We start from the raw sequence: 40782 nt of genomic DNA, 5'->3' as shown, positions 1-40782 counted from the left end.
TATGAATGGTTCTTATCCCCCATAGCCGGTTCGATTCCCGGACTTCGACGGTTATGAGACTTACATAGCATCTGAAGGCTGAGACAAAATCGATTGCTTCGACAGATAAATACCAAAAAGACCTCTCACAAAGTGAGAGATCCTTTTCTATCTTATGAAGATTGGTCTTGTTCTTGGTGCATTTTCGATTTAACAGGCTGTCCGCCAGTCTTTTCATATTTCTGCTTTGCCTCTTTAATTAAATCACGGTCCTGACCAAGTTCAAGATCTTGATTATTGATTCCATTACGAGTCTTTTGTTCGGGATTATTCTTCTTCGAACGTTTCTTCAAGAAATTCTCCTCCTTAATGTGTTTCAATAATCATGGAATTTTGAATCTGCTGGATCTGAAGTCTCATTCGATGGAGCTGTTCCCGCTGCTGAGAGTTCGCACTATGGGCCAACTTACATATATCATTATAGGTTTGCTCAAGCTGTTGCAGCGCATTCGTGTAACCATCGTCATTATACTGCTCTTGAAGGCTGCTTTGCTTATATTGCTCTTCAGCAAAGCGGATTGTGTCCTCAACTTGCTGCATTATATTATCCATTGAGTCGCGAGTAGCCATCTAAGAACCCCCCTCATGTTATGAAGCGCACGCTTCATTTCTTATTTTGTTCTCCTTTCTTTTTCCTATAACTCAGGGACAATGGATAATTATTACCAACATTGCTTGTTACAATTGCAATTGGATAAAGGTTTACTTCATGTTAAAATTGAAGTTATGCAATCTTTATCATACAAAAGGAGGTTTTCTGAGTGCTTCAGACGAAACCTTTTCAATATGCAACAGACGACAAACGATACCACACTTGGAATTACCACCTAAGGAACCATTTTGGTCATAAGGTGTTTAAAGTAGCCTTAGACGGAGGATTTGACTGCCCAAACCGTGATGGTACCGTCGCACATGGCGGCTGTACGTTTTGCAGTGCTGCCGGTTCCGGGGATTTTGCCGGTAACAGGGTCGAAACATTGGAAATACAATTTAATGAAATCAAACAAAAAATGCATACTAAATGGAAAGACGGCAAATATATGGCCTATTTTCAAGCATTTACGAATACACATGCTCCCCTTGAGGTACTTCGTGAGAAATACGAAACTGTCCTGAAACAAGATGGTGTAGTTGGTTTATCCATCGCTACCCGTCCTGATTGTCTGCCAGAAGAGGTTGTTGAATACTTGGCTGAATTGAACCAACGAACGTACTTATGGGTAGAGCTTGGACTGCAGACGGTCCATGAGCGAACAGCGCAGCTCATTAACCGTGCCCATGATTTTCAATGCTATATCGAAGGTGTCAACAAGTTACGAAAACATGGGATTCGGATTTGCTCCCATATTATCAATGGGCTGCCGCTTGAATCCTATGACATGATGATGGAAACAGCCCGTGAAGTGGCCAAATTAGATGTTCAAGGGATTAAGATTCATTTGCTGCATTTGTTAAAAGGCACTCCAATGGTGAAACAATATGAAAAAGGAATGCTTGAATTTCTATCCCAAAAGGACTATGTAAATTTAGTATGCGACCAGTTGGAGATTTTACCGCCGGAAATGATTGTTCATCGGATAACAGGCGATGGTCCGATTGATTTAATGGTAGGCCCAATGTGGAGTGTTAATAAATGGGAAGTACTTAATTCCATTGATGCTGAATTAAAACGAAGGAACAGTTTTCAGGGTAAGTTATATCAAAAGAATGCGGGGAATGAATCATGAAAATGGATCGCATTCTTCCTTTTGCTAAAACTTTACTTACAAAAGCCATCAAACCGGGAGAAATAGTGGTTGATGCTACTTTAGGGAACGGACATGATACCGTATTTTTAGCAAAGCTGGTTGGAGAACATGGAAGAGTTTATGGGTTCGATGTTCAGCAAGAAGCAATTAACGCTACCCAAAAACGACTTACTGACCATCATTTAACCGACAGGGTCACTATTTTTCATGCAGGACATGAACAGGTTTCAGTAAAAATCCCCATAGAAGAGCATGGAAAAATAACAGGCGCGATATTTAATCTAGGCTATTTACCTGGCGGTGACAAAAATATTGTCACCCACTCCGAGACAACCATCGTTGCCATTGAACAATTATTGGAAATCATGTCACCAGAAGGAATCATCGTCCTTGTTATTTATCATGGGCATGAACAAGGCGCAGTTGAACGTGATGATTTAATTCAGTATTGTCAGAAGCTTGATCAAAAAACAGCCCATGTTCTACAGTATCAATTTATTAATCAACAAAATAAACCGCCATTTATTATCGCAATAGAAAAAAGATAAACCAGGCTTTCATTCGTGCCTGGTTTTATTTATTCAAGGATCTTGTTACAATAGCAGGTATTGATTTTTGAAGAGACCGATAAGCAAGTCCATTAAAATAAAAGAAATAACTAATCCAGCCGCCCGACTTTATGATTCCTCTAGCTAGTTTACGGACGTTTTTCTGTTTACGGACTTTGGCATCTGATAAATAAATTCCTAACAAACCGCGATTAATCAGTTGATGGAACTTCTTATGGGGCAGGAATTCTGTGTGGCGGTCGGCTTCGATAACGAAATGTTTTAATCGTTTAAAAAGAGTCTCTTCACTATTATAATAAGTGCAGAAATTCAAGTCACCGCCAATAATGTCTTCTTCCTGATCAATAAAATAATCCAAAAGAATATGTAACCCCTGAATATAAGGAAAGTAACCCTTGCGAATATTTCTTGCATCCTCTAATTGAAAATCTTCCCGCATCGCATACGAGACTAAACAAAATATCCCCAATGTTGAACCGGAACAAGCGGAGAATTCATACCATTCCATTTCAGGCAGCTTTTCTTGATAACGGTTAAACCAGTTTTTCAAGCGCGGTACACGCTCCTCCTTTTCCACATGCTTATGTATCTGTAAATCACAATAATACCGGCAAAGCTCTTGAAGATAATCTTTGATAAAATCATAGTGGTCTAACTCCCTTAAAACGGAGCGGCAAGTCTCGGATAAATCATGTAAATATCCATTGTCATCCTGGTCATCACGGAGGCGATAATAATTTTTCTCTTCTGCCTGAAGCATAAGGGCATCAGACATAGACTCATGGAGGGCTGCAAAATCAGCTGGATCAAGTGAGGTACTTCGATCACAAAGATTATCCAAGTAATCACTAATGGTTTGATAAGCAACGATAAATTTTATTGCTTTTTGATAATCTTCTTTGGCTGTGAGAGCAAGAATGGCTCCTCCTTCACAATGGAAGGTTTTATGTTCGATACTGGCAAGAGCCTGATTTCTTAGTTCCTGATTAGGAATTTTTTCAGCGCGATTTCTCCAATAAGCCAATTCTTGATGGACGGCAGGAATGATTTTACGATAAACCCTAGACATAAGGGTAATTGGCATCATGGAAACATCAACCTTTCTTATACAATATACCCAATAGCTTTTAATTGACTATAAACAAAATCCTTGGCGTATTCAAATACTTCTTCCCGTTCAGGTTCATTAAATATTTCATGGTAGCACTTAGGCCACTCCTTAAACCTTTTCTCTGATAACGGAACATGATTAAACCATTCTTTCACCGTAGCTTTATTGACAATTTTATCGTCTCCGCCCTGCATGACGAGCATTGGAAGATCTTGTGTATCTTCCAGATTTTCGAATGCTTCTTTTATAGCACCTACAAGTTCACGATACCAGCGAATCGAGATCTTTGTCACGTAAAGTGTATCATTAGCATCCGCTTCACGGACATCTTCGTTTCTTGTGGCCATTTGAACCGATAGGCCTGAATTCATTCGAAGGGATGGATACACCAGATTTAATATATGTGATAAAGCGTTCAAAAATTTAGATGGAGCTTGAACCAGTCCAAGACATGGCGAAGAAAGAATTACCCCGGCAACATTCAGCTGTTCTTCTTGCAATAATCGAATGGAAATCAATCCACCCATGCTGTGGCCTAATAGAAACACGGGGAGGTTATACTGATAAGCGGCCTGCACCCAGTCCTTTACCTCCATAATGTACTCATCAAAGGAATCGATATGGCCGCGGCGGGACCTTGTCGTCATCCCTTGCCCCGGAAGGTCGCCCATGATGACATGAAAACCGGCTAAACGCCACATTTCAACGAGCCATCCGTAACGGCCATGATGTTCCATGGCACCATGCACCATTACAATTACCGCTTTTGCCTCCCCTTCAGCTTCCCATTTCCACATATGTCGTCCCCCTAGAAAAAAATATGCTTTCTGTTTATACCTCTGTGATTTGTTATATCAGATTTATTTTTTGAAAACCACTTATACTATTCGCTAAAATATACTTATCATGTACAAAGGAGTGATTCCATTTGATATACCCCTTTAAAGACAAATACCCGTTAATTGCCGACACTGCATTTATTGCTGATTATGTCACAATAACTGGTGATGTAGAAATTGGCGAACAGTCAAGTGTCTGGTTTAATTCCGTCATTCGAGGCGATGTTGCCCCCACAAGAATTGGTAATAAGGTTAATATTCAAGATAATTCTATCTTACACCAAAGCCCTAATAACCCGCTAATTTTAGAAGATGAGGTTACGATAGGACATCAGGTTATTCTTCATAGCTGCATCGTGAGAAAAAGAGCTTTAGTTGGGATGGGATCAATTATTCTCGATCAAGCAGAGATCGGTGAAGGTGCCTTTATTGGGGCCGGAAGCCTTGTGCCTCAAGGAAAAAAAATCCCCCCTAATACCTTAGCATTTGGCAGACCAGCAAAAGTTATTAGAGAATTAACCCCAGAAGACAAGAAAGAAATGGAACGTATTTATACAGAATATGCCGAGAAAGGGCAATATTATAAGTCATTGCAATCTTAAAAGATTGACAAAAGCACCCAAAAATTTGGGTGCTTTTTTATTAATGCTTTAATGATTGTAACTCTTTTTGCAGGGCATAATCACGTTGAAAAGAATATACATTCTCCACATACACCTGATGCCAAACCATAAACATAAGAACTGTCCAGATTTTCCGGCTGTTATCAGCTTTTCCTTGACAGTGATCTTCAAGTAAGTCTAAGACATATGATTTGTTGATTAGATGATCCGTGTTGCTTTCTCGGATAATTTTTTTCGCCCATTCGTTCATTTCATTTTTCAACCAATGACGAATCGGTACAGGGAATCCTAACTTTTTACGGTTTAGTACATGCTCAGGGACTACGCCTTCAGCTGCTTTACGTAAAATATATTTCGTTGTACCATTAGCTGTTTTTAAGCTGGTCGGAATTTTCGAGGCTACTTCAAACACTTCTTTATCTAAGAATGGCACCCTTAGTTCAAGTGAATGTGCCATTGTTACCCTATCCGCTTTCAGTAAAATATCTCCCCGCATCCAAGTATGGATATCAATATACTGCATCCGGTCAACTGGGTCATAACCTCTTGACTCCTGGTAAAGCGGCTTGGTTACATCCATATAGTTTAACCCTTCACGGTATACATTTAATAAATCCCGCTTTTCAACCTCAGTGAACATCTTGGCATTGCCGATATACCGCTCTTCCATTGGAGTAACGCCACGTTCAATAAAGCTTTTACCTTTCATTCCTTCAGGCATCATTCCGGCAATTCCTTTTAATAAAACCTTACCAACCCTCGGTATTTTATTAAATACCTCTAATGACTGCGGCTCACGGTAGATATTATAACCGCCGAATAATTCATCGGCTCCTTCACCTGAAAGAACTACTGTTACATGTTTACGTGCTTCTCTTGCTACAAAATAAAGAGGAACACAGGCCGGGTCAGCCAATGGATCATCCATATGCCACATAATTTTAGGAATTTCATTCATGTATTCTTCAGGTGAAATGACGTAACTGATATTTTCTACACCAAGCTTTTCAGCTGTTTCCTTCGCTACATCAATTTCACTGAACCCGTTATGGTCAAAACCAACAGAGAACGTTTTAATAGCAGGATGAAATTCTTTTGCAATCGAAGCAATAATAGAAGAATCAATCCCACCTGATAAAAAAGAACCTACCGGAACGTCACTGCGCATATGCTTTTCGACGGAATCAAATAATACATCGCGGATTTCTTTTATAAAATCAGCTTCTGTTTTCTGAACAGGCTTAAAATGGGCCTTCCAATATTTTTTCATTTCCATTGGGGCGCCGATTTTTTTGGTAAAATAATGACCAGGCTCTAACTTTTTAATCCCCTCTGAAAGCGTATCTGGTTCAGGAACAAATTGATAGGTCAAGTAATGCTGTAAGGCATCATAATTAAGGACATCGTTTTCTAATGCCAATAAAATACTCTTTTTCTCAGAAGCAAAGAAGGTTCTTTCGCCATCTTCTAGATAAAAGAAAGGTTTAATTCCAAACGGATCACGTGCCCCGTAAAGGGTTTGTTCCTGCTTATCCCAGATAACGAAGGCAAACATTCCGCGCAGCTTTTCAACCGCTTTTTCTTTTAGGTGGCTATAAAGAGCAATAATAACTTCTGTATCAGAACTTGTCGCAAATGACAGCCCCTCATTCAATAACTCTTCACGAAGTTCTACATAGTTATAGATTTCACCATTAAAAATAATCCAATAACGCTCATTTTCATACGTAAGCGGCTGGTGACCGCTCTCGATATCGATAATACTCAAACGACGGAAGCCAAATTGAACATGGTCATCGTAATAAAAACCATCATCATCCGGCCCGCGATGGGTAATTAGATCGTTCATATTTTTAAATAGTTGTTTTTGTTCATCATTATAGTTTTGTGTTTTGTCGTGTACACAACCGATAAAACCACACATTATGTACCTCACCTACTCCAATTCATTTTAAACGTCTTCTAAAAAACATCTCTCTTATACTACCACTATTATAAAAAAAATGGCACTGTGAACATTAGGAAAATTTACTACAGCCACGGGACTCTTTTTTCTCTTCTAGGCCGTCAATAGCATCCATTAACTGCGGAAAAATCCGCAATTACCAAAGTTTATCATGATTACTCTTTATCGCCAAGTTATCTCTCATTTTTCACTTCTTTTTACCTACCTAAACATAGGTACAACAACTCTTATTTGACGGAGATTAGAAAAAGGGAGTTACATTTCTAGATGCAACTCCCTTCTGAATTATAGATTTGCTTGCTGGCTTAACACTTCTGCTTTGTCAGTGCGCTCCCAAGGAAGATCAATATCTGTACGTCCAAAGTGGCCGTAAGCAGCTGTTTTCTTGTAGATTGGGCGGCGAAGATCAAGCATTTTAATGATACCAGCTGGACGAAGATCAAAGTTCTGTTCTACTAAAGTAACTAATTGCTCTTCGTTCACTTTACCTGTTCCAAATGTATCAATTGAAATGGAAACCGGTCTTGCGACACCAATCGCATAGGCAAGCTGTACTTCGCACTTGTCTGCAAGTCCTGCAGCAACGATATTTTTGGCTACATAACGAGCAGCATAGGCAGCTGAGCGGTCAACCTTTGTAGGATCTTTACCGGAAAATGCACCGCCGCCATGACGAGCATAACCGCCATAGGTATCCACGATAATTTTACGGCCTGTTAAACCTGCATCTCCTTGTGGTCCGCCGATAACGAAACGGCCCGTTGGATTAATAAAATATTTCGTATTTTCATCAATTAGTTCTTTTGGTACTACAGGATTAATAACATATTCCTTCACGTTACGCTGAATTTGCTCCAATGAAATTTCTGGGTGATGCTGTGTTGAAATGACAATCGTATCAATTCGTACAGGTTTATCGTTCTCATCATATTCAACTGTTACTTGCGTTTTACCATCCGGACGAAGATAAGGTAGTAAATCCTCTTTCCGTACTTCTGTTAAACGCCGGGCTAGTTTATGCGCAAGTGAGATTGGAAGCGGCATAAGTTCTTTTGTTTCATTACAAGCAAAACCAAACATTAACCCTTGGTCCCCTGCACCGATTGCTTCAATTTGCTCCTCTGACATTTGACCTTCACGAGCTTCAAGGGCTTGGTTAACACCCATCGCAATATCAGGAGATTGTTCATCAATAGAAGTTAAGACCGCACAAGTTTCGGAGTCAAAACCATATTTGGCACGATTATAACCGATTCCTTTGATTGTTTCACGAACGATCTTAGGAATATCTACATAAGTAGATGTAGTGATTTCTCCTGCTACTAGAACTAATCCGGTTGTTACTGAAGTTTCAGCGGCAACACGAGCATTAGCATCTTTCGCTAAAATGGCATCTAAAATGGAATCAGAAATTTGGTCACATATCTTGTCAGGATGACCTTCGGTTACTGATTCAGAAGTAAACAAACGACGTTTTGTTGACATCTGAATTCCTCCTTATTATGGAATAAAGTGAGGTTAGCTGTATGGGTTTTATGTATACCTGCCATTTAACCTCGAATTGATACGGAACTCATTCCCTTAGTAGTATGAAATAAACATGGGATTATTATTATAGAAATGCAAAAGTGCCTTGGTGCTTGGACCAGACTATTTTTCTCATTTCATTATCATTCCCTGGCAGTTTATACGATGGAAGAAAAAGTACATTATGTAGCAATAGCACGTAAAACAACAAAAAACCTTCCCATCAAATGAGGAAAGGTTGTTAGCAAAATTTCTGCGTGCCTTTCACTCTTATCGTTCAAGGTCAAGCCTTGCTTCAGGTTTAGCACCTTTGCCCGAAATAGGCGGATTCATCAGGATCCGTTTTTTTCGTTTGCAGGTTGCTGGGTTTCATAGGGCCTGTCCCTCCACCAGCTCGGGATAAGAGAGTATCCGTTCAAGGGTAAATCATAACCTACTATTTCAGACAATGTCAATGAATTTATATCAAATTTTTCCTTATAAAAGAGTAAATTGTTACTTTAGATCATTTAATGCCTACTCATATTTATCATTCATTATCCCAAGACTTTTGTCTTATTACACGAATAAATCATTAAATATTCACATAATTTCAATTATTAGTATAGACTATTAAAATCAATGTGTTATACTATTTAACAAATAACCAAAGTAAAGGAAGGTTTTCAGTCAATGAATTCTGTTCACATTCCAACTGAATTAAAGCAATTATTGCAAGGAAGTCATACACAGGTTCAACTATCCGTCCCTCAATTAGTAGAAAAAGTTTTAAGAAGAAACGAGGGAAAGTTAACCTCCACCGGCGCTGTCAGTGTATCTACTGGTAAATATACTGGACGTTCACCACAGGATAAATTTATTGTTATGGAAGAGTCTACCAAAGAAAAAGTTGCGTGGGGACCGACTAATCAGTCCATTTCTAAAGAAGCTTTTACGAACCTTTATCATAAAGTACTTGATTACTTAAGACAGCAAAACGAGATATATGTGTTCAAAGGGTTTGCCGGAGCCGATAAAAAGTCCCGGCTTCCTATTCAAGTAATCAATGAATATGCCTGGCATAATCTATTTGCCCATCAGTTATTTATTCGACCAACAGAAGAGGAATTGCTGACACATGAAGCTGGTTTTACAGTCATTTCCGCCCCCAATTTTAAAGCGGACCCACTGATTGATGGAACAAATTCTGAAACCTTTATTGTCATCTCTTTTGAACAAAAAATTGTCTTAATTGGCGGCACGGAATACGCTGGGGAAATGAAAAAGTCCATCTTTTCAGTGATGAATTATTTGCTGCCGGAAAATAATATTTTCTCCATGCATTGTTCTGCCAACGTTGGCGTTGAGGGAGATGTGGCTTTATTCTTTGGATTGTCCGGAACAGGAAAGACCACGCTTTCAGCAGATCCAAATCGGCGCTTAATTGGCGATGATGAACACGGCTGGTCATCTAATGGGGTTTTTAATATCGAAGGCGGCTGCTATGCCAAGTGTATTAATCTTTCCCGTGAAAAAGAGCCGCAAATTTTTGATGCAATTCGATTTGGGACCGTTTTAGAAAACGTAGTCCTGAATTTGGAGTCAAGGCTTCCTGATTATGATGACGGCACCCAGACGGAAAATACGCGGGCTGCCTATCCGATGGATTCAATTGAAAATATCATCCAGCCGAGTATTGCGGGTCACCCTAATACCATTGTCTTTTTAACAGCAGATGCCTTTGGAGTTTTACCTCCCATTGCAAAATTAACAAAGGAACAGGCCATGTATCACTTTTTAAGCGGGTATACTTCTAAGCTTGCCGGGACTGAACGTGGGGTTACATCCCCGGAAGCGACTTTCTCAACATGCTTTGGGGCACCGTTCCTTCCACTTCCAGCCACACGCTATGCGGAAATGCTCGGAGAAAAAATTCTAGAGCATAACGTGAATGTCTTTTTAGTGAATACAGGCTGGACGGGCGGAGAATATGGGATTGGAAACAGAATGAAGTTATCCTATACCAGAGCAATGGTTCAAGCAGCCTTAGAGGGAGAACTAAACCATGTAGAGACTGTAAAAGAGCAAATATTTGGCCTAAATATTCCGGTTCATGTGGCTGGAGTACCTGATGAAGTACTTCAACCGAATCAAACATGGGCGGACCAACACACCTATGAGAAAAAAGCAAAGGAACTAGCCGCGAAATTCCGTGAAAACTTCAAGAAGTTCACCAATGTTCAACCTGAAATTGAAAAACAAGGCGGACCACTTAAATAAGAAAAGCGCAGCGGTGCACGCCTCTCGGCTTTTGACCCCGAGCCGATGGCGCCTGGAGCTGGACAATTCTCGAAGTCAAAAACATTTATATGTTCTCATAAGAAAGCCCATATCATTTGCGATATGGGCTTTTCTTTTCTTTCCTGCACTATTTTAAAAAAAGAGTTTATCTCCAAGTTTAGTTCGTAGTATTTAAGGATACTAATTGATAGGTTACGGTTGTGGTGTTTTTTTGCCATTCCACTTTTTTAATGATCGCCGTTCCACTTGAATCGCAATCGATTGTTTTTTTGACATCAATCGGAATTTCTATTGGATAAAGTCTATATCCTTCTTTCTCTAACTCAAAAAGATTTTCCTCTATCCTTTGCTCCCTGCCCTTTGTCACAATCATCGTATTCATTTCAAGAGGCATACCCATACATATCCGCTCCTCCATTTATATTATCTTTATTTTATCATCTTTTAGCATGATTTTTCATCCAGTTTGATAAATCATGTACGACTTTTCTATTTACTGCCGGTGGAAAATAGTGGGTAAACTCTTCAAAGTACCAGCATTCTACTGATTTATCCAGTGATCTCAGCCTTCTCTCAAGTCGATGAGCGTGCTCAATGGACACATTTTGATCCTGTACACCATGAATGATGAGAACTGGGGCTTCCATTTTATCAAGTTCATAAAGTGCGGTTCTTTCTTTATATCGTTCCGGATACTTATCAGGTGTACCTCCAATGACCCTTTTCATCATTCTCCGCAAATCTTTTCGTTCCCTATAGGTAAGGTCCATATCACTAAGACCTCCCCATGTAACGATTGAGGCGGCTTCCGGAAATCGGATACCTGTCCATAACGCCATAACCCCTCCGCGTGAAAAGCCAAAGATATGAATATCCTTTACTCCGGGAAGTGACCTCAATACCTCGTAGGCAGCAAATGCATCTTCCTTGTCTTTTCCGGCAAAATCTTCATTCCCCTCTCCCCCTTGATTTCCACGGTAAAAAGGGGCAAAAACAATAAACCCCTCGGAGGCAAACTGAGCAATTCTCGATGGTCTCACTTTTCCAACATTTTTTATCCCGCCTCTTAAATAAAGAAATCCGTCCGAAATTCCTTCATGAATCGGCACTGCCAGCATACCTTTTACTTTTAATCCATTGGAAAGGTAGGTAATGAGGGTTAATTTAACGTTTGGATTGGGAGAAGGAAATCGAATGCTTTCTATGATTGTGCCATTATTTATGTCCATCTATCGTCCATCCTTTATACTAATTTTAAAAATAAACTGTACCTAGGCATTCACACATTTTCTCCCCCTACATACGATATCTTAGGCAATTAGCCCAGATTTATGAAAAGGGTATTAAAGGGGGTCCCATAAATGAAAAGATGGAAGAAAATGAGTTTCTCCTTGCTTCTCATTAGCGTGCTAATGGTTTCATTGGCCGCATGTAATAACGATTCAACCACAACTACCAAAAAATTAGAGAAAGTTCGAATTGCGGAAGTGACTCGGTCAATCTTTTATGCACCACAATATGTAGCCCTTGCAAAAGGATTTTTTAAGGATGAGGGATTAGATGTGACGCTAACCACGACTCCTGGCGGCGATAAAACGATGACAACGTTAATCTCAGGCGGTGCAGATATTGCATTGGTTGGTTCGGAAACATCCATTTATGTTTATGCGCAAGGGTCCAATGATCCGGTCATCAATTTTGCCCAGCTTACCCAGACTGATGGCACATTCCTTGTGGCAAGAGAAAAAATCGATAACTTTTCATGGGATATGCTAAAAGGGAAAACTTTCCTTGGACAGCGTAAAGGCGGAATGCCGCAAATGGTTGGTGAATTTGTACTAAAGAAACATGGAATTGATCCACATAATGACCTAAATTTAATTCAAAATGTTGATTATGCAAATATAGCCAACGCCTTTGCTTCTGGAACCGGCGAATTTGTGCAGCTTTTTGAACCGACAGCAAGTATCTTTGAAAAACAAGGGAAGGGCTACATTGTTGCATCATTTGGTAAGGAATCCGGCCATGTACCTTATACCACTTTTATGGCAAAACAAAGCTATATAAAGGAAAATAGTGATACTGTTGAAAAATTCACGAGAGCTATTTATAAAGCACAGCAGTGGGTGCAAACACACAGTTCCGAAGAAGTGGCCAAAGCTGTTATGACCTATTTTCCAGATACCGATATTGATATTATGACAACGGTTGTAGATCGTTATAAGAGCCAAGGCTCGTTTGCAACAGACCCTATATTGGACGAAGAAGAATGGAACAATCTCCAAAACATCATGAAAGAAGCCGGTGAACTTCCGAAAGAAGTAGACTATAAGACGCTTGTTAATACAAAAATGGCTAAGGACGTCATGAAAGAATAATTTGGAAAGGGAGGCCGGTATCATGAGCTTCTTAAAGGTTCAGGATCTTCATCACACTTATTTCACTAAAGCCTCTGTCACCACGGCCCTCTCCGATATTTCACTAACTGTTGAGGAGGGGGAGTTTGTCTCCTTTCTCGGCCCAAGCGGCTGTGGAAAGACCACGCTGCTCTCAATAATATCAAGCTTGCTAAAACCAACTCAAGGAACAGTTCTGTTAGAAAACAAGCCCGTTTCAACCGCTAAAAATGAAATCGGCTATATGCTGCAGCAGGATTATTTGTTTCCTTGGAAAACGATTGAAGAAAATATATTATTAGGCCTTAAGTTATCGAAACGGCTAAATGAAAAAACAAAGTCCGCTGCACTAAACTTATTAAGCCAGATCGGCCTAAATGGTGTAGAAAAACAACTGCCTAAGCAATTATCAGGCGGAATGAGACAGAGGGCCGCCCTCGTTCGAACACTCGCAACAGAACCAAAGCTTCTAATGCTTGACGAGCCATTTTCTGCTCTCGATTACCAAACCAAGCTAAAGCTAGAGGATTTAGTTTCACAGACTTTGGATGAGTTTGGAAAGACAGCTATCCTTGTTACCCATGATATCGGTGAAGCCATTGCTATGAGCGACCGCATCTTTTTATTTTCATCAAAGCCTGGAAAAATTCATAAAATTTTCGAAATGCCGGAGGAGCTAAAGAGGCTTTCCCCTTTTGATGCGAGAAATCATGAGGCTTACCAAGGTATTTTCCAAACGATATGGAAGGAGTTGGAGTCTCTTGAGCCAAGAAAAAGATAGTGTTGAGCTCCTCCATAATAAATATCTGAAATCTATAAAATACGAAAAAAGATGGGTGCGTTTTTACCAACTGATTATTTTCCTGCTCTTATTTTTGAGTTGGGAATTGTTTAGCAGGATGCAGTGGATTGATCCGCTCCTTTTCAGTTCCCCTACAAAGATCTGGGCTTTATTTATAGAAAAAATTCAAGACGGCTCATTGCTAACAAACTTAGGGGCCACTTTACTAGAAACGATCATTGGCTTTATCGTAAGCACCATACTCGGAGTCATCATCGCTGCGTTTCTCTGGTGGTCTCCAATGATTTCCAAAATACTTGACCCTTATCTAGTCATTTTTAATGCAATGCCCAAGGTCGCGTTAGGACCAGTCATTATTGTCGCACTTAGTCCTGGATATACCTCCATTATCGCCAATGGCGTCATTATTTCAGTTATTATTACGGCTCTTGTCGTATATACTTCCTTCAAAGAAGTGGACTCCAACTATCTAAAGGTCCTTCAAACCTTTGGAGCAACACGACTTCAATGTTTTAAGGAAGCCATCATGCCAGCCAGCTTCCCAGCGATTATATCCACATTGAAAGTAAATGTTGGACTTTCATGGGTAGGGGTGATTGTTGGCGAATTCCTTGTATCCACAAAAGGACTCGGATACTTGATCATCTACGGATTCCAAGTATTTAATTTTACGCTAGTTTTCTTATCGCTATTGGTGATCGCCGTGTTTGCCACGATTATGTATCAACTAGTAGATGTTTTAGAAAAAAAATTAATTAAAGAATAGCAGGAGATTTAAACCTTCTGCTATTTCTCTTCATGTTGGAGCTTCTTGATATAGTTAACACATTCTTCAATTACTTGATCTTTCATAATAAAACTATACTTATCAGTTAAGCGAAGCTGCAAAATGTCGCCTTCGACAGCAACCGGCCCATTTGTTTCAAAATAGGTTTTGGTATGCTCTACTCGATCCACTTTCCCCCAAAAAACAGCCTTAACAAAAGCCCCGTTGGTGTCATTCACTTTGTACTCTGCAATGTATTGAAGGTCACTCAGAATGGCTCCTGTCTCCTCAAATGTTTCTCTTCTCGCTGCTTCTTCCAGTGTTTCACCTACTTCAACTTTACCACCTGGAAATTCCAATCCTCGAAGTTTATGATGGGTTAAAAACCAGCCATTTTTAAATTGACAAATGACCAAAACATGTTTAGCCTTCATAGTAAAGGCATGTTGACCAAAGATAAGTTCGATCTTATTTCCGTTGAAATCGAGAAACTCCTTCATCATAATCCGCCCCAAGTTTTCTTTAATGATATAATTATATATAAAAAAGGAGAATCCTTAAACTTTTGGATTCTCCTCACAGGATTAATGATTCTTCGGTAAGATGTTCATGCTTTCAATATGTGTTTTCGCCTCTTGGTCCCCTAATTGGTATATCATACCATAAACCTGTTGAATGGTACTATCGTAGCTGTCATTCTCCCTATCATAATGGTATTGAACAAAAGGGACATGGGCTCTAAAAAAGTTCTTCCACTCTGTGGAGTAGTTTTGATTAAATAACTCTCTTAATTGGGTTATTTCATCATCTGTAGCTTCAATCTTATAGCTCCATGTAGAACTTGAAGCATTACTCATTATTTGACCGGTTCCCACATCAATATAGTAGGTTTTCTTCTGTTCGTTCATTACTTCAACCCCTTTTACTGTTTAGTAATGTACCAATAGAGAAATTTTTATTCTTTTTCACATTTCGACTCATTTTTTATTGTAGTATCCTATATAATAAACATACAACTAAGAAAACAGACTTTTCAGTTAATTTTATCCAGGAAAGGCAGGGATGAATTTATTCGTTTATGGGTATTCCATAAGTAGGATGTTTTTAAAATTAAAAGGTTTTTGCAGGAGGTGGAAAAATGAAAATAGTCGATGAATTATATGCGATGTATCGTAATAAGCTAACTGGTGATGAAGAGGATATTGATATGCTGACATTCGCTTTTTTAGAAGAAATGTCACATGAAGATTTGCTAGCCTTAATACAAGAAATGGATAAACAAGAACTATATGATTTAATGGGCCTTTATCTGATTGAAAGCTTAAAAGGAAAGTTTGCTCAAGAAGAGTACGGCCAGCATCGTACACATACTTATTATCCTAGGAATATACATTGAAATTTACATAACACCTGAACCCGGAAGCGGAAGCGCTTCCTTTTTTATTGGAAATCTTCAGAACTGCTCTTTCATTCATGGTACAATGGTAAGGAAAGGAGGATGAAAAATGTATACAGTCTTGGTTGTTGGGATTATTATTGTTATTGTGGTTTTAATACTAGCAGTTACAACTACTTCTAAAGCATATACTTATAAACATACGGTTGATTCATTGGAAAACAATCCTTATGTTGATCAAGAAGAAAGCAAGAAACAAGAAGATAACCATAAGGCATAAAAAAATTCCTATTCGCAGTTGAATAGGAATTTTTGAACCTTATGCAAATACCTGTTTTAAGTCTTCTTTACTGTGTTGAAGCCAAAAGCGCATTAACTTTTTAGCACCTTCTAAATCATGTAGTTTAGCTTGGCCGCATTGTCTTTCATTTGCAGCAGGAACCTCAATAATTTCAACCGCATCCTTCATCGTATCTTCTAGAAGATCGATGATTTCCTCAACAGTAGGTTCTCCGCTCACAACCAAGTAATAGCCAGTTTGGCAGCCCATTGGCGAAATATCAATGATATCAAAATGGTCATACTTTTCGGAATGCTTGCGGATATTAAAGGCAAGCAAGTGCTCTAATGTATGGATAGCATCTGGTTTCATTGCCTGTTTATTTGGCTGGCAAAAACGGATATCATATTTATTAACCACACCGTCACTGCCCACTTTATGAACGCCGCAATGTCTTACAAATGGGGCTTTAACGGCATTATGATCTAGATCAAAACTTTCAACTGAAGGCATGTTATTCACTCCTTTGTGTATTCTCTCTTTATCATACAATAAAATCCGACTAAATACATCACCTTAGTTACATTTAGCAATTTAGACGATTATTACTATTTATGGTATGTTGTAAGTATGAATCCTGTATTCAAAAGGAGAAGGAATAGATGCTAAAAAAAATCTTTATTTCGCTTATTCGTTTTTATCAAGTCGTTATTTCCCCAATCAAACCGCCTTCATGCCGATTTTATCCTACATGTTCTCAATATGGACTAGAGGCGGTTCAACGGTTTGGCGCCATAAAAGGCGGCTGGCTGACTATTAAGCGAATTTCAAAATGCCATCCCTTTCATCCAGGAGGCGTTGATCCTGTTCCAGAAAAAAAGCAGGATTAGTTCTTATAACCGTCTACAATTAAATCGAGCTTGCCTGTCTTAGGATCAATCACTAAACCGTGAACAGGGACATCATTTGGCATTAATGGATGATTTTTAATCATATCCACACTGTGCTCGACACTCTCGGTCACACTATCAAAGCCATGGAGCCACTGTTCAATGTCAATCCCAGAATATGTAAGGGTTTTAAGAGTTTCCTCAGATATCCCTCTTGCTTTCATACTTTCAATCACGGGTTCCGGCTTCATACCGAGCATACCGCAATCGTGGTGGGCAATAACCAAGACTTCCTGCGCTTTTAATTGATATAAAGCAACTAAAATACTGCGCATCACACTTCCAAAAGGATGTGACAATAATGCCCCGGCATCCTTAATAATCTTGGCATCCCCATTCCCCAAGTTCAATGCTTTAGGCAAAAGCTCTAATAGCCGCGTATCCATACATGTAAGAATGACCATCTTTTTGTTAGGGAATTTGGTTGTTTCATACTTCTCGTATTCATGGTCTTCTACAAATTTTTGATTGTAATCTAAAATGTCGTTTAAAATTGTACTGCTCATATAAATCCCACCTTTCCTATTAAGCATACATAATATGCCTTGTATGTAACAAATATTATACTTGAAAATTGGTAATTTTTTTTGTAAGATATTTATGGAAATCGGAATCGTTCCGGATTATACGCCATCTAGCTTTTAGATTCCTAAAATATAACTAACAAATCGTAATAAATCCGATTTGATATATAATTGAAGGAGTATTTATGAAAAAAGTCATCCTAATTCTCTCTTTCTTCCTTCTGTTAAGCCTCATGCTGTCTGGCTGTTCAAATGATAATAGTCAGTCTAAAGAAAAGAAAGACCAATTAACCATCTATACAACTGTCTACCCCTTGCAATATTTTGCAGAACAAATTGGTGGAAAATATGTCAATGTAAAAACCATTTATCCTCCTGGGGCTGATGAGCATACCTTTGAACCATCTCAAAAAGATATGATGAATTTAGCAGATTCAGACTTATTCTTCTATATTGGTCTTGGCTTGGAAGGTTTTGTAGAAAAGGCAAAAGACACACTAAAAAATGAGAATGTTGAGCTTGTTCCAACGGCCGCTCACCTTAATCTTCCAAAGGACCCTCACTCAGGAGAAGGAGAAGAGCTCGGTACTAACAACGTAAACCCCCATGGTTGGCTCGATCCAGTTTACTGTAAGGAAATGGCCAAAGTCATTCGTGATCGCTTGGTAAGCAAAATGCCGCAAAACAAAGAACTTTTTAATAAGAATTATGATAAACTTGCTGCCGAATTAGATGATCTAAATAATCGATATAAACAGGCCATTTCAAAAGCGAGACACAATAAAATTATGGTTACCCATGCTGCCTTTGGTTATTGGGAAAATCGTTACGGGCTTGAGCAAATTAGTATTTCAGGTCTCTCCACAACCAATGAGCCTACGCAAAAAGAACTTGAAAAGATCATTTCTATCGCGGAGCATGAGGGTATCCACTATATTCTTTTTGAACAAAATGTTCAATCCAAACTAGGCATGGTTGTCCAAAAAGAAATGGGTGCCAAAGCCCTTCATATTCATAATTTAGCCGTACTATCCAAAGATAATCTAAAAAATAAAGAAACCTACTTTACTCTAATGGACGCTAACCTTAAAACAATCGAAATAGCTTTAAATAAATAATGATGGACCTCTCGAATACAATCGGGAGGTTTTTTATTTAGGATGTGTTAACGGTTATTGTTGATTTTTAGATGTTGGTTGGAGCGGAATTCAACACTCATGTTTAGTAAGCCTTTATTTAAAAAAACTTTGGAAATTATTACATAGGAATCCTTTCCCTGCAAACAATAATTTCATATGTGTCTGAAGAGAAAGGAAGAAGCAGATGAGTGATTTAGTAATTGCAAGAAGTTTATTTGGAACAACCATGGGGTTTCATATTATTTTTGCAACGATTGGCGTAGGACTGCCTTTTATGATATTGACAGCCGAGCTGATCTATCAAAAGACAAAAGATATCGAGTACGTGGTCATGGCCAAAAGATGGACAAAAGCCTTTGCTGTCCTGCTTGGAGTAGGAATTCCAACCGGAACCATTGCAGGGGTTCAATTATCCTTGCTTTGGCCAGGGTTTATGGAGGTTATTGGAAGAGTCATGCCGCTTCCCTTTCAAATTGAGATCTATGCCTTTTTTATTGAGGCACTCTTTATGTCCATTTATGTTTACGCTGCTGAAAGAATCGCACCATGGATGAGGATTACAAGCCTTGTATTCGTAGCGATTGGTGCGATGGGCTCAGCCGTATTAATTACCAATGTCCATGCTTTTGAAGGAACACCTGCTGGTTTTAACATTGTCAATGGAAAGATTGTTGATATCGACCCTTGGGCTGCCTTTTTTAACCCAAGCTTTTTTGTAACAGCCGGACATGTTGCGTTGTCAGCTTACACAACTGGTGCCTTTATCGTGGCAACTGTATCAGCCTATAAAATGTTAAAGGCAGAAGGTGCATCGAGGGTCTATCATTTCCATCAGAAAGCATTGCTGTTAAGTTTGGTTGTTGGAGGAATATTTTCATTATTAACAGCCTTAAACGGCCATGAGTCTGCCCAATACTTACATAAATACCAGCCGGAAAAGCTTGCTGCTGCTGAGGGGCTGTTTGAAACGCAATCCCATGCCCCCCTAACGATTGGCGGCCTTACAGATAGAGAAACACAAGAAGTTAAGTATGGACTAGAGATTCCCTGGGCCCTGAGTTTCTTAGCAGGAAACAGCTTTGATACTGTTGTAAAAGGGCTAAATGATTTTCCGGAACAATATTGGCCGCCATTATTTATCCATACGTTATTTAATGCCATGGTAGGGGTAGGATCTTTGCTAATTCTTATTTCTTTCCTTGGACTTGTATTGAAAAAGGTTATAAAAAAGGAGACCTTTCCAAAATGGCTGATGTGGCTGTATGTGGCATCGGGTCCTCTTGCGGTTTTAGGGATCGAGTTCGGCTGGATTTTTGCTTGCACAGGCCGGCAGCCTTGGACAATCTATCGAATTTTGTCCACGGCGGATTCCGCCACTACTTCAACCAATCTTGGCATTCTTTTTGCCTTGTTTGCCTTGGTCTATGTTATTTTGGCTCTCTCGGTACTCTTTGTGCTTAGATATTATTTTAAAAAGAACTCTGTGGTGGATGATTTAAACAGGGCAGATCAAAAGGGCGTGCCATTATTTAGCTCAAATTCTTAAAGAGGTGGAACCAACATGTTGGATGTTTATCTTGCGGTAACAGTCCTATGGGGATTTGTGTTTATCTATGCTGTTATGGCAACAATGGATTTTGGGGCTGGATTTTGGTCCATGTTTTATATTAATCGGGAAAAAACAAAGGCAACAAATATTGCCAATCGTTACCTATCTCCGACTTGGGAGGTAACAAATACTTTTATTGTGGCTCTGGTCGTAGCTGTTTATAGTTTGTTCCCCAGAGGAGCCTATACGCTTGGTACGATTTTATTAATACCGGGAAGTCTTATCCTGTTATTACTTTCGATTCGAAGCGCGTTTCTCGTCTTTTCTAATATTGCAGATGAATATAAAAAGCCGCTTACCTATATTTCCGGAATTTGCGGAATTTTAATTCCTGGCTTATTAATCAGTGTCCTGCCTATTACACATGGAGAATATGTACATTTTTCAACCAACCGGCAAACATTAGATTTAGCTGGACTATTCTCGAGCCCTAATGAATACGCCTTTTTTGGCTTTGCCCTTACGAGTACGTTATTTCTTTCCTCTCTTTTGTTAGCGGATTACTCTAAAGCTTCCGAGGAATTTGACGCCTACAATGCGTACCGTCGGGATGCATTAATAATCGGACCTATCTCATTATTAATGGCTTTTCTGATTATGATTACATTAAAATCAGAAGCTGCTTGGATTTATAATAAAATGATGAATGACCTGCCCTTTCTGTATTTATCACTGGCTTTCTTCTTAATTGGAGGATTGGGTTTATTAATTCCATCCACTAAAACAAAAATAAGGGGATGGCCTCGTTTATCCGTCATTGCGATTACGATTCAGTATTTACTTGCCAGTTATGTCTATGGGCGGGCCCATTTGCCCTATATTGTCTATCCCGAAGTAACCATTCATTCCGCGTTCACTGACCCCAATTCTTTTCGTGCTATTTTTGTCACCTATATTGTTGGTTTCGCGATCCTTTTTCCGGGATTTATTTACTTCTGGAGCTTGTTCATGAATGATAAACGGTACTTAAGACAAATCAAGCTGGGAAGAAAGTAATCTCCGATTTTTGGAAGGGATATAAATGGATGGTTCCTCAAATGCTATTTTTGTATCCTAATTTAAAGGAGCGATACAAATGGCAAAAGATGTTTTGTGTGAGGTAAATAATTGTACGTTTTGGGCAAGTGGAAATAGATGTAGTGCAGATCAAATTTATGTTGTTAGCCATACAGGCGAAACAGCTGATAATAGCAGAGAAACTGACTGTAAAACATTTGAGCCTGTTGAGCTTTCGTAGTTTCAACAAAAAAGGTGAATCAGAACTGCTGATTCACCTTTTTTCTATTAGGCTGTGTTAATCTTGGATGTTGATTTCCACTCCAATCAACATTGTCTCAAAATCAGCAGTAAGCTTTAACACAGCCTCTATTTAAAATCGAAATGTTCTTGTTGATAATAATGTTTCTTTCAGCCTTTTTTCATTTAGGCTAAATCCTATTCCCGGCTCGACAGGCACCTTTATAAAGCCATTATCTACCTGTACCTCAGGAAGAATGATATCTTCTTCCCAAAACCGATTGGATGCAGATATGTCTCCCGGAATGGTGAACCCTGGCAATGACGCCAGAGCAATATTATGGGCACGGGAAATTCCAAACTCAATCATTCCTCCACACCAAACCGGAATATGATGGGCAAAGCAGTAATCATGAATTTGTTTGGCCTCAAATAGGCCGCCGACTCGGCCGACTTTAATATTAATGACCTGACAACTTCCTAGTTCAATGGCCTTTCTTGCATCATCAAAACTTACAATGCTTTCATCCAAGCAAATAGGTGTCTTTATTTCTTTTTGAAGTACAGCATGTTCAATAATATCGTCATGGGCGAGGGGCTGCTCAATCATGAGAAGATTAAATTCATCTAACGCCTTTAGCCGTTCGGTATCCTTTAAGGTATAGGCGGAATTAGCATCTGCCATAATCGGCAATTCAGAATATACTTTTCGTATTTCGGCTAGAAAAGAATAATCCTGTTGGGGGTTGATTTTCACCTTTATCCTTTGGTAACCCTCCTCGAGATACTGCTCAATTTGTTTAAGAGCTTTTGCAGTGGAATCCGTGGCAACGACTACACCCGAAGCAATCACCTGACGGGTCCCGTTAAGAAGGACAGATAAGGGGGATGAGATTTGTTTTGCGTATAAATCCCATAATGCCGTTTCAAGGGCTGCCTTCGCCATATGATTTCTTCTAATCGATTTAAAAAGCAGGGCGGCTTCTTCTGGCTGCTGAATAGGATTTTTTTTTAACAAGGGAATTAATATATCCGTAATCATATGTAAACATGTTGCAACTGTCTCTTCTGTATACCATGGTGTCGAAAAGGCCACTCCCTCTCCCAGCCCAAAGCAGCCATCCTGATCCGAGATTTTTACAATGATCCCTTCACGGTGGTCCACCGCACCTAAATGCGTTAAAAATGGGGATTTTAGGGGCATTTGAACAATATAAAGCTCAACCTGAGCAATTTTCATCCCCCTTACACCCACTCTCTCAGTTTTCTTCGCAGTAATTTCTTAGCTGCATTTCTAGGCAGCTGTTCCGTAAAATAAATAGCCTTAGGCAATTTGTACTTGGCGAGACGCACCATGCAGAATCGCTGCAACTCCTCAACTGATAGATTTGTTCCTTGCCTTTTTACAATAAAGGCGACAGGAACCTGTCCCCATTTTTTATCCTCGATACCAGTAACGCCAGCATCCATTACATCTGTATGCGCCAGTAGGACTGCCTCAAGTTCAGCTGGATAGATATTTTCTCCACCGGAAATAATTAAGTCACTTCGCCGATCTTTAACGTACAAAAATCCTTGCTCATCTACATAACCAATATCGCCTGTATATAACCAGCCACTACGGATCTTTTCTTCTGTAGCTTCGGGGCGGTTTAAATAACCTGGAGTAACATTTGGCCCTTTAACGACAATTTCACCAGGTATACCCGCTTTGGCTGTCTCGCCATTTTCAAGCTCAATCTTAAGCTGGGAAGGGAATAATGGTTTCCCGGCAGAACCAAGCTTTTGCAAGCTGTCTTCCGGAGCTAGTGTGACGATTTGTGAGGAGGTTTCGGTCATTCCGTAAGACTGAAAAACAGGGATATTCTTTTTTACACATGCCTCTAATAATGGTAATGGGGCCGGCCCGCCTCCTAACAGCATGCAGCGAAAAAAGTTTGGAAGTCGTTTGTCCTCCAGTGTTTCAACAATTTGTGATAACATCGTACCCACTACCGACATGATGGTTACCCGTTTCGCTTGAATATCTTTTATCGTTCGTTCCACATCGAAGTGTTCATGAAGAACGATGGGCATCCCATAAATAACACTGCGCATAAGAATGGAAAAACCACTAATATGAAAAAGAGGAACCGAACAGAGCCAGCAGTCACTTTCAATTAAGCCAAGATTCAGTGCTGAACCGGTTGAGCTCCACCAATGATTCCCATATGTCTGGATAACCCCTTTTGGATTACCGGTAGTACCTGATGTATACATAATCGTACAGGTATCAGTAAGACTGATTTCATCTTGAATATAGGGATCCTCTGCCTCTATTTGACTTAGCTGAATCTTTGTAATGGTCATCAATTGTTTGATTTGTTGATTAATCACTGTTTCGGTATCAGTAAAGGATTCCTCTAGAATGAGAAAAGCTGCTTTTGAATCCCTTAATTGAAAGACAAGCTCATTTGCCGTTAATCGATTATTTAAAATAACTGACCGTGCCCCTAGTAACTGAAGAGCTAATAAGATCGTAACGGTATCCAAATGATTCTTCAATAATACACCCACGAATTGCCCTTTTCGTATCCCAAGTGCCTGAAGTTTTCCACTCACTTCCAAGGAACGCTCATATAATTCACTAAAGGTTACCGATTGTTCTTGAAAATAAACAGCAATCCGATTTGGAGTTAAAAGAGCACGTTTGATTAATAAGTTAGGCATCGTTTCATTTTGCATTTTTGCACCCTCTTTTCTCTAGATAAAAACAACAGCCTGATGGATACCATCAAGCTGCAAAAGGGAATCTTCAAATCAAGGGAAACGCGGGAATTGACCAAAGTCAGGCTTGCGTTTTTCTTTAAAGGCATCGCGGCCTTCTTTTGCTTCATCCGTTGTATAATAAAGCAAGGTAGCATCACCGGCAAATTGTTGGATACCAGCTAAACCATCTGTATCAGCATTAAATGCAGCTTTTAAGAAACGAAGAGCCGTTGGACTTTTCTCAAGCATTTCTTCACACCACTTAATGGTTTCTTCTTCTACTTGATCTAATGGGACAACGGTGTTAACTAAGCCCATATCGAGTGCTTCCTGTGCATTATATTGACGGCATAGGTACCATATCTCACGTGCCTTTTTGTGACCGACTATTCTTGCTAAATAACCTGAACCATAACCAGCATCAAAGCTTCCCACTTTTGGACCTGTTTGACCAAAAATAGCGTTATCAGCCGCAATCGTTAAGTCACATACAATATGTAAAACATGACCGCCGCCAATCGCGTAGCCCTTTACCATGGCTACTACCGGTTTTGGAATGACTCGAATTAAGCGCTGAAGGTCTAAAACATTTAAGCGAGGAATTTGGTCGTCTCCTACGTAACCTCCATGTCCTCTTACCTTTTGATCTCCACCGGAACAAAATGCTTTATCTCCGGCACCTGTTAATACAATAACACCAATACTTGAATCATCTCGTGCATAAGCGAACGCATCAATTAATTCCATAACTGTCTTTGGTGTAAAAGCATTATGTACATGTGGACGGTTAATGGTTATTTTTGCAATCCCATTATAAGTTTCATATAGAATTTCTTCGTATTTTTTACCTGGAACCCATTCTACCATAATGATATCCTCCTTATTATTGATTTGACAAAAAGTCACTTACTATTGTACCAAATTTTTCTGGTACTTCCACATGAATTGCATGACCGGAATTTTCAACGACAATCCACTTCGCTTTTTTTAACTTGGCTGACATAGCTTTAGCTATTTGACAAAACTTCAAATCCAACCCGCCAGTAAGCAGCAATACGTCGCAGCTTACTTGGACAAGTTCCTCCCACCATGATGGCTGTGAACCGGTCCCCATCCCTAGCAGGCTATTTGCAAGTCCCTGGGAAGAATTCATTAAGCGCTGTTCTCTTATTTTGCCTTGTACGGCAGCCGGAAGTCTCCTCATCGTTTGGAACAAAGAAATACCTTCCCAATAATCAACAAATGATTTTAATCCCTTGTCTACTATAAATTTTGCAAGTTTAGCATCATTCATACGGCGAAGTTCTCTTTCGCTCTCTGTTTTAAGACCTGGCGATGAGCTTTCTAAGATCAGTTTTCGAACTCGGTTCGGGAAAAGCAGTGCAAAAGTTAGAGCAAGTCGCCCGCCCATGGAATAACCAAGCAAGTCGACTTGGTGAACGCCTATTTTATCCAAGATGTTATTTAAGCTTTTAGCCATGGATTCGATTTGATAATGCTTTAGCCCTTCAGGGGATTCAGTATTACCATGTCCAATGATGTCAGGAACAATCAATCTTGAATGGCTGCCCCATTTGTCAAAAAAGGGTCGCCATGTAGATGAATCGCCCGTAAATCCATGCAATAAGACAAGCGGAAATCCTTCTCCACTAACCTCGAGATGATAGCGAATCCCGTCGACAACCACAATCATTCTTGCGCTCCATTGACAAGATTTGATATTTCCTGGGAAACAGAACGCCAAAGTTCACGATGTTCATCGCGATTTCTGTCTCTATTTGTTTCAATCTCATAAACATGGATACCTTTTTCATGATGGCTTTGTGTTAACAAGGTTCTAAGCTCATCCCAATTTGAAATCTTGCTGTATTTTCCATTAAACATTTTAACCGCATGTTCAAAGTTCAAATTTAATGGTGTACCAAACAATAGTTCAAAGTGCTTAGGATGTTCAGATTGTGGAAGAAAAGAAAAGATTCCTCCGCCGTTATTGTTAACGAGAATAATATGGATATCAATATCGTAAAGTTTGGCCGCAATCAAACCATTTAAGTCATGGAAGAATGTTAAATCCCCCAAAACTAAGTATAAGGGCTTTGAATAAACAGCAGCACCAATTGCGGTTGAAACGGTACCGTCAATTCCATTCGCTCCTCGATTAGCCATTACTTTAATCGATTTATCATTGTTTAAGAAAAAACTATCTAAATCACGGATTGGCATACTGTTACCCACAAAAAGCGTAGCTTCTTCTGGAAGCAAATCAGCTAATTGATAGAATAACTTACCTTCGCTCAATTCTCGTACATCCCGGATAACCGCCATATGTTCTTTTGTCAATTGGTTTACTTTTTTCCAATCATCTAAAAAGACAGAAGAGATGACAGTGTCCAGATTCGATACTAATTTTTCACAAAACATGGTTTCGTTGCAAAAAATCATATTCGTTGATAACACTGAAGGATCACGCCATCCGCCTCCGCCGTCAATTACGTATTGATCAGCACCATGATTTTCTTTTAGGAATATCGTTAACGCTTTCGAAACTGGCATTGCTCCAAATCTTAAGACAACATCCGGCTTAAGAAAAGACTTAGCATCTTCATTCCTTAAAAAGGTATCATATGCTTCAATAATATTCTCAAGCGGATGGCTTCCACTTCGTAATTGTGATAAGGGATCCGCTAAAATAGGATAGTTTAGTTTAGCCCCTAGTTCTGTGACGGCTTTTGCAAATTTCTCATCATCTAGATTGCCGCAAACAATTATTCCCTTTTCTTTTCCTCGTAATTCACCGGCAATGCCTTTAAACTCTTCTTCGCTAATGGTTATATCACCATTGTGGACCTTCACATACCCTTTAGGTCGTTCAGAAAGCGCAAAGAGGTTTTTGTCCATTTTAGGGATGAGTGGTTCACGGAACGGAAAATTCAAATGAACGGGTCCCGCAGGTGCTTGGGTTGCAATAGATGCCGCTCTCGCACAAATGGTTCTCGCATAGCGGAGCATTTCCTTACTTTTCTCTGGTAAAGCCATATCGGCAAACCATTTAACTTGATGACCATACAAATGAAGCTGATCAATGGCCTGTGGAGCCCCTACTTCTCTTAATTCATGCGGTCGGTCAGCTGTTAGAACAAGCAATGGGACACGTGAATATTTGGCCTCCACAATTGCTGGGAAATAATTAGCAGCCGCCGTACCAGATGTGCACAAAATGGCCACAGGCGTGTTTTTAGCTTTTGCCATCCCTAGTCCGAAAAAAGCAGCTGAACGTTCATCAACATGGATATGGACGTTTAAATCAGGGTGTTCAGCCATAACCATTGCCATCGGAGTTGACCTTGAACCAGGGCTAACGATTACATCAGTGATACCTGTTAAGACTAGTTCTGAAACAAAGGCTGCAATAAAAGCAGTTAATGATTCTTGATGATTCATAATTATTTTCCTCCAAGAGCGCGCAGCATTGGTCTAAACTTTAAAGCAGTTTCCAAATACTCATCTTCCGATTTGGAATCGGATACCACACCACACCCGGCAAACAAGGAGACTTCTTTTTTCTGAATAAGCCCAGAGCGGATAGCCACCGCGAATTCACCATTTTGCTGATAATCAACCCATCCAAGCGGACCGCCAAATAACCCTCGATCCATTCCTTCTACTTCTCTTATCTTTTCTACCGCTGAAGTCTTGGGAAGTCCCCCAAGTGCAGGTGTGGGATGAAGCTTTTCTACAAGCAGCAAAAGGGATGTGTTTGGACCGCACTTCCCAATGACAGGTGTATAAAGGTGCTGAATATCCCTCATTTTCATTAATTGCGGTTTCTGAGGTAAGATTACCTCTTTACACGATTGCCCAAGTGCTTCCTTAATCATCTCGACTACATAACCATGTTCAATGAGATTTTTTTGATCGGCTAAAAGAGTTTCTCCTAATACCTGATCTTCCTCTTCCGTATTACCACGAGAAATCGAACCTGCCAAACAGGTTGAATAGACTTCATCGCCTTGTTTCTTTATTAGCCGTTCCGGTGAGGCCCCAATAAAGCAATCTCCATTCGATTCAAAAGCAAAAATATAGCTAGCCGGCTGCTGTGTATATAAATTCTCTAGGACTGTTTCCGCTTCAACATCCGAACTAAACGCTAATCTTAGCTCACGAGCAAGGACTACTTTCTTCAATGGACCTTTTGTTAATTCTTTCACAACTTTGTCAACCGTCTGCTTCCATCTTTCAGGAAGAATTTCATCCTTCCTAATTAATGAGGGAGATTTTGTACTAATCCTGCTTCTTAATGAATCAAGCAATTTGTTTCTTTCTTCCAAACTCTTGCTATATAGTGTTAAATCATCATTTGGTGTAAAGATAATATTTGTGGTTAAATAGGTTTCACCACGGACGATACTTAATAAGAATTTGGGTATGTGAAATATAGAATCTGCAAATTTGGACCAAAGATTAGTTTTTTCTTTAAAAGGATCAAATGAAAAGCCTCCAAACATAAGAGGTCCTACACCGTCAACTTTAGATGGATTAAAAATAAAGCTGTCTTTTAAAAAGCTTTTCCATTCTTTTTCAACATGAAAAAAGCGGTCAGCAGACTGATCCGATTGAATTTGCTTTGAAATTCCTATTCCTATTAAAACCATTTCATTAGCCGGGTCTTTCCAAAAAAAACGTTCCCCGCAATAACGGTCTTTTCCAGAATTAAAAAAGGCTAATGGATTAGTCGTGTCCATTTTATGAACTTCACTCATTAAAATGGGCCTGCCTAATTCTCGCGCCCGATTTACCCCTAAAAGACCCCTTTCTTTTATCTCTGTTTCTTGAATGGTAATCAAACAAATCCCTCCAAAACAGCCAATATAACTGTTATCCATTCATCTTTAAGCCTATTCTAAGATACTACTCCCATTGTAAATAAGTCAATAATTGTTGTCTCTACTTATCAGCTTTATTCCTTATTATATAGCAAATTTCCTAAACAAGGTTGAGAACGGTTTTTATACCTTTAGTTTTCCACGAAATGCAGAGAATAATCGAACAGGGATTATCTTCTAGTTTTGAAAACAAAAATTAATTGACACTAAACAGAGGATTCCAATACACTTAGGTGTGGGAATACTACCCTAACATTAATAAAACTAAAAGATATAGAGAAAATTTTTGCAAGGGGGAGAACGTATGCAGTCAAATTTACAACAAAGCTCAAAGCAGGGCATTGAAGCTAACCGCGGTTTTCAAGTTTGGTGGAAAATGACCCGTCCTCATACACTTACAGCATCATTTGTACCAGTTTTACTTGGTACAGCATTAGCTCTTAAGAACGGAAAAGTTCATATTGGTCTTTTTCTTGCCATGCTTGTTGCTAGTATGTTGATTCAAGCGGCTACAAACATGTTTAATGAATACTTTGATTATAAGAGAGGATTGGATACAGAAGAATCAGTAGGAATTGGCGGAACCATTGTTCGGGATGGTATTAAGCCAAAAACGGTCATCAATCTTGCTTTTGGATTTTATCTCATTTCTTTATTCCTTGGTGTATATATTTGTGCCAATAGCAGCTGGTGGTTAGCCATTGTTGGCCTTGTTTGTATGGCGGTTGGCTATTTCTACACTGGGGGTCCTGTTCCGATTGCCTATACACCATTTGGTGAGATTCTTTCAGGATTTTTTATGGGCATGTTGATTATTCTAATTTCATTCTTTATACAAACTGGAACTGTTGATTATTCAAGTATTCTCCTGTCGGTACCTAGCATGGTTTTAGTAGGTATGATTATGCTTTCCAATAACATACGCGATTTAGATGGTGATAAAGAAAATGGCCGTAAAACAGTAGCCATTTTACTAGGAAAAAAGAAGGCTATTTATCTTCTAGCTGGTATGTTTACCTTTTCTTATCTTTGGATTCTGGGACTGATCATTAGTGGTATTGCTCCATTCTGGACTGCCATTGTCATTTTAAGTGTCCCAAAACCAATCAAAGCAATCAAGGGCTTTACTGAGAATAACGTGCCGCTTAAAATGGCACCTGCCATGATTGCAACTGCGCAAACCAATACCATTTTTGGATTCTTGCTCGCAATTGGCATTTTTATTGGCCATTTCTTTTCATAAGAAAAGCGGAAGCGCCTTGTTCAGGGAAAAAGTAGTTCATTTTTTCCTAGGGGCGACAGGCATAAGACGAGCCTTCTTGACGGATTGGCTTATGACCCCGAGCCCCTAGGCGCTGAAGCTAGACAATTTTCAAAGTACAAAACATTATCATATTCATAAGAAATAAAGCTTCTGCCCGATGGCAGAAGCTTTTTTCTTACTTAATAGACTTAATTCCCCAGATATCATCGGCATATTCCCTAATAGTTCGATCACTTGAAAAATAGCCTGCATGAGCAATATTTGCTAAACTCATTTTTTGCCACTCATTTTTATTTGAGAATATTTCACCTATTTGCTCCTGTACTTTAGTATAAGAAGCAAAATCCTTTAAGACAAAATATTGGTCATTTTCCTCAAGCAGTGAATCGAAAATCGGTTCGAATTCATTATTAACACCTGGAAAGAATCCATTTACGAGTTGGTCAACCGCCTGTCTGATTCGATAATCATGATGATAATATTCACGTGAAAGATAGCCGCCATGCTGATAATAATGAAGGACTTCTTCAGCAGTTAAGCCAAATGTAAAGATATTTTCCGGACCCACTAATTCTTTAATTTCTATATTTGCCCCATCCAATGTCCCTACTGTTAAGGCACCATTAATCATAAACTTCATATTTCCGGTACCAGAGGCTTCTTTACTTGCAGTTGAAATTTGTTCACTAATGTCTGAGGCAGGGAAAATTTTCTCTGCGAGCGAAACTCGATAATTTTCAAGGAAAATCACCTTAAGTTTATCGCCAACCCTTGGGTCATTATTGACTTTTTCAGCCACAGTGTTAATTAATTTGATAATTTTTTTTGCATAATAGTAACCAGGAGAAGCCTTTGCACCAAATATAAATACTCTTGGGGCAATCGGATAACTAGCATCTTCTTTGATCCGATTATATAGGTGCATGATGTGTAAAACATTCAGCAGCTGACGCTTGTAGGCATGAAGCCTTTTAACTTGTACGTCAAATATTGCCCCGGTATCAACCTTAACTCCTGTTTTATCTAAAATGATATCCGCAAGCCTCTGTTTATTTTCATTTTTTATGGTTAGAAGCTGATCTAAAAAGGCTGTGTCATTCTGAAATTTAAGCAAATGAGTAAGTTCCTCGGCTGAAGAAGTCCAGGAAGGTCCAATTGCGTCTGTAATAAGACTAGATAAATTTGGATTTGCCTTTAACAGCCAGCGGCGGTATGCAATTCCATTTGTCTTATTATTAAATTTCTCGGGATATAGTTGATAAAATTGATTCATTTCCCGCTTTTTTAATATTTCGGTATGTAGCTTTGCGACACCATTGACACTAAAACTTCCAATAATAGCCAAATGGGCCATTTTCACAAAATTATCAGCTATGATTGCAAGATCACTAATTCTTTGCCAGTCCCCGGGGGTCTGTTTCCAAAGTTCTCGACAGAAACGCTCATTGATCTCTTCTACAATCATATAAATCCGCGGCAGTAAAGGTTGAAAAATATGAATCGGCCATTTCTCAAGCGCCTCTGATAATGTCGTATGATTGGTATAGGAGATAGTATGACTCGTTATCTGCCAAGCCTGTTCCCATTCATATCCTTCCTCATCAATGAGTATCCTCATCAGCTCAGGGATTGCCAATACAGGATGTGTATCATTAATATGAATGCATACATGCTCATGCAGTTGATTTAAGCTGGCATGTTGTTTCCGATAAGTCCTTAATATCGATTGAATACTCGCTGACACTAAAAAGTATTGCTGTTTCAGCCTTAAAATTTTTCCCTCATCATGGGTATCATCAGGGTATAGAAATTCGGAAATGGATTCAGTTTCACGCTTATATTTTAAGATATCCGCATGAATCGGAAATTGAGATGGCTCTGCATTCCACAACCTTAATGTATTAACGGTTTCTGTTTTATAACCAATGACTGGCATGTCATGAGGGACAGCTGTAACCGTTTCAGCATTTAGATGATGAAAGACGAGACGTCCATTCTCCATCCTTGCTTCGACCTTTCCCCAAAACGGAACTTTAACAGCACTGTCAAGTTTACGAATTTCCCAAACATTCCCGCTTCTCAGCCATTGCTCAGGAAGTTCCACTTGATAACCATCGACTATTTTCTGTTCAAATAATCCATGCTTATAGCGAATGCCATGACCGTGTCCCGGCAAATTAAGCGATGCAAGTGAATCCAGAAAACAAGCGGCTAACCTTCCTAAGCCGCCGTTTCCTAACCCTGCATCACTTTCTAATTCCTCAAGCTCATCGAGGTCAATTCCTAATTCCTTAAGTCCTGTCTGTACTGTTTCTTCAACGCCTAAATTTATTAAATTCTGACGCAGCAACTTACCTAATAAATATTCAATGGAAAGATAGTAAACCTGTTTTCCTTTGGCTGCAAGATATTGTTCATTTGTGGTAATCCAGTCATTGCTCACAAATTCCCGAATCATGCTGCCTAGGGTTTGATACTGGTCCCGTGCTGAACTTTCAGAAAAGCTCTTCCCACAAAGCATCTCAAGTCTTTTTAGGAAGGTCTTCTTAAAACTAGCTTTACTAGAAAACATGAGTTTCACTCCTTGAGACTAGCTCTGCATAAAGCTGGCTATAACTAAATGCTGATTGCGCCCAGCTGTAGTCCTTTTCCATGGCTTGCTTAACAATGGATTCCCAAACTGGTTGATCATGATAAAAGCTTAATGCTCGCTGAACTGTATAAAGCATGTCATGGGCATTAAAGTTTTGGAAGGAGAACCCATTTCCTTTACCCGTAAATTCATTATATGCCTTAACCGTATCATTTAAGCCCCCTGTTTCGCGAACAATAGGTATCGCTCCATATCTCATGGCAATCATCTGTCCAAGGCCGCATGGTTCAAATTGAGAAGGCATTAAAAATAAGTCAGCTGCTGCATAGAGCTTATGGGCAAGTTCCTCGCTAAATCCGGTATAGACTTTTAATTTATCAGGATACACCCGTGCTGCTTGGCGTAGATATTCCTCATACTCATAATCACCTGTTCCTAAAATAACGACCTGAACATCCTCTTGCAAAATTTCCCGGAGAACACACTTTACCAGATCAAGCCCCTTTTGTTTCGTCAGTCTTGTAATCATGACAAGTAAAGGAGTCGCAGTATTCTGAGGGAAACCAAATTGCTTTTGAATCTCCTTTTTGTTAACTGCCTTTTTGGAATAGGTATTCACCTTGTATTTTTGATAGATTAATGGGTCAATGGCTGGATTGTAAAAATCTTCATCAATTCCATTTAGGATACCGATAAGATCCTCTTTTCTTGCTCGTAAGAGTCCATCTAGTTTCTCACCATAAGTCGTGGTTTGAATTTCCTCTTTATAGGTTGGGCTAACGGTCGTGATTTTGTCAGCAGCTACAAGGCCGCCTTTCATAAAATTGACATTCCCAAAAAACTCTAAATGGCCTGATTGGAAGGATTGATAATCCAATCCCAATAAATCCTCCAATACCTCTTTTGGAAAGATCCCTTGAAACTGAAGATTATGGATGGTAAACACAGTTTTTATCAAACCATACCCTTTTCGCTTGTAGTATTCTGTTCTTAAAAGGTAAGGAATCATGGCTGTATGCCAATCGTGACAATGCAGGACATCGGGATAAAAGTCTAATTCTGCGATTGCCTCAAGAATTGCCCGGTTTAAATAGGCAAATCTTTCTCCATCATCAAAATAACCGTACAGACCTTCTCTTTTAAAATAGTATTCGTTATCAACGAAATAATAGGTAATCCCTTGGTGTGTAAGCTCTTCAATACCACAATATTGATTTCTCCAGCCTACAGAAACCGTAAATTCTTTGATTTTTTTCATTTTTTGTTTGTACTCTTCCGAAATAGTTCCATATTTCGGAAGAATTACTCTGACATCTGTACCAAGGCTCTTGAGTTCTTTTGGAAGTGATCCGGCAACATCAGCTAGTCCCCCAGACTTGGCGAATGGGCCACATTCCGATACAGCAAATAAGATTTTCACGAATTCATCAGCGCTCCTTGTTTCGTTCCTTTACGGATCACGTAAGGGGCATGCGCAGTTCCTGCTAAATAAGTTCCTGCCTCCACCTTAACATCCTTGTCTAAAATAACCGAATCTAAATAACAGTTCTCCTCGATTTGGCACTTTTGCATAATAATGCAGTTCTTAATCACTGCCCCTTTGCCAATTTTCACCCCACGGGCGATAATACTGTTTTCAACCGATCCGCTAATGTGACAGCCGTTTGCAATCATCGCATTTTTCACCACGGACTCTTGCACATACTTAGTAGGCGGTTCATCTTTTACTTTTGTAATAATAGGCTGGTCTTTTAAAAATAATTGCTTCCATACCTTTGGTTCGAGCAATTTCATACTGGTAGAGAAATAGGTGTCAATTGAATCTATTGTGACGGCATAGCCGTTATATTCATAGTGACAAATCGAATACGCTGCATTTAGGTCTGTTACAACATCCTTCATACAGGTGTAACCTGTCTCATGTCTTGTTTCAATTAATTGGATCAGCAGTGAAGTTTTAATTAGATACATTTCCATCGAACGTCCATCTGGGTGACGTATTTCAGTGATATCGCATTTTGCCTCATTATGCCACTCTAAGATTGGCCTAAGGTTCATATTAACAATCGTGTTACAGTTAGAGATAATAGCATATTCTTGGCTGCTTCGGTAAAAATAATCCATATTAGCCGCAAAATGTTCAAACGAACCAATTTTATTACCATCACTTTCTACAATCGGGGATGGGAAAAAGAAAAGTCCATCACGCTTACGATTTAAATCCCAATTTTTTCCCGAACCTAAATGATCCATGAGGGAACGGTATTGCATCTTTGGAAAGATTGCCACACTTCGTATACCTGAATTGACCATACTTGAAAGAATAAAGTCGATAATACGGTAGCGTCCCCCAAATGGCAATGCTGCGAGTGAGCGGTGGATTACTAAATCCTCCAAATCTTCGTGGTAGGTTGTTGCATCAATTACGCCTAATAGCTTTCTTTTCACTCCAAATTCCCTCCTGAATTTTCTATTAATTAACCAACCTTTTTTTATACTATATGGCTGGATAAAGACCGCTTAACATCTCTTCCGTTACGAGGATGATTTCATCATCAAGGGAGCGAATCACAGTCCCGTCTGGTATTTTAACCTCACCAGGTACAATTGCTTTTTCAATTAAACAATTTTCACCAATCTCAGCATCTGGCATGATAACGGACTCTTTGATAATCGAGTTTTTACCAATGGTCACACCTTGAAATAACACAGATTTATCTATCTTCCCTTCAATTGTACAGCCCTCATTTATCATAGACTCTCTGACAATGGCATCTGGAGCGATATATTGCGGGGGTTGATTTGGGTTAACGGAATAGATTCTCCAATCATTTTCAAATAAATCTAAATCACAATCTTCTCCCAATAAATCCATATTGGCTTCCCAAAGACTTTGGACTGTTCCAACATCCTTCCAGTACCCTTTAAACGGATAGGCATACAATTTTTTATGTTCGTCTAATAGCAATGGGATGATATCTTTCCCAAAGTCATGACTGGAATTAGGGTCACGTTCATCCATCTCTAAATATTCCTTCAATATGCTCCAGTTGAAAATATAAATGCCCATAGAGGCAAGATTATTTTTTGGATTGCTTGGCTTTTCCTCAAATTCCGTAATTCTCAATTCCTCGTTAGTATTCATAATGCCAAAACGGCTGGCTTCAGCCCATGGAACCTCTATTAAAGAAATTGTAGCATCGGCTCTTTTCTCAATATGATAGTCAAGCATGCTTTCATAGTTCATTTTATAAATATGGTCACCTGAAAGGATTAAAACGTATTCCGGCTGGTATTGCTTTAAATAATTTAAATTTTGAAAAATGGCACTAGCTGTTCCGGTATACCATTTTACCTCTGAAGACTCGGCATATGGAGGCAGAACTGTTACACCTCCGTCTTTACGGTCAAGGTCCCAAGCACTGCCTATACCAATATAGGAATTTAATAAAAGCGGCTGGTATTGGGTTAACACCCCAACAGTATCAATACCAGAGTTCGTACAATTGCTTAATGTAAAGTCGATAATTCGGTATTTCCCCCCAAAAGGTACTGCAGGCTTCGCTAATTCTTTCGTTAGCGAATTAAGTCTGCTACCTTTCCCTCCTGCTAATAACATGGCTACGCACTTTTTCTTTACCATTACCTTTTCTCTCCTTCCGCTTTTTAACTGGCCTTATGATTTGAAAACCGAACGGGGGAATTGCAATCTCAAATGAAGATGGCTGACCATGATAAGGCTCTTCAGATGCTAAAATGGTCTTCTTATTCATTAATCCTGACCCACCGAACTCTTGGTAATCACTATTAAAAATTTCCCGATATTCGCCTGCTTTTGGAGCACCAATCTTATAAACCGGGTACTCGACTCCCGTAAAGTTGCAGATAATAATTAAGGTATCTTCTTCCTTTTTTCCTTTTCTAATAAAGGAAAAGATTGATTGGGTACTGTTGTTAGCATCAATCCACTCAAAACCATCCTGCAAATGATCCAATTCATAAAGTGCCTTTGAGCGTTTATATAATTTAGTTAATAGTTTTACATAGGTGTTTAAATTGCGGTGCATGTCATAATCCAACAAGTTCCAATCAAGCTGTTCTTTATCTTTCCATTCCGCAAATTGGCCTATTTCAAACCCCATAAATAATAATTTTTTCCCAGGGTGAGCAAACATATATCCTAGCAGCAGCCTTAGTTGGGCAAACTTTTCTTCATATTCTCCTGGCATTTTATCTAATAGTGACTTTTTCCCATGAACCACTTCATCATGTGAAAATGGGAGCATAAAGTTTTCATAAAAGGCATATAAAAGTGAAAACGTTACCTTTGAATGGACCTTAGATCGGGAATAAGGCGGTGTTTCCATATACTCAAGCATGTCATTCATCCAGCCCATATTCCATTTGTAGTCAAATCCTAAACCGCCGTAGTGTACTGGCGCTGTTACATGAGGATATTCCGTAGAGTCCTCCCCAATCATGAGAAAATGGGGATCAAAATCATGTACTTCCTTATTTAATTTTTTCAAGAAATTAATTCCAAAGGGATTTTCGCGCTTTCCATTAGTGGTATCCGGCCAATAAATAATATTTGCTACCGCATCCATCCGGAAGCCATCTATGTGGAAGTAATCAATCCAAAACAGCGCATTCGAAATTAAGAAACTTTGAACCTCTCCTTTTCCTAAATCGAAGTTGGCTGTACCCCAAACTCTATTTTCTCTGTCATATTCAGTGCTATATGAATAAATGTGGGTTCCGTCAAATCGATAGAGTCCGTGAGCATCCTTGCAAAAATGGCCTGGGACCCAGTCAAGGATGACACCGATGCCTTGCTGATGGCATTGGTCAACAAAGTATTTAAAATCATCAGGTGTGCCATATCTGGACGTTACAGAGTAATATCCAGTACCCTGATAGCCCCATGAGGCGTCCAGCGGGTGCTCAATGATTGGTAAAAGTTCTATATGGGTAAATCCATGTTCTATTACATAAGGGATAAGTTCTGCTGCAAGTTCCTTATAGGTTAAGTAACTACCATCCTCCTTTTTCTTCCAAGATCCTGTATGGACTTCATAAATAACGGCTGGCTCTGATAGAACATTCTTCTTCTCTTTACGATTCTGCCAGTGACTATCCTGCCAGTCATAATCTTTTAATGAATATACAATGGAAGCGGTGTTGGGCCTTAATTCTGAATAAAATGCAAACGGGTCAGCTTTAAGGAGCTTCTCACCTGTAGATGTAATAATCTCATACTTATAAATGCAGCCATCTAGATCTTGATTTATAACAATAATCCAGACCCCTTCATTATTTACCTTTTGCAGTTCATATCCTTCACCATTCCAGTTATTAAAATTTCCCGTGAGCCGTACCTTTAAGGCATTAGGAGCCCATACGCAAAATCGTGTATAGACTTTATCGGAATCTTTAAAGATATGAGCGCCAAAAAGCTGATGACTCTGGAAGAAGCTGCCTTCATGAAACAAATGCAGCTGATAATCTGTCGGAAATAGTGTATTCACCGTCATGGCTCTCCTCATCTCATTGAAAATATGTATTTCTCTGACCAATTATAATTGGAAAAATCACATATGCCTCATAAAACTTTTTTATCTTTTCTGACATTAACTGATTAATCACGTCATAATATATCAATACCCGACAACATACGACACTAAACTACAAAAAATCCTTCGATATTCGACAATAATCTAGTATCTTTTTTAAATTATTTTTCAAATATATGAGTTGAAAAGCTATTTTTTTAATAATAAAAGTCGCAGTTAAAAGGTTAAAAAAAAAACCCAAATGTAAACGTTATCAATACTTATTGAAATAATCTAGCGTGGTACAAATTATTTTAATATAATGAATAAAAAGGATTTACTAATGATGATTACAGCGGGGATCAGAACCAGAATTACTTTTAATAGTCCTTTTTACACCTGGGTGGCTGCTGGAGAAGTATTGAAGTGGTAAGAATAAAAGTGCACAAAAAAACTGATAACAAAAGTTATCAGTTTTTTTGTATGACCCCTACGGGATTCGAACCCGTGTTACCGCCGTGAAAGGGCGGTGTCTTAACCGCTTGACCAAGGGGCCGATTATTTTATGGCGGAGAAGGAGGGATTTGAACCCTCGCGCCGGTTACCCGACCTACACCCTTAGCAGGGGCGCCTCTTCAGCCACTTGAGTACTTCCCCATAAAATAAAATGGCTCCGCAGGTAGGACTCGAACCTACGACCGATCGGTTAACAGCCGATAGCTCTACCACTGAGCTACTGCGGAATAGTTGTAAGTTATTTGATTTTAGCAATAAATATGGTGGGCCTAAATGGACTCGAACCATCGACCTCACGCTTATCAGGCGTGCGCTCTAACCAGCTGAGCTATAGGCCCATATATTGGAGCGGGTGATGGGAATCGAACCCACTACATCAGCTTGGAAGGCTGAGGTTTTACCAGTAAACTACACCCGCAATTTTTTAAAAATGGGGCGGCTGATGGGAATCGAACCCACGAATGCCTGAACCACAATCAGGTGCGTTAACCACTTCGCCACAGCCGCCATAACTATTTAATTATTTAATACAAAAGGTGGCTCAGGACGGAATCGAACCGCCGACACAAGGATTTTCAGTCCTTTGCTCTACCGACTGAGCTACTGAGCCATCATATGGCGGTCTGGACGGGACTCGAACCCGCGACCTCCTGCGTGACAGGCAGGCATTCTAACCAACTGAACTACCAGACCAATTGCGGGGACAGGATTTGAACCTGCGACCTTCGGGTTATGAGCCCGACGAGCTACCGGACTGCTCCACCCCGCGATAATAATAATAATTAAAATATAATGGTGGAGGATGACGGGATCGAACCGCCGACCCTCTGCTTGTAAGGCAGATGCTCTCCCAGCTGAGCTAATCCTCCAGATTTAACGAAAAAACTTTGGTGACCCCTACGGGATTCGAACCCGTGTTACCGCCGTGAAAGGGCGGTGTCTTAACCGCTTGACCAAGGGGCCAGATTTATTATGGCGGAGAGCAAGGGATTTGAACCCTTGAGACAGGGTTACCCGCCTACACGATTTCCAATCGTGCTCCTTCGGCCACTCGGACAGCTCTCCATAAAAATGGCTCCGCAGGTAGGACTCGAACCTACGACCGATCGGTTAACAGCCGATAGCTCTACCACTGAGCTACTGCGGAATAATAATAGTACAGCCTGGCAACGTCCTACTCTCACAGGGACAAAGTCCCAACTACCATCGGCGCTGAGAAGCTTAACTTCCGTGTTCGGTATGGGAACGGGTGTGACCTTCTCGCCTTAATTACCAGACTATTTATTGGACACTATTTTATTATAATGTTTTTTTTATATTTTGCAAGAGAAATTTTTATTTTTTTTCATTCTCTCAAAACTAGATAATGTAGAAGAAATATTGTAAAAACGAGTTCGCTTTATAAACTATGGTTAAGTCCTCGATC

The 40782-nt window shown here is 39.5% G+C and carries 38 protein-coding genes, 13 tRNA genes, 1 rRNA gene and 1 riboswitch; of the genes, 15 read left to right on the top strand and 37 right to left on the bottom strand.

Annotated features, from left to right (window positions below; translation table 11 throughout):
- Positions 1 to 152: 152 nt before the first annotated feature.
- Entirely contained in the window at positions 153 to 332 is a 180-nt protein-coding gene (locus V7266_RS05115) for a glycogen biosynthesis protein GlgD (RefSeq protein WP_335466341.1), read from the bottom strand.
- A 13-nt stretch (positions 333 to 345) separates the two neighbouring features.
- Entirely contained in the window at positions 346 to 609 is a 264-nt protein-coding gene (locus V7266_RS05110; RefSeq protein ID WP_335466339.1) for a YtzC family protein, read from the bottom strand.
- A gap of 191 nt (positions 610 to 800) precedes the next feature.
- On the opposite strand from V7266_RS05110, the gene V7266_RS05105 reads away from it, so the two are divergent.
- Together V7266_RS05105 and V7266_RS05100 are read left to right on the top strand one after the other, a co-directional pair.
- Positions 801 to 1766 (top strand): TIGR01212 family radical SAM protein, encoded by a 966-nt coding sequence (locus V7266_RS05105; RefSeq protein WP_335466337.1) that lies wholly within the window; start codon positions 801 to 803, stop codon positions 1764 to 1766.
- A complete protein-coding gene (locus tag V7266_RS05100) occupies positions 1763 to 2335 on the top strand; it encodes a tRNA (mnm(5)s(2)U34)-methyltransferase (RefSeq protein WP_335466336.1) in 573 nt (190 codons plus the stop codon). The genes V7266_RS05105 and V7266_RS05100 overlap by 4 nt, the downstream gene beginning before the upstream one ends.
- Positions 2336 to 2360: 25 nt before the next feature.
- Here the strand turns inward: V7266_RS05100 and V7266_RS05095 are convergent, their stop codons facing one another.
- The gene (locus V7266_RS05095; RefSeq protein WP_335466335.1) at positions 2361 to 3443 is read right to left on the bottom strand and encodes a tetraprenyl-beta-curcumene synthase family protein; all 1083 of its coding nucleotides are present in this window, start codon (positions 3441 to 3443) and stop codon (positions 2361 to 2363) included.
- 17 nt (positions 3444 to 3460) lie between these two features.
- Entirely contained in the window at positions 3461 to 4264 is an 804-nt protein-coding gene (locus V7266_RS05090) for an alpha/beta hydrolase (RefSeq protein ID WP_335466333.1), read from the bottom strand.
- 131 nt (positions 4265 to 4395) lie between these two features.
- On the opposite strand from V7266_RS05090, the gene V7266_RS05085 reads away from it, so the two are divergent.
- Complete coding sequence (locus V7266_RS05085) at positions 4396 to 4908, top strand: gamma carbonic anhydrase (protein WP_335466331.1); 513 nt, start codon at positions 4396 to 4398, stop codon at positions 4906 to 4908.
- A gap of 40 nt (positions 4909 to 4948) precedes the next feature.
- Here the strand turns inward: V7266_RS05085 and asnB are convergent, their stop codons facing one another.
- Positions 4949 to 6853: an asparagine synthase (glutamine-hydrolyzing) gene (gene asnB / locus V7266_RS05080; protein WP_335466329.1), complete on the bottom strand. Its 1905-nt coding sequence runs from the start codon at positions 6851 to 6853 to the stop codon at positions 4949 to 4951.
- 327 nt (positions 6854 to 7180) lie between these two features.
- Positions 7181 to 8380, bottom strand: coding sequence for a methionine adenosyltransferase (metK, locus tag V7266_RS05075; RefSeq protein ID WP_335466328.1), 1200 nt, complete (start codon positions 8378 to 8380; stop codon positions 7181 to 7183).
- Between the two features lie 309 nt (positions 8381 to 8689).
- Positions 8690 to 8828: riboswitch (SAM riboswitch) on the bottom strand.
- Between the two features lie 266 nt (positions 8829 to 9094).
- On the opposite strand from metK, the gene pckA reads away from it, so the two are divergent.
- Positions 9095 to 10681, top strand: coding sequence for a phosphoenolpyruvate carboxykinase (ATP) (pckA, locus tag V7266_RS05070; RefSeq protein ID WP_335466326.1), 1587 nt, complete (start codon positions 9095 to 9097; stop codon positions 10679 to 10681).
- A 178-nt stretch (positions 10682 to 10859) separates the two neighbouring features.
- Here the strand turns inward: pckA and V7266_RS05065 are convergent, their stop codons facing one another.
- Positions 10860 to 11102: a DUF2584 domain-containing protein gene (locus tag V7266_RS05065; RefSeq protein WP_335466324.1), complete on the bottom strand. Its 243-nt coding sequence runs from the start codon at positions 11100 to 11102 to the stop codon at positions 10860 to 10862.
- Positions 11103 to 11139: 37 nt separating this feature from the next.
- Entirely contained in the window at positions 11140 to 11931 is a 792-nt protein-coding gene (locus tag V7266_RS05060) for an alpha/beta hydrolase family protein (RefSeq protein ID WP_335466323.1), read from the bottom strand.
- A gap of 132 nt (positions 11932 to 12063) precedes the next feature.
- Here V7266_RS05060 and V7266_RS05055 point away from each other — a divergent pair, with 132 nt between their 5' ends.
- From V7266_RS05055 to V7266_RS05045, 3 genes are read left to right on the top strand one after another with little or no spacing between them, the layout of a single operon-like run.
- Positions 12064 to 13080: an ABC transporter substrate-binding protein gene (locus V7266_RS05055; RefSeq protein WP_335466322.1), complete on the top strand. Its 1017-nt coding sequence runs from the start codon at positions 12064 to 12066 to the stop codon at positions 13078 to 13080.
- Positions 13081 to 13102: 22 nt separating this feature from the next.
- The gene (locus tag V7266_RS05050; protein WP_335466321.1) at positions 13103 to 13879 is read left to right on the top strand and encodes an ABC transporter ATP-binding protein; all 777 of its coding nucleotides are present in this window, start codon (positions 13103 to 13105) and stop codon (positions 13877 to 13879) included.
- On the top strand, positions 13860 to 14666 hold the full coding sequence (locus V7266_RS05045; protein ID WP_335466319.1) for an ABC transporter permease: 807 nt from the start codon (positions 13860 to 13862) through the stop codon (positions 14664 to 14666). Before V7266_RS05050 ends, V7266_RS05045 begins: the two co-directional genes overlap by 20 nt.
- A gap of 20 nt (positions 14667 to 14686) precedes the next feature.
- Here V7266_RS05045 and ytkD read toward each other — a convergent pair whose 3' ends face one another.
- Together ytkD and V7266_RS05035 are read right to left on the bottom strand one after the other, a co-directional pair.
- Positions 14687 to 15169 (bottom strand): RNA deprotection pyrophosphohydrolase, encoded by a 483-nt coding sequence (gene ytkD, locus V7266_RS05040; RefSeq protein ID WP_335466317.1) that lies wholly within the window; start codon positions 15167 to 15169, stop codon positions 14687 to 14689.
- 81 nt (positions 15170 to 15250) lie between these two features.
- A complete protein-coding gene (locus V7266_RS05035; RefSeq protein ID WP_335466316.1) occupies positions 15251 to 15574 on the bottom strand; it encodes a hydrolase in 324 nt (107 codons plus the stop codon).
- 230 nt (positions 15575 to 15804) lie between these two features.
- Here V7266_RS05035 and V7266_RS05030 point away from each other — a divergent pair, with 230 nt between their 5' ends.
- Positions 15805 to 16062, top strand: coding sequence for a DUF6154 family protein (locus V7266_RS05030; RefSeq protein ID WP_335466315.1), 258 nt, complete (start codon positions 15805 to 15807; stop codon positions 16060 to 16062).
- 109 nt (positions 16063 to 16171) lie between these two features.
- Entirely contained in the window at positions 16172 to 16342 is a 171-nt protein-coding gene (gene ytzI, locus V7266_RS05025; protein ID WP_335466313.1) for a YtzI protein, read from the top strand.
- Between the two features lie 39 nt (positions 16343 to 16381).
- On the opposite strand, the gene V7266_RS05020 is transcribed toward ytzI, so the two are convergent.
- Positions 16382 to 16855 (bottom strand): S-ribosylhomocysteine lyase, encoded by a 474-nt coding sequence (locus V7266_RS05020; protein ID WP_335466312.1) that lies wholly within the window; start codon positions 16853 to 16855, stop codon positions 16382 to 16384.
- 149 nt (positions 16856 to 17004) lie between these two features.
- On the opposite strand from V7266_RS05020, the gene yidD reads away from it, so the two are divergent.
- Entirely contained in the window at positions 17005 to 17232 is a 228-nt protein-coding gene (gene yidD / locus V7266_RS05015) for a membrane protein insertion efficiency factor YidD (protein ID WP_335466310.1), read from the top strand.
- Here the strand turns inward: yidD and V7266_RS05010 are convergent.
- The gene (locus tag V7266_RS05010) at positions 17229 to 17798 is read right to left on the bottom strand and encodes a beta-class carbonic anhydrase (RefSeq protein ID WP_335466309.1); all 570 of its coding nucleotides are present in this window, start codon (positions 17796 to 17798) and stop codon (positions 17229 to 17231) included. The two genes, yidD and V7266_RS05010, sit on opposite strands and share 4 nt — an antisense overlap.
- 203 nt (positions 17799 to 18001) lie before the next feature.
- On the opposite strand from V7266_RS05010, the gene V7266_RS05005 reads away from it, so the two are divergent.
- From V7266_RS05005 to V7266_RS04990, 4 genes are all read left to right on the top strand, one after another.
- On the top strand, positions 18002 to 18934 hold the full coding sequence (locus V7266_RS05005; RefSeq protein WP_335466307.1) for a metal ABC transporter solute-binding protein, Zn/Mn family: 933 nt from the start codon (positions 18002 to 18004) through the stop codon (positions 18932 to 18934).
- Between the two features lie 205 nt (positions 18935 to 19139).
- Positions 19140 to 20501, top strand: coding sequence for a cytochrome ubiquinol oxidase subunit I (locus tag V7266_RS05000; protein WP_335466305.1), 1362 nt, complete (start codon positions 19140 to 19142; stop codon positions 20499 to 20501).
- 15 nt (positions 20502 to 20516) lie between these two features.
- Positions 20517 to 21560, top strand: a complete 1044-nt coding sequence (locus tag V7266_RS04995) for a cytochrome d ubiquinol oxidase subunit II (RefSeq protein ID WP_335466303.1) — start codon at positions 20517 to 20519, stop codon at positions 21558 to 21560.
- 79 nt (positions 21561 to 21639) lie between these two features.
- Positions 21640 to 21801 carry a DUF1540 domain-containing protein gene (locus V7266_RS04990; protein WP_098531957.1) on the top strand — a complete coding sequence of 54 codons (162 nt, stop codon included), beginning with the start codon at positions 21640 to 21642 and terminating at the stop codon, positions 21799 to 21801.
- Positions 21802 to 21933: 132 nt separating this feature from the next.
- Here the strand turns inward: V7266_RS04990 and menC are convergent, their stop codons facing one another.
- From menC to V7266_RS04960, 6 genes are all read right to left on the bottom strand, one after another.
- The gene (menC, locus tag V7266_RS04985) at positions 21934 to 23040 is read right to left on the bottom strand and encodes an o-succinylbenzoate synthase (RefSeq protein ID WP_335466301.1); all 1107 of its coding nucleotides are present in this window, start codon (positions 23038 to 23040) and stop codon (positions 21934 to 21936) included.
- A gap of 5 nt (positions 23041 to 23045) precedes the next feature.
- On the bottom strand, positions 23046 to 24524 hold the full coding sequence (locus tag V7266_RS04980; protein ID WP_335466299.1) for an o-succinylbenzoate--CoA ligase: 1479 nt from the start codon (positions 24522 to 24524) through the stop codon (positions 23046 to 23048).
- A gap of 75 nt (positions 24525 to 24599) precedes the next feature.
- A complete protein-coding gene (menB, locus tag V7266_RS04975; protein WP_335466297.1) occupies positions 24600 to 25415 on the bottom strand; it encodes a 1,4-dihydroxy-2-naphthoyl-CoA synthase in 816 nt (271 codons plus the stop codon).
- Between the two features lie 16 nt (positions 25416 to 25431).
- Positions 25432 to 26241 carry a 2-succinyl-6-hydroxy-2,4-cyclohexadiene-1-carboxylate synthase gene (menH, locus tag V7266_RS04970; RefSeq protein WP_335466296.1) on the bottom strand — a complete coding sequence of 270 codons (810 nt, stop codon included), beginning with the start codon at positions 26239 to 26241 and terminating at the stop codon, positions 25432 to 25434.
- Positions 26238 to 27989, bottom strand: a complete 1752-nt coding sequence (gene menD / locus V7266_RS04965; RefSeq protein WP_335466295.1) for a 2-succinyl-5-enolpyruvyl-6-hydroxy-3-cyclohexene-1-carboxylic-acid synthase — start codon at positions 27987 to 27989, stop codon at positions 26238 to 26240. Before menD ends, menH begins: the two co-directional genes overlap by 4 nt.
- A 2-nt stretch (positions 27990 to 27991) precedes the next feature.
- The gene (locus V7266_RS04960; protein ID WP_335466293.1) at positions 27992 to 29392 is read right to left on the bottom strand and encodes an isochorismate synthase; all 1401 of its coding nucleotides are present in this window, start codon (positions 29390 to 29392) and stop codon (positions 27992 to 27994) included.
- Positions 29393 to 29735: 343 nt separating this feature from the next.
- Here V7266_RS04960 and V7266_RS04955 point away from each other — a divergent pair, with 343 nt between their 5' ends.
- A complete protein-coding gene (locus V7266_RS04955) occupies positions 29736 to 30674 on the top strand; it encodes a 1,4-dihydroxy-2-naphthoate polyprenyltransferase (protein WP_335466292.1) in 939 nt (312 codons plus the stop codon).
- A 196-nt stretch (positions 30675 to 30870) separates the two neighbouring features.
- On the opposite strand, the gene V7266_RS04950 is transcribed toward V7266_RS04955, so the two are convergent.
- The 19 genes from V7266_RS04950 to rrf form a co-directional block, all read right to left on the bottom strand.
- Positions 30871 to 33267 (bottom strand): glycogen/starch/alpha-glucan phosphorylase, encoded by a 2397-nt coding sequence (locus V7266_RS04950; protein ID WP_335466290.1) that lies wholly within the window; start codon positions 33265 to 33267, stop codon positions 30871 to 30873.
- Positions 33257 to 34708: a glycogen synthase GlgA gene (gene glgA, locus V7266_RS04945; protein ID WP_335466288.1), complete on the bottom strand. Its 1452-nt coding sequence runs from the start codon at positions 34706 to 34708 to the stop codon at positions 33257 to 33259. The genes V7266_RS04950 and glgA overlap by 11 nt, the downstream gene beginning before the upstream one ends.
- On the bottom strand, positions 34705 to 35736 hold the full coding sequence (locus V7266_RS04940; RefSeq protein WP_335466286.1) for a sugar phosphate nucleotidyltransferase: 1032 nt from the start codon (positions 35734 to 35736) through the stop codon (positions 34705 to 34707). The genes glgA and V7266_RS04940 overlap by 4 nt, the downstream gene beginning before the upstream one ends.
- A 49-nt stretch (positions 35737 to 35785) precedes the next feature.
- Entirely contained in the window at positions 35786 to 36931 is a 1146-nt protein-coding gene (locus V7266_RS04935; protein ID WP_335466284.1) for a glucose-1-phosphate adenylyltransferase, read from the bottom strand.
- Positions 36882 to 38822 (bottom strand): 1,4-alpha-glucan branching protein GlgB, encoded by a 1941-nt coding sequence (gene glgB / locus V7266_RS04930; protein ID WP_335466283.1) that lies wholly within the window; start codon positions 38820 to 38822, stop codon positions 36882 to 36884. Before glgB ends, V7266_RS04935 begins: the two co-directional genes overlap by 50 nt.
- 502 nt (positions 38823 to 39324) lie before the next feature.
- A tRNA-Glu gene (locus V7266_RS04925) sits at positions 39325 to 39396 on the bottom strand.
- A 10-nt stretch (positions 39397 to 39406) separates the two neighbouring features.
- Positions 39407 to 39497 (bottom strand) — tRNA-Ser (locus tag V7266_RS04920).
- 11 nt (positions 39498 to 39508) lie between these two features.
- Positions 39509 to 39583 (bottom strand) — tRNA-Asn (locus V7266_RS04915).
- Between the two features lie 34 nt (positions 39584 to 39617).
- Positions 39618 to 39694, bottom strand: a tRNA-Ile gene (locus V7266_RS04910).
- A 6-nt stretch (positions 39695 to 39700) separates the two neighbouring features.
- Positions 39701 to 39774 (bottom strand) — tRNA-Gly (locus tag V7266_RS04905).
- Between the two features lie 13 nt (positions 39775 to 39787).
- Positions 39788 to 39863, bottom strand: a tRNA-His gene (locus tag V7266_RS04900).
- A 30-nt stretch (positions 39864 to 39893) separates the two neighbouring features.
- Positions 39894 to 39966, bottom strand: a tRNA-Phe gene (locus V7266_RS04895).
- A gap of 6 nt (positions 39967 to 39972) precedes the next feature.
- A tRNA-Asp gene (locus V7266_RS04890) sits at positions 39973 to 40049 on the bottom strand.
- A gap of 2 nt (positions 40050 to 40051) precedes the next feature.
- Positions 40052 to 40125: transfer RNA gene (locus tag V7266_RS04885), tRNA-Met, on the bottom strand.
- 24 nt (positions 40126 to 40149) lie between these two features.
- Positions 40150 to 40225, bottom strand: a tRNA-Val gene (locus V7266_RS04880).
- 19 nt (positions 40226 to 40244) lie between these two features.
- Positions 40245 to 40319: transfer RNA gene (locus tag V7266_RS04875), tRNA-Glu, on the bottom strand.
- A 10-nt stretch (positions 40320 to 40329) separates the two neighbouring features.
- Positions 40330 to 40421, bottom strand: a tRNA-Ser gene (locus V7266_RS04870).
- Positions 40422 to 40428: 7 nt separating this feature from the next.
- Positions 40429 to 40503 (bottom strand) — tRNA-Asn (locus tag V7266_RS04865).
- Between the two features lie 14 nt (positions 40504 to 40517).
- Positions 40518 to 40633: ribosomal RNA gene (rrf, locus tag V7266_RS04860) — 5S ribosomal RNA — on the bottom strand.
- Between the last annotated feature and the right edge of the window lie 149 nt (positions 40634 to 40782).

The sequence above is a fragment of the Neobacillus drentensis genome, from assembly GCF_036965645.1.
Lineage (GTDB): Bacteria > Bacillota > Bacilli > Bacillales > Cytobacillaceae > Neobacillus > Neobacillus drentensis_D.
Note: the sequence above shows the minus strand (reverse complement) of the source record. Positions and strands in the feature narration are given on the sequence as shown.

Coding starts and splice junctions, on each gene's coding strand:
- V7266_RS05110 (WP_335466339.1), bottom strand. CDS start 609: ATGGCTACTCGCGACTCAATGGATAATATAATGCAGCAAGTTGAGGAC.
- V7266_RS05100 (WP_335466336.1), top strand. CDS start 1,763: ATGAAAATGGATCGCATTCTTCCTTTTGCTAAAACTTTACTTACAAAA.
- V7266_RS05095 (WP_335466335.1), bottom strand. CDS start 3,443: ATGATGCCAATTACCCTTATGTCTAGGGTTTATCGTAAAATCATTCCT.
- V7266_RS05090 (WP_335466333.1), bottom strand. CDS start 4,264: ATGTGGAAATGGGAAGCTGAAGGGGAGGCAAAAGCGGTAATTGTAATG.
- asnB (WP_335466329.1), bottom strand. CDS start 6,853: ATGTGTGGTTTTATCGGTTGTGTACACGACAAAACACAAAACTATAAT.
- metK (WP_335466328.1), bottom strand. CDS start 8,380: ATGTCAACAAAACGTCGTTTGTTTACTTCTGAATCAGTAACCGAAGGT.
- pckA (WP_335466326.1), top strand. CDS start 9,095: ATGAATTCTGTTCACATTCCAACTGAATTAAAGCAATTATTGCAAGGA.
- V7266_RS05065 (WP_335466324.1), bottom strand. CDS start 11,102: ATGGGTATGCCTCTTGAAATGAATACGATGATTGTGACAAAGGGCAGG.
- V7266_RS05060 (WP_335466323.1), bottom strand. CDS start 11,931: ATGGACATAAATAATGGCACAATCATAGAAAGCATTCGATTTCCTTCT.
- V7266_RS05055 (WP_335466322.1), top strand. CDS start 12,064: ATGAAAAGATGGAAGAAAATGAGTTTCTCCTTGCTTCTCATTAGCGTG.
- V7266_RS05050 (WP_335466321.1), top strand. CDS start 13,103: ATGAGCTTCTTAAAGGTTCAGGATCTTCATCACACTTATTTCACTAAA.
- ytkD (WP_335466317.1), bottom strand. CDS start 15,169: ATGATGAAGGAGTTTCTCGATTTCAACGGAAATAAGATCGAACTTATC.
- V7266_RS05035 (WP_335466316.1), bottom strand. CDS start 15,574: ATGAACGAACAGAAGAAAACCTACTATATTGATGTGGGAACCGGTCAA.
- V7266_RS05030 (WP_335466315.1), top strand. CDS start 15,805: ATGAAAATAGTCGATGAATTATATGCGATGTATCGTAATAAGCTAACT.
- ytzI (WP_335466313.1), top strand. CDS start 16,172: ATGTATACAGTCTTGGTTGTTGGGATTATTATTGTTATTGTGGTTTTA.
- V7266_RS05020 (WP_335466312.1), bottom strand. CDS start 16,855: ATGCCTTCAGTTGAAAGTTTTGATCTAGATCATAATGCCGTTAAAGCC.
- yidD (WP_335466310.1), top strand. CDS start 17,005: ATGCTAAAAAAAATCTTTATTTCGCTTATTCGTTTTTATCAAGTCGTT.
- V7266_RS05010 (WP_335466309.1), bottom strand. CDS start 17,798: ATGAGCAGTACAATTTTAAACGACATTTTAGATTACAATCAAAAATTT.
- V7266_RS05005 (WP_335466307.1), top strand. CDS start 18,002: ATGAAAAAAGTCATCCTAATTCTCTCTTTCTTCCTTCTGTTAAGCCTC.
- V7266_RS05000 (WP_335466305.1), top strand. CDS start 19,140: ATGAGTGATTTAGTAATTGCAAGAAGTTTATTTGGAACAACCATGGGG.
- V7266_RS04995 (WP_335466303.1), top strand. CDS start 20,517: ATGTTGGATGTTTATCTTGCGGTAACAGTCCTATGGGGATTTGTGTTT.
- V7266_RS04990 (WP_098531957.1), top strand. CDS start 21,640: ATGGCAAAAGATGTTTTGTGTGAGGTAAATAATTGTACGTTTTGGGCA.
- menC (WP_335466301.1), bottom strand. CDS start 23,040: ATGAAAATTGCTCAGGTTGAGCTTTATATTGTTCAAATGCCCCTAAAA.
- V7266_RS04980 (WP_335466299.1), bottom strand. CDS start 24,524: ATGCAAAATGAAACGATGCCTAACTTATTAATCAAACGTGCTCTTTTA.
- menB (WP_335466297.1), bottom strand. CDS start 25,415: ATGGTAGAATGGGTTCCAGGTAAAAAATACGAAGAAATTCTATATGAA.
- menH (WP_335466296.1), bottom strand. CDS start 26,241: ATGATTGTGGTTGTCGACGGGATTCGCTATCATCTCGAGGTTAGTGGA.
- menD (WP_335466295.1), bottom strand. CDS start 27,989: ATGAATCATCAAGAATCATTAACTGCTTTTATTGCAGCCTTTGTTTCA.
- V7266_RS04955 (WP_335466292.1), top strand. CDS start 29,736: ATGCAGTCAAATTTACAACAAAGCTCAAAGCAGGGCATTGAAGCTAAC.
- V7266_RS04950 (WP_335466290.1), bottom strand. CDS start 33,267: ATGTTTTCTAGTAAAGCTAGTTTTAAGAAGACCTTCCTAAAAAGACTT.
- V7266_RS04935 (WP_335466284.1), bottom strand. CDS start 36,931: ATGGTAAAGAAAAAGTGCGTAGCCATGTTATTAGCAGGAGGGAAAGGT.
- glgB (WP_335466283.1), bottom strand. CDS start 38,822: ATGACGGTGAATACACTATTTCCGACAGATTATCAGCTGCATTTGTTT.